Genomic DNA, 57,671 nt, shown 5'->3' with positions numbered 1-57,671 from the left:
TGTTATTTATAGCGTGATGTGCTTATTTATAACGACGAGCAAGCAAAATAAAGCCCATAGCAAACAGTACACAGAATGCCATAGAACTTACCATTGGCCATTCTGATTTAGCTGGTAGCATAGCAATAGCCGTTCCAACTAAAGCCCCCACACCAAAACGCACTGTTCCTGCAAGAGAAGAAACTGTTCCGGCCATATGGGGATAATCATCAAGGATAACGGCCATCGCATTCGATGTGATCATCGCAATCCCTCCCACATACATAGCTACACCCACAACAAGGAAATAGAAATGTAAATTAAGAGCAACCACCAGCAATAAAAAAAGCCCCATACAACATTGAATAGTTAATCCTAGACGTAACATATTCAACGCACCAAATCGACGAACATATCGCCCATTAATGCTTGTCATCAAAATTAAGAAGATGATATTAAAACCAAAATATAATCCAAATTGATCAAATGGAATGCCATGTAATTCGATATAGACAAAAGGACCAGCACTAAGGAATGAAAACATGCCAGCAAAAGAAAAACCTGAAGCCAAAATATAGCAAAGGACACGACGTGTTCTAAACAGACTAATAAATTGGCTAAATGTCACTCTTAAGCTAAAGCGTTGGCGACGCTCTTTGGGTAATGTTTCTGGAATATAAAAAGCAATTAATGCCGATGCAATCACAGCAGCTATCGCGATACTCCAGAAAATAGCATGCCATGAAAACCAATTCATCACCCAAGCGCCTAATAGTGGTGCTAATAATGGCGCGATGGTCATAACAAGCGCAACAAAAGACATACTTCGAGAGAAGTCATCTCTAGAAAACATATCTCTCATCAATGCATTAATCACAACACTTGCCGCAGCAGCAGCAAAACCATGTAAAAAACGCATGCCAATTAGCATATCTATTGATTCAGATAATGCACATGCACTAGAGGCAAAAGCAAAAACAATTACGCCACCCAAAATGACAGGCTTACGCCCCAAACTATCAGCCATAGGACCATAGACTAATTGTCCAATAGCAAAGCCAAAAATATAGATACTTAATGTCATTTGCACTTTGCCACTAGGCACACCAAAATCTTGCGCAATAGTTGGTAAACTTGGCAAATACATATCTATAGCCAATGGCATAAGCATGGAAATAAGTCCCAATATTAAAATGAGACTAAGGTACGACGAACGTTGCTGTTGCACGCAGATAAACTCCCAAAGACGACAGAACAGATAATAATTATTGAGGTAAGTGAATGCTGTTGATCTCTTCTTCTGTTAATGGACGATATTCTCCCTCAGCTAAAGTCTCATCTAATGTGATATCGCCAATACGCTCACGATGTAATGCACTGACATGATTCCCCACTGCTGCAAACATACGTTTCACTTGATGGTATTTGCCTTCACTAATAGTGAGTTTCACTTCTGTTGGTGTAAGAATTTCTAATTTGGCGGGTTTAGTCAGATCTTTTTCACCATTGAGTTGTACACCTTTTTGGAATTGTTCAGCAACACCCTCTCCAATCGGCTCTTCTAATGTAACCAGATAAGTTTTTTCACAATGATGTTTTGGCGCCGTAATACGATGTGACCATTGACCATTATCTGTTAATAAAACAAGCCCTGTTGTATCAATATCTAAACGACCAGCAGCATGTAATTTATGAGCCAACGGTTCATCAATAAAATAGAGAATAGTTGGATTGACAGGATCGTCTGTTGAACATACATAACCAATTGGCTTATTCAACATAAAGTAACGAGGCCCTAAAATTTGAGTTAAAACTTTACCGTCGTAAGCTACTTCTTGCTTTGGTGCAATTTTAGTTGAACCGCTTTTCACCATTTCGCCATCAATTGTTACAAGCCCAGCTCTTAATTCACGAAGGATCAAGCTACGGCTAATACCCAATTGCTGGGATAAAAATTTATCTAATCGCATGAATTTCTCTGAAAAATGGAAGAATACCATCTGATATGAGGCATCTATTAAAAATGAATATTAACAATAAAACAACTAATTAATTTATAAATAAACTATCACGCTCTATACTCCTCCTTATTCGCGCTACCCATAAAAAAATGTTACGCTGACGCTCCGTTTGATTTCTTATGTAGAGTTATGGCTTTTACACTCAGACCTTATCAACTTGATGCTGTTAACGCGACCATCTCTTATTTTCGCCAATACAATACACCTGCGGTAATTGTATTACCTACTGGTGCAGGAAAAAGTTTAGTCATTGCTGAACTTGCTAAAAGAGCGCGCGGACGCGTATTGGTGCTAGCACACGTAAAAGAATTAGTAGAACAGAACCATAGCAAATATGAGGCTTATGGTCTATCTGCGGATATTTTTGCTGCGGGCTTACAACAAAAAGAGAGTAGCGGAAAAGTTGTTTTTGGTAGTGTGCAATCTGTTGCCCGTAATTTATCGCAGTTTAATGATACTTTTTCCCTTCTTATTATTGATGAATGCCATCGCATTAGTTTGTCTGAAGATAGCCAATATCAGCAAGTCATTAAACAATTACAATCCATTAATCCACAATTACGGATCTTAGGATTAACTGCAACACCTTATCGTTTACCTACAGGGTGGATTTATCAATATCATTATCACGGTATGATCAAAGGCAATGAAGACTGCTTTTTCCGTGATTGTATTTATGAATTACCTTTGCGCTATATGATAAGCAATCATTTTCTAGTACCCCCAACTCGATTAGATATGCCTATTTTGCAATATGACTTTAGCCAAGTCCGAACAAGTCAAAATGGAATATTTAATGAAGAAGATCTTAATCGTGAAATAAAAAGACAAAAACGTATTACGCCTCATATTGTTTCACAGATTATTGAATATGCAGAAAGCTGCCGTGGCGTCATGATATTTGCAGCCACCGTTGAACATGCAAAAGAAATTCTTTCTCTTTTGCCTCAAGATGAAGCGGCATTAGTGAGCGCGGATACGCCACCTTATGAACGTGATGATCTTATATCCCGTTTTAAGCAGCAGCAATTACGTTATATGGTCAATGTGGCCGTACTAACAACTGGCTTTGATGCACCTCATGTTGATTTAATCGCTATTTTACGCCCTACTGAGTCTGTAAGTTTATACCAGCAAATTGTAGGGCGAGGATTAAGATTATTTGCAGGAAAAACAGAATGCCTAATTTTAGATTATGCAGGTAATCCTCATGATCTTTATCTACCCGAAGTCGGTACTAAAAAACCCAATCCAAATAGTAAACCTGTACAAGTATTCTGCCCTGTTTGCCAATTTGCTAATACATTTTGGGGAATAGTGGATGCTGATGGCGATATTATTGAACATTATGGTCGACGCTGCCAAGGCTGGGAACTCAATGAACATGGGCAAAAACAGCAGTGTGAATTTCGTTTCCGCTTTAAATTATGCCCCCACTGTAATGAAGAAAATGATATTGCAGCACGTCGTTGTGTACACTGTGATGAAATATTAGTTGATCCTGATGATATGCTTAAAGCCGCATTAAAGCTAAAAGGAGCGCTTGTTTTGCGCTGTGGAGGCATGCAATTTCAATCTGGGAATGATGCTAAAGGAGAATGGTTAGACATCAATTATTACGATGAAGAAGGCACTTCTGTCTCTGAACGTTTTCGACTAACCACTCCAGCACAACGAAAAGTATTCGAATTAAAATTCTTACGTGAACATCAACGCGCACCGGGTGTCCCTTTTGTTTGGCATAATGCCAACGACATTATTAAACAATTTGATTTGTTACGTCACCCCGACTTTATAGTCGCACATAAAGGTAAAAGAGAGCGCTTTTGGAAGATAAGAAATAAGATTTTTGACTATACAGGCCGCTATCGAAAAGCCGATACTTTGTATTAATCTGGATTTATATTTGCTGTTAGTGGACTTTTTCGTTAAAATGCGCCCCGCTTTATCTATTTTTAGATAAACCAAATCTCGAGCTTGTTGCTGGGTCGCCTGTAACAAGTATGTATTTTCTTTCTTTTTCATAAGAGAAAAAAGATGTTAACTATTAATGCAACTGTACGTAAAGAGCAGGGTAAGGGTGCGAGCCGCCGCCTGCGTGTGGCTAACCGTTTTCCTGCTATCGTTTATGGCGGAAATGAAGAGCCAATCGCTATCGATTTAGATCACAACGAAGTAATCAACCAAGAACACAAATCAGAATTCTATTCAGATTTCGTAAACCTGGTTATCGATGGCAAAGAAACTAAAGTTAAAGTTAAAGCAGTGCAACGTCACGAGTATAAGCCAAAAATTACTCATATCGACTTCCTGCGCGCTTAATAAGCCACCCTTCGAGCTTTATTTTTCGGGACGCCGAGCATGTAACGCCACTTGATGTGGCGTTATTTGTTTCTACTGTTTAATTATTTTTCTGATGCTCTACGTTGTAGCTGATCACGTAAATTAGGCGGTGTACCTTTAATTGTGAGCGTATCTGTTGCTGGATCCCAGAATATTCTCTCTCCTAATAATTTCGCATCAAAATTCACTGTTAATCCACCACCACTTCCCGAGTACTTCATCAGCTGACGTAGCGTACTGCGATCTGCTGGGAATGTTTCAGCTAATTCATAGCCTTTCTCTTCAGTAAATTGAGCAAAGTTTTGATCGCCCAAAGAGGGTAATTCTTCAGCAAGCTCTGTTAAGGCAATTTCTTCGCCCGATTGTAATTGCTCATTACAGTAGCTATATACTTGCTCACGACAAGTTTGACGTTCTTGCTTACCCATTTCTGAGGCTTCACAAAAATCGTCAACCGCTTGTAATAAGCCTTTATTTTGAACTTTAGCGTTTAAACCTTCTTGAGCACCTAAAAAGTCCATAAAGAAATCAGAGACTTTACGTCCAACACGACCTTTTAAAAACGTTAAATAACGTAAAGAGTCGGGTGCCGTTTCCCACTCAGTTAAATCGATACGAGCAATAATGTCTGCATGAGGAATATCTAAATAACGTGTTGATGACACATCAAGGCTGTCATTTACCCACATACTGTTACAGCTACTAAGTACAGCAATTAAAAGATAGTCCACCGCTAAATAGCGATAGTGACAAAATAGAACCGTGCCACCTTCAGCAAAAGGGTATTTTGCTAATTCATCTTTTAGTCTCACGGTTGCTGCTCGTGAAAAACCTAAAAAGTTCTCTTCACCTTTACGTTGTAAGCGCAGCGCTTCTGCTAATTCGCTTTCTTCATTAAACAAACCATAAGCTTTACTTTTTGCACTGTATACACGATGTAACTCTTCAATCATCTCTTGAACAACGGGTTCAATTTCTAAGAGTGAATCACGTAGCACAACTTCTAATGTCTGCTCATCTCGCTTGATAAGCTGATGTAAGACTAACTGACTAATATCTAGACTCATGGCCGTCCTCTTCTATTGCGTCTCTTTCTCGTGCGCGTATTCAAACACTCCCTACTTTCAGTATCAAGGGAAAATTAATTAATTTAATAGCGGAAAAAGGCCTAGCAATACGGTAATATATAGCGTTTTATTCATATAGTAGGAATTCAGATTTTATGCCACAAAAATCCCGTTATAGTGATGAACAAGTTGAGCAATTACTTGCAGAACTTGTCAGCGTTCTTGAAAAACATCATACTCCTACAGATCTTTCTTTGATGGTGTTGGGGAACATGGTGACAAACTTAATTAATACAAGTATTGCCCCTGCTCAACGAATGCTGATTGCTGACTCTTTTGTTCACGCATTGCGTGCTTCAATTGATGAAGGCAATATTCACTAATAAACATAGAAAAATTATTTATAGACATGGTAACGAAACCTCAGTCCTATCGTGAAAAAGTTTCCCAAATGATCAGTTGGGGTCACTGGTTTGCGCTATTTAATATTATTCTAAGCTTACTGCTTGGGAGCCGTTACCTGTTTATTTCTGATTGGCCTGCAACTTTTGCTGGTCGTTTTTACGCTATTGTGAGTTGGATGGGACATTTTAGTTTTATTGTCTTTGCTATCTATATACTCATCCTTTTTCCTCTCACCTTTGTCGCGGTCTCCCAACGGCTACTTAGAGTTATTTCCTGTGCTCTTGCCAGTGCAGGTTTAACTATCCTTATTTTTGATATCGCCGTTTACCAGCAATTTCAACTCCATTTGACTCAACTTGTTTGGGATCTTGTGATTAATCCAGATGAAGGTGAAATGGCGCGTGAATGGCAACTTATTTTTATTGGCATTCCCATCATCTTTCTTATTGAAATGCTTTTTGCAACATGGAGTTGGCAAAAATTACGTAGCTTAAATCGCCAACGTTGGGGTAAACCATTAGCTGGTGTCTTTATTACTTGCTTTATATTATCTCACTCAATGTCAATTTGGGCTGATGCTAATTTCTATCGCCCAATCACCATGCAACGTGCCAATTTACCATTATCGTATCCAATGACGGCGCGTAAATTCCTTGAACGTCATGGTTTTATTAATCAATCAGAATATGAGCAACGTGTTATCAGTGAAGGTAATCCAGCAGCGCAAGGTATCACCTATCCTCTTGCTCCATTAATCTATGCCAAGGACACCTATTCTTATAACGTGCTGATAGTTGTCATTGATGGTTTAGGCAACGAAGAAGTGCCCGATTTACCAAGCTTGCAACAATTTTCACAAAATAGTCTTTATTTTTCAAGACATTATTCATCAGGTATTAATAATGACACTGCATTATTTGGCCTATTTTATGGTATTTCACCTTCTTATTTAGACAGTGTATTAAGTAGCAGAAAAAACTCTGCACTTTTCGATGCATTAAGTTATCGAAACTATCAATTAGCAATGTTTTCAACTAATGGTTTCCAAACACCATTGTTTAAACAAGCTGTGCTATCAGATTTCTCTCTCCCAACATCACGCAGTGGTGATAACAGTGCCACCATTGATAGTTGGAATAATTGGTTGATCAAAAACAGCCAAACTAGCCCTTGGTTCTCTTTCTTACAAATTAATGGTCACACCAATAATGCATCTCAACGCGCTACGTTAAATGATCAACTAGAAACAATATTTAAGACATTACAAGAAACCAAAACGCTGGATAATACTGTAGTTGTTGTCACTTCTAGCTATCATCAAGACAACAATAAGGAGCAGGTTAATCAATGGCTGTTAGATAAGACCACTTTTAATTTAAGCCAATCACAAGTGCCATTGATAATACATTGGCCCAATATGACGCCACAAGTTATTGATAGAATGACAAGCCATCAAGATGTTATGACAACCTTGATGCAGCATGTTTTGCATGTCATTAGTCCAGCAGATAACTATTCACAAGGTGAAGATTTATTCGCAAGTACCCGTAATCATCCATGGATTTTTACAGGTGATGACGAGGCATTCGTCGTCTTTTTACAAGATAATACCTTGTTGATAGATAAACATGGTCGGTATGCTTTATTTGATAAATCAGGAAAAGAAATTAGCTCTGCAAAACCTGACTTAAAATTATTACTACAAGTTCTTGCTGAACAAAAACGCTTTATTGAACGCTAGCGCAATTAGTGATGTATAAAATTACGTCACTTAATTAGCAAAGGGTTGCTTTAGCAGTCAAAAGCAGTAATATACAGGGCACAAACGGCATGTAGCGCAGCCTGGTAGCGCACCGTCATGGGGTGTCGGGGGTCGTAGGTTCAAATCCTATCATGCCGACCAACAATATTTAAGAAAACCAACCACTTACGGTTGGTTTTCTTATGTCTAAAATTTGTGCGGGGTAAAATAGGGGTAAAACTGGGGTAAAACGACGACAAATCATCTCTCAAATCCCCCCTTTCTTTAGCTGATAAAATTGCCCTTTTCTCCTTGCTATTCTATTCGTTACCTTATATAAATCACTGTATAAAAACACAGTTAAATAGGTGATGCTATGATTAAACTCGAAATCAATAATGCTGAATATATTGCTAAGTTAGAAGAAGCTCGTTTATCTGCAGACAACCCTTATGGTTACCTGTTTATGGACATTGTCTTTTCTGATCCAAGGTTTGATGAGAATACATTTGAAATGAAGAATATTAAACGGGAACCGATGAGAACCTATATGACGGAGGATGTGGCGAGGGATTTGTTTGAAAAGTTGGAAATGCATTTCAACCATAAAAAACAATAATAATAAATATATAATGCATATGCTATTATAATTACTCTTTATTTATTGATTAATAAAAAATCATTTTTAGGGTTAAATCCACACTATGGATAACTATGGTACATTAGAACACTTAAAACATTGTCTAATTAAAGAAGTTATTGACTCAACGAATAAACCTTTTTCTTGGTTTCGAGTAATTCGCCGAGTCTGGCTATATCCAGAAAGGCGGTTTAATTTTTGGTGGAGATTATCAAATTATTTTTATTATAACAATAAGCATAATTTAGCTAATTTCATACATAGGAAAATTAGATTTAAATATGGGTGTGATATATCACCCTGTGCAAAAATAGAAAAAGGACTAACTATTGGACATTATGTTGGTGTTGTAATTACAGGTAGAGCTATCATTGGTGAAAATTTTAATATCCGCCAAAATACAACAATTGGTATTAAATCAGTAGGTAATGATGGACATATCTATATAGGTAATAATGTAACTGTTGGTGCCAACTCATGTATCATTGGTAATGAGTTACATATTGGTGACAATGTTATGATTGGGGCAATGAGCTTTATTGATAAAGACATACCTCCTGATAGGATCGTATTTACCCCAAAAGAAAAGAACACAATAATAGAGTCTCATATTAAAAACAATTTCATTATATAATACTCGCTCAGATTTGAGCTAATACAGGTATGATACAGAGTCGATTCTAAATTGACAGACTGTTCTGTGCTAGAAGCGGACGTTGGTTATTTAAGAGATTAACAAGAGCATCTGGTTAGGCTTTTTGGCTATTAAATTCAGAGCTAAGCCAGTGGGCAAATGCCATAACCCGTTTTTCGAAGTCTGTTATGCCACTTCGGGGTTTAATGCTAATTTCCAATAGGTAATCCATATCTTCCGCTAGTGCAGGATATCGTGAGTTAAATTTAGCACGATACTCATGTAGAGAGTCAGGCCAGTCATTATCTTGTTCACTACGAAGGATGTTGGTTGCTCTGATAAGTTTTCGCGCAGCCGAGCGCTGAAGCTGTAACTTTTTGTTTTCGTTAGAAGATGTTTTTATTTGAATTACTAGTTTATCCAGAACCTGCATAAAGTCACCATTCACAGCTACTGCAATAGCTTTTGAAGGTTTGAAAGCTTGAAAGTGATGACTCAAATCCTCGCCATAAACGCAGTGACAGTGATGTTTAATCCAGTATCCCCAACTGAGTACATTATTTGGATCGAGAACCTGTCCCAGCAGACCACAATCAAAATCAATTTTACTGATAACGGGATTATTTTTTTCAAGAACAGACTGAACAGTTGCAAATTGTTCTTTAGTAGCCCGATCAAGTTCATGTTTGAAAATGACTGTCATATCCAAATCAGACCTACCTTCCTCTGCTCTGCCTTCAGCTACACTTCCGTATACGTATATACTGTGTATAAGGTCAGGAAAGCAATGAGTTAGATTTGTCACAACGCATTCAATTATACGTGAGAATGCAGGTTGAATTTCCACGTATTTGGGCTGGGATATAAAATCGTTATGATCGGTGGCCATCTATTTTCCTGTTTGCTAATGTTACTTTTCTGGATAATAGGCATTTTGAGCCTGAAATTCTCGCATCCAAACTATTATATCTTAATGTCTGCTTCTCGCTCAAAGCAGGCAATCATATTTAGTTATATTTCTACCTACGAAACCTGTTAGCTCAAACCTGAGCTAACAGGTATAAATATGATAGCTGTCGTATCAATAATGATATTTTATCAAGAAAGTATCCCACTTAATTTTCTTAATAGCTAGAATTTGGTTACTTTATTTATGATTTTATTATTTATGGATAAATACAATTCAATATTTTATTTGCTTGTTATTTTGATGGTATTTACATGTGTAATGCTCATTATCAGCGGAAAATTTTTAAGTCACTCAATAGATAACTATATAATATAAATAAATTTAAGATATGATTATTAAATATATGGCATTAATTACTAATGCAACAAAGGATTATTATGATTAACAAATTAATTTTCGCTATTTCTTTCTTCTCCTTATTCATTCTAAATGGTTGTACCCAAAGAGATCGTGATGCTATTTCAGACTTAACTTATGCTCTTACTGGAGTACCTGGAGCTAAACATAAACAAGCTTTACAAAACCAAGAGCAAGGAGTACCAAGTAAAGCAAGGTTAGAGAGATTAAAGCAGATAGAAGAGTTCAAAGCGCGTAGATCGTATTGGGTTGGCAAATCCGTAGATGATCTTGTTATGTCTTGGGGCAGTCCTAGTAACACACATAAAAGAACAGATGGTGGCACACAATACACATGGAAATGGACACAAAATAATGGATGGGGGCAATCGACAATTTGTACAAATAATTTTGTTGCTAATAAAAAAGGGACTATTACAGATTGGAATTATTCAGGATGCTGGGAACACTTATAATAAATTATACCCAAATAATGTAGCAAACTTAATGTTGTATCTTCATACTGTATGATTTCTTATATTAACAAGTGAGTTTTTACATCAATAACTCACCTGTTATAATAATATCTTTTCACTTTATACTTATATACTTATGCCACACATTATAAATTTTTAGAAACTTATCGTATATTCGATAAATAGAACCAAAGATAAACCATCAATAATATAAAAAATGTTGATGATTACATATTACTGAGCCAGTCATTTAATATGATATTTACTCAAGATCAAATAATATTAGAAAGAATTTCTAACCTTTATGATAAGGTTATTAATCTACTGACATTTGAAATTTAATAATAAATTTAATGTAATATTATTTTAACAAGTTAAAACTCGTTATTACGCAATCATCAACTGATACTTTTGTTAAAGTGACTTTATATTACTGCTTGTTACTTTTATCATTTAAAATTCATTAACTTTTTAAAATAAAATCCTTTTTTAGTTTTTGGGAATTTATTTCCGTTATATATTTTCCGCTCATAATCTCTGCCCGCATAGTGATTATCACCATAAAATTGACCATATAATGCAGTTTTGGGGCATATATCATCAGAAAAAAATCTATGATTATTATCCATTTCAATTTTCCTTATTTAATTTTAATTAATTAGATACCTCTTAAGATAAAATATCTATAAATCGTTATTAATTTATAATATATATAAATTATCCAATACCATACTACTTCTATAAAAATAGATCCAACTTTGCTATTAGTTTTATTTAAATAAAAAATATAAATAGAATATTTCAAATAAAAGCCACATTAGACAAAATAAAAAAAGAAGGTATGATATAAATATCACACACCTTTTTTATCATAATAATTTATTATCTATATCTTTGTTCGCTATCCCAAACGGGATATGTACAGAAGGAAGTTAAGACGAGGATTTTAAATCTAATTTTTGATCATCAAAGAATATATGTGGTTTTAAAATCTTTAACACATTTACTTTATCTACTCCTCCCATAAAAAAGCTTCATTAACAGAAATTACCCATACCCTCATAGTATTAATAACTCGCTTATGAGATGGTTCATTTCGTGCAGTAACAATGGAGATCTTAAGTAATGGAACATAAATAGCTCTGAGGTAAGAAAATCTGCACATAAAGTATGAATATAGCAGTATCACAATATTTCCCAAGAGTTTATTCTCTCCTTTAGCACTAAATGATATTGATTATCATTTGCATTTAAATATTATCACTATTATGCTAGTGGTTATCACAAGTAAGGAGAATACTCATGGTTAAAAAAACAATACATTTACGATCTCGTCATGCAAAGGATTTAATCAATAAAATAAAAAAAATGAAAAGCATTGAGAATGCGATAAATACTAAATCAGAAAAAAGTGATCTCATTGTTATAATTGACAAATTACCAACTTTAGTTTCTATCAACTAAATTATTTTGTTGGTTTTTAATATGAATAAATAGTGACCATAATCTTAGTGGGGTTGACATGGCAAATGATAATGATTATCTTTTATGGCATGAATAGTTGAGTATTTTACTCAGCTTTTCACAACGACATTGCTCACATTGCTTCTAGTATTTATTGATTGACCAATTCTCCTAGCGTTGGTCTCTTTTTTATCTATCATATATTTATTCTCCTTGTACAATAAATAAAGAAAACCATTACCTAAAAATACTATTTTCTTATTAAGCTAAAAATAGCTTATCGTGTAATTTCAGTAAGAAAATCATTTTATATTTGGTTTTCTATCGACTATAACAGATTGTTAAACAAATATTTTAGACTTAAACCATATCATCAATAGGGACTTTACTTTATGGGTTTTATCTCATCTTTCTTTGAAAAAGAACAAATTGACATCGTTGCAACAATGAGAACAAATAAAATAAGAAATATGCAGATAATCCTACTGAACGTATCCGTGAAAAATTAATTTTTGTTGCTATTGTTGGTCACTAACACAAAAAATTTGGATGTAAATTTCCATAGGACTATATCGACTTTGTCACTCGAATTGGTCATGATGGTACAGGCTCTTATTATGCTCTCTATACTTTTGATGACACGATAGATATTTAATTTACCCCCTCCTAGTGCGGGGGTTTTTTATCTTAAAAACTCACTTTAATACTGACACATAAAATCATTATTTCTTTCAAAGTAAACATTCTCTTGTTTTATTTTTCATAGCAAAGACAACATTTGACCTTTTCAAAAAGGTAGAAAAACTACTTAATGACCTTCAAAAGGCCATTATTTTATGGTCTTATTGTCAATATCGTATTTAATTTCTATTTATAAGCTTCAAAAGTAATAATTTCTGTTTCGTTATTTGGTTCGCGTAGATATTGATAATCTCCAGAAATTGTTATTTTGTCAAAGCCAATAGATTCAAGGATCCGTTTAAATTCATACACACCAAACCATTTCAATTTAAACACTTCCCATTCACTTTCAATTATTTTTCCATTTTTCCATTTATCATAACGATGATGAGATACTGTTAATTGATTAATATAATCTATTTCAGCATTTACTATCTGTAAGGTAATTAAATCTCCTTCCGGCGTTTCAAATTGTCGACTAGAACATTGGCCTTTAGTAAAAGTATGCGCCAAACTAATGTCAATTAGCAAACGTCCGCCTAGATTTAATGCGTTATAACACTGTTGAAGTGACTGTAGTGCTTTTATTTCGCTATCTAACAATAAGAAAGTCCCTGTCGGAATAATTATTGCATCAACAAGTGTCTCAACTTGGAATGTCAGCAAATTATCTTTAGTCACTTTATCTTGAGAATATCCATTACTTCTTAGATTTTCCATACAGAAATAAAGCATCTCATCTGAAAGATCAAACCCTTCTATATTAAATCCAGCCTTTAATAAAGGGATTAAAATACGCCCAGTTCCTACTGCGGGTTCTAAGATTTTACCATTAACATCCTTAAGACGTTCTTGATAATATTCTACGTCACCAAAACTACACCCTATAGGTTTATCTATTTGGTAAACTTGGGCTGATAGCGAATGATAACTCTGCATAAATATTCTATTCTCTTTTTTGTTGTAAATAGTGAGCAACACATCATGTATTGATGTATTACTCTTTTTTATGTTAATTATAAAAATTGGCTTCACCTGCAGGTCGAGTTTTGAACCGACGATGAGCCCATAAATATTGTTCTGGAGCTCGCATAATTTCTGTTTCAATCAGCTTATTCATTCTATCTGTATCATTTTGAATATCTTCAGAAGGATAATTAATCAGTTCTTTACCAATGATTAAACTGTATTTTTTGCCTTTCTGATCTTCATTTCTTACCAAAGTAACAGTTAAAGAAGGCGCTCCTGATAATTTTGCTAATATAGCAACACCTTTGGAGGTTGATGTTTTTTCAACAGAGAAGAATGGAGAAAATGTTGTACCTTTTAAACCAAAGTCTTGGTCAGGAGCAAACCAAATCGCTTTTCCTTTTTTTAACTCCATAACCATAAACTTTAAGTTACGTCTATCTATCATACCCTTATCGGAACGGCATCTTGCTTTAGTCTGGATAAACTCCATTGCTTTATTATTATGTGGTCTATACATCGCATTCACAGGGAAACAAAGTCCCATAATGCGTCCTCCCAGCTCTAGTGACATAGAGTGTATACCAATGAGTAAAATTCCCGTTTTTTTATCTTTAGCATCAGTAAAATTGGAGAATCCTTGTACTTCAAAGAGATTTTTTAATCGACGATCACTCCAAAACCACGCCATACCTGTTTCAAATAATGCGATACCTAGGGATGATAAATTATTCATAACAAGCTTGTCGATTTCATTTTTATCTTTGTCAGGGAAACATAGTTCTAAATTTTTCTTTATTATTGAGACTCTTCTTTTGACAAAAAAACGAGATAACAACCCAAGGTGTTTACCTAAAAAAAGTAACCAAGAATAAGGAAGTTGCACTAATAAAAAAAGAATAAAAACACCAAACCAAGTTAAGAAATATTTTGGATGTAATAGATGTAATGAAAAAATATTTTTAGCGTACACAAGTTTGTCCTTTAGGAACTAAAAAGCATTTAAGCCATATTGGATTAGACAGTAATTTTTTAAGATAAGTCATTAAATATTAATTTAAATTTTATCTTAAATTATTTTTTTATGATTTATCTGATATCTTTTTATTCTAATAAAACTTTTTTCTTTCTTTTGATTGAGAAGACAATATCTTAATGCCTTTACTTTGCCATTATAAGAATTTATTTATCCACTAATTTATTTCTTTGTAAAAATCATTAGGCATTAAAGTAAATAACTTTCTAAAAATTTAAATGATTTACATTAAACACTTACATAACTTTAACAATGCTATTTTTTATACGCTTTATTAAATACACGTCAAATTTAAATAATACTAGAAATTAATATAAAAAAACCCCACCGAAGTGAGGTTTTTTAGATCTTACTTGTATCAATATTGCATTAAACAATATATACAGTAATAACGGCTCAATAGATTATAGAGCGATTACGTTCGCTGCTGCTGGACCTTTAGCGCCATTTTCGATAGAAAATGAAACTTCTTGCCCTTCTTTCAGAGATTTGAAGCTATCGCTTTGGATCGCTGAAAAGTGTACGAATACATCTTTGCTACCGTCTTTAGGAGTGATAAAGCCAAAACCTTTATCATCGTTAAACCATTTTACTGTACCTGTCATTGTATTAGACATAAGATTTCCTTTAATTAATTATTTTGCCATAAGGCATTGTTTGCGGTTTGATTTCGGATTTTTACTTATGGTCACTATTTGAAGGAATTCGCAACGAAGAGGTATCAGGGATAACGCTAAACGGTGAACTACTTGAAACTGCACTAACATAAATAGGTCTGTACTTCCAAACCAGTGGCGCTATTAAGTCATATAATTCAGTTTATAGCAAATTATTTTTATCTTTATTTTAAAAAAAACTTTTCTCACGCAAAATTAGAAAATAATTATAAGATGAAAATAATTATCTATTTTACCTATCTCATTATTTTAATTTAAGAACATGAATAAAAAAGTAGATACTGTTATTTTTTAAGATAACCAGTATCTACTCTGTCATTAATGTACTACATCACCTTATTAATTAGCTAGTTCTAATAAAATTTTTTCTGTTTTCGTCCATAGAAGTGAGCTACCTTCTTCTGGCCATAAATGCCGCTCAGCATTAAGAAAACGTTGAAATAATAAATCCCCAAAGTCTGGTGAATGAACTGTACTGGTATCTTTCATTCCATACCATAAGCTGGTTGGCGTCTTTATTTCTTCAGGTGAGAATCCCCAAGGTTGCATAGCAATCAGCAAATCTTGCGTATATCCGTCATTGCCTTGTTTAAAGGCTTCGGCCATACATTCTTGATAAACTGGGAGAAAATCATTTGATTTATAAACAGCCAAATCAACATCGGCACTGTAATTTAGAATAAAATCCATTAACCACTTGGCTGTAATATTTTGCTTAACCCAGCTGGTTAACGAATTGGGTGATCCAACAGCTTGACGTTGCATATTAACAACATCATCTGTTAGCTTATTTTGTGTATCAGGATAATCAAATTGATCTTGTCCTGCGACAATAAATAGTTTATCAACATGACAATAAACACAAAGAGCCATAGCAAAAACAGCCCCTTGTGAAAACCCCATTACATTAATACTTTTAATACGAAGATGGTCTAATAAAAATGAAATATCTTTAGAAAAAGATTTTAACGACTTTTATAACTGATTTATTTTTTTATGATCAACTTATTTGTGTGATAAAAAATGCATTATTACTTTGTCGATAATAATCGTTTTTATTTTCAAATTTTATTATATTTGCTTAATCTTTTTCTTATAACAAAGAAGACAATAAAATTGCCCTCTTTGTTATTTATAACTGGTTTCTACGTTATTTTACTAATTTACAAGTGCGTCCTTTATCTTCAGCAACACGTCCATTAACTGCATCATCTTCTGAAATCGTTGCTAAATTAAATTCACCTTTTCCTTTACCCCAAATTTGGAAATTCTCACCAACATAACGAGCACCACTAGCCGCAATAGCTTCTTTTAAAACTATAATTTCATCACTGTAATACATAACAGCTAGCTGTTCATTAGGAAAAGAAACTCTGATTTTTTGGCCTTCACAGTCATAAGTATCCGTTTTAGCAGCTAAAGCAGGCGCTGTTATTAGTGAAAAAACTAAAGCAATAGTAGAAATAGAAAATAATTTATTCATTTACATCTCCTAAAATAACAAAATAATGTTTTGCTAATAAAATTAGATTAGGATTTATTTTTTAAAGATAAAATAGGATATCTCCGCATTTTATTAAAGCTTAAAATATAAAAATATTTCAAATTAAGATTAAATTTAATAAAAATTACCAATCATTGATGAAAGAGTTAAAATACAATTTTTTAATTAAAGTCAATTTTAATTCAAATAAATTGCAATACATAACTTTACATTATTACCTGCCTATTTTACTTTATTCAATGTAACTATCATTATACGATATGCAATTATCCTAACACCTATAAATTTATTGTAGTTCAATAAATTAAGTCGATTCTGTTGAGAAACATCGATAGAAAAATTAATAGGAATACTCATGCTACAAGAGAATGTTGTTAAAGATATCATTGTTTGGATTGAGCAAAATCTCGATTCACGTTTATCGTTAGATATTGTTGCTGAAAAATCAGGCTATACAAAATGGCATTTTCAGCGTTTATTTAAAGCGTATACAGGAATATCTTTAGGAAAATACATACTCGCTCGTCGTTTATCTTGTGGCGCCTACGCGTTAAGAATAACACGTTGTAGCCTGTTAGATATTTCATTGAAGTATCGTTTTGATTCCCAACAAACATTTTGCAGGGCCTTTAAAAAACAGTTTAATATCACGCCTTCGGAATATAGAAAAAGACCAGGATGGGATATTAGTGAACTGATTTTCCCTGCATTGGAAACCGTTGAACTGAGCGCTAAATATGAGGTAGTTACACTCTCATCTCAAAAATTAGTCGGTATGTCTCATCATTACAATAAGCCTATTTCAACATGGGATTCAGACAAGAAAAAATTCAGAAAAGAATTTTGGCGTAAATTTTTAAAAGATGTGCATACAATACCCACAGAGCTATATGCAATGCATCGAGCATCTGCAAGTACATTAGAAGATACTATGTATATTTATAGCACTGCCGTTGATAAAGAAAAGTTAGCAAAAACATCAAATGCTTCGGCCATGTCACAACTAGAACTACCTGGTGGCAACTATCTAGCCATTACATTTCATATAAATGAAATCTTAGATTCATTAACTGGTTATGATGACATTATTTATACCGTCTATACCAAAGTACTTCCGAAAATGAATTTATTGCGCAGACCCGGCCCAGACATTGAACGATATACATTAAAAGAGTCAGTAAGTTACGATAAATTACTTGGTCAAAGTGATCATTACGTACAAAAGATTAGCTACTATATTCCTGTTCTTTAATGAGTTTTATCTATAAAAAAGATCCCAGTTTAATTGGGATCTTTCTATTAAAATAGATATCTAAAATACTTCTATTCTATTAATCCTTCTTAGACTTATTAGCAAAGAAAATATCATCTTGAATATCTTTTGTTCTTACTGTAAACAATTCGTTCATTAAGTTCTCAGTTAATTTTTCAGCATCTGCCATAACTCGTAGATTAAATTCATTAAGCATTTTATCTGCCCCAGCTTTATCTTTTTTCACCATAGTGAGATATTTAGCTTCCATTTCTTTTTGCTCTAATGCGGTTTTTGCTTCCCACTCTTGATAAGCTTTTTTCACTATTGGTGCGAGTTTTGGATAATCTGTCATCACTAATGTTTGTAACTTACGATATTTCCAGTAAATAGAATCACTATCTGCTTGATTACTTCCTATTCCATAATGTTGCGGATAAGCTTTTAATCCACTGTAATACGGAACAAATGCAGTTAAATCTGCCATACCTAAACCAACATAGGTCACTTCACCAATTTCTTGAGGAAGCTCAGGACGAACTTGCATAACATGCGCTTCATAAGTTCTAAATACACTAATTGGACGCCAAGATTCTTGACCATTTAACCCATTGGTATATGGATCGTGTTTCGTCCCTTCAAAGTGATTACGTAACATCGCTTTAGCTTCTTCCACAGATACTTTTTTTTCTGGCGTTAATAAAGGTGCGAAATTACGACCATCATCCACAGCTTGTTTTAGTGATGGGTTAAATTGTTGCTGGATGACCCATACTCGCGGATCATTATAAGTACGGTCTCGTTCGTCATCTCGTGTATAAGCTTTTGAGAAATTAAATGCCCCCTCTTTTTCAGGATTATAAAGCCCTTTCTCAACAGCAAATTCTACTAGATTTTTAGAGCCTAACACATCATTACTGTTAATATCATAGTGTTGTAATCGACCTTGGTTTCCTGTTGCAAAGTATTTATCTTTAGGTAATTTTTGTGCGATCCAATGATGTCCTGTTCCAGTTTCTAAATACCAAAGTTCATTTTTATCAACAACAGCGACACCAAATCCTTCACCAGCACCTTGTTCTTCAATAATGTTCCCTAATAATTCCACTGCTTCACGAGCTGTTTTTGCTCTTGAAAGTAGGACATCTGGAATATCATCTTCAGTTATCCCTGTCTCTTCAACATAGGGATCAAAAGAGAGTGCTTTAGGTGAAGCAAAAATAGATTCAGTACCACTAACACCCACTCCTAGTTCATTAAATCCTGTTGCACCATGGAGTTGCGTTTTCCAATTCGGCACAGTGGTATAGCGTAATGAATTCTTAGGTAATGGATATGTAAAATTATTAGCACCATTATGTTCTTTGGTACTGTAAATACCCGTTTGATTCGTTTTAGCCGGATGAATAACAAAATGTTGTGCTTTTAATGCATCACTATCTGCGCTACGCGCAATAATCAACGAACCATCATTTGTTGCTTCACTTCCTGCTAACAACGTTGTACAGGCTAAAGCTGAAGACGCTAATGCTATATTAATAGATAAAGCAATAATACCCTTTTTAAATAAAGACATAAAACTCCCCATTTGCTTGTTATTTATAATTTGTAGATCAATTAAGTATCTTTTTAGAATCAAAATAAAAAACCAGATAGATAATTTGATGCGAAATATTAACAATGAAAAAGCGTAGGTTTCCGTGATTTATATCTCAATGATTATTATATTTCGAAATAAAAAGGTTAATTATACGTATCATATTAATATCAGTGAGTTTTATAAAAAACACATTTTAAATATAAATAAATCTAGATAAGATTTGTTATTAACGTTATTGTTATGTAATTAACAACGATGTTATTTATGTAAACAGCTATTGATATTAATGACAATAACAACAGATTAAATCCAATAATGCTTTATGTTAATTTTGTTATGGTAGCCTAAAAAAGTTCCAATTTTATTTTCTAGAATTCTTTCATCAGAAATATTGATTGATTCTTTTTTATATAAATTCAAATAGCTGCTCAAATTCCTCCTTTGATTCAGCAGCTCTTATTAAGACTATTATATAATTATGTCTTTAATAACATTACGTTATAGCCTTTATAATAAAATTTATAAATTACAAATAACATTTATAATCTACGTTTTTACTCTTAGAATATTTCTTATAAAAATCATTCAAATTTTCCTTCATCACTATTATTTAATAATCAACTTATTAACTGTATAATCGAACATAAGATAAACTGACTAAAACAAAAAACACGATGGCAATTAATTTAAAAAGAACTTCTTGGTCAGGAGGATGGGCAACTTTACGTGACCTTGAAATTATACAATCCGTGATCGATCATGGAAGTGTCACTAATGCAGCAAAGCAGCTAGACATTTCACAACCTGCAGTAAGTCAGTCATTAAATCAGATCGAGAAATGTTGTGGTAAAAAGCTATTCACTCGTGAAAATAATAAATTAATACCAAACTCTGATGCCTTATTACTTTATGAAAAAATCGCCAATATCGCTGAATCTTTCAACCGATTGAGCCATTTTCATCATCAAGAAAAAAAGATGAGTCTACGGACTCTAGTTCCACCAACATTAGCCCATGGTTTTATCAATCAGGTTACTACTCAATTTATCAAAAAATATCAGGTTAATGTCCATTTAGAAATATCTAGAAGTGAGCAACTTCTTTCTTTAATAGCAAAAGAACAAGCTGATATTGTTATTACTGATAATATGACCATTAATAAGGAATATAAAAATACAATTTTTTAATAAAATTTCAGGCACAAAAATAGCCACTAAAGCTATTTATTGTTTTAGTGGCTAATTTATTAATCTTTATTCATTTATAAAACGCATTAACTGTTGACGTAATTGCTTATTTTCTTGTTTTAACTGTTCATTTTGATCTAATAAAGTCAGTGCTATGGCTATACCATGCCAATCTAATGCAAGCTCTTTATGAAGTTTTAATGCGCGATGTGTTACCACAACAGCGTTATCATCGAAAAACCACTCTTGAGTTTCAATTTCTAGTGGTTCGATCACCCCAAGAGCGACAAACTCTTTGAGCTCATCATTTGATATTCCCGTATGATGACAAAACTCAGTAACAGTAAATATTGTTAATTGACCCATTATTTATTCTCCCAGTCTTTACGTGGATTATAATCGGTCTGGCTATCTGCAATTTGTTGCCATAATTCGCGCATCTTTTCATCGGGTTTAGGTGGCATCACGATTTTTAGAATTGCATATAAATCACCGCTGACCTTTTTGCTGACTAACCCTTTTCCCTTAATACGTAACTTTTGTCCTGCCTGACTTCCCGCCGGAATAGTTAACAAGATTTTTTCTTTTATTGTAGGTATAGGAATTTTTGCACCTAATGCTGCTTCCCAAGGAGCGACTGGGACAACTATTTCTAAATCATGACCTTTAATATCAAATAGAGGATGAGGCGCAATACGAATTGTTAGCCATAAATCACCATTTTCCCCTCCATTTTCACCTATTGTTCCCTGACCTTTTAAACGAATACGTTGTCCATCAATAACACCAGCTGGAATTTTAACATTTAAAGTTTTAGGGATCTCTTCTTCCAAAATTCCGAAAACATTATAAACAGGTAAGTGATAGCTAATCGTACGCTTATGTTCTTCCTGTGATTCTTCCAGAAAAACAGCTAATTCTATTTCTAAATCATGCCCGCGCTGTTTAGGAGCATGTTGAGCTCGTCTCCCTTCAAATGGGGAATGTTGACCGAAAAATGAAGTGTAAAAATTATCAAAATCTTCTTGGCTAAAGCTTTCTTGATCCTTATTTGAATGTTGTTGTGTAAATTGCCTAAATTTAGGATCGTTACGATGAGCCCAAAGCTCATCATATTCAGCTCTACGTTGTTCATCTCCTAATATTTCCCATGCTTGAGCAATTTCTTTAAAACGCTCTTCTGCATTTGGCTCTTTACTTACATCAGGGTGATATTTTTTCGCTAAACGACGATAAGCCGTTTTAATCGTTTTAGTATCATCAGTGGGTTTGACACCCATTATGGCGTAGTAATCCTTTAATTCCATAGTGACATCTCAATTATGTTAAATAATGAATTAAATATTAATACTCTAGATTTGATTAATTATAGAACAAAGAAATTATGTTGATGAGTAAAACCCTATAATAACAACAATCGAATGCCTAAATTGAATGCAGAATATTGTTTTTCAATCAGTTATCTATCATCTAATATCCCACTTTTCCTAGTGGATTATTTCTGAACCATACTAAAACAATATCTATTTTTTTCGGGAACTGATCGTAATTTAGACTAACTAATAGCTGATGCCCAAATTGTTCGACAATCAAGTGGGTAATATTGCCTATCCCATTTCTTGCTCCGCCATTTCAAGCAATAACAGCGCCACTCAGTGCGTGGATTTTTGATCGCTATTTTTCTTTAGCCAAAGGCCCAAGACCAACAAAAATACGAGTCATGCATATCATTGGTTTTGAATTAAGTTTTGTGAAAATTGGTTTACTTATTATTATAGTTATTAGCCTTATTTTAACTTTATTAAGCCAAATACTTTGATTGGCCGAAATGTAGATGAATATAAAAAGCCCTTAAACTCAAGGGCTATAGTTAACATTTTTATTTATCTGCTTTCGCCGCCCAAAGAAATTTAGCGCTAGGCAATGTTGTATATTTTTCTATTATCTCTTTATAAGTATTCTCTGGTTTTAATTCTGCAAATTGCTCTGGGTAAATGAAGGTTGCTAAATATTCTAAACCAACGATGTTATATGGATGATTATAGAAATTATGATATATACCATATAATTGCCCATTTTCAACCGCAGCGATTTGATTAAATCCAATTCGACTCTTCAATCGTTTGAAACCTTCTTGAGTCTCTTTGCTAGATACTCCATAACCAAATGGTGCAGCAATACTATTTTTATTTATCCAGCGAGATCCCGTTACAATATATACATCAGGTTTAGTACTAATAACTTGCTCTAAAGAAATAACACCTGAAGCTCCTGGTAAGAAATGACTACCAATATTGTCACCCCCAACAGCTTGAATCAAACCACCCCAACCCGCATTATTATGTGTAAAGCAACACCCATCACCATTTGCTCCAGCCTTTGCCTCTACAAATACACGTGGCTTATTTTTAATTTCTTGAGTTTTATTTTTGATACTATCTAGGTGTTGTTGATAAAAATCAGTATATTCTTTAGCTTCACTTTCTTTATTTAAAATGATACCAAGAAGCTCTACACTTTCTTTCGTGTTTTTGACTGGTTCTAAAAAAGTATCAACATAAATAATAGGAATATTGGCTTCTTTTAAAATACTGACAACACCCGATCCTTCTAGTGCAGGTTTTGCTCTGAGTTGAGCAATCACAACATCGGGTTGTTGTGCAATAACTTGCTCCGCATTCACTTCACCTTTGTCATTAAATCCCATATCAGGGATTGAATTTATATTAGATTTCCATTTCTGTTCTAGTAAAGAAACTGTCTGTGGATCCGATTTTTTTAGATTATTATTCCATGCTACAACTCTTTCAAACGGATTATTTCTATCAAGCAAAGCCAACGTTAAAATATCTCTACCATCTTGTAATACAACGCGTTTTGGTTCATGTTTTAACGTTATTTTTTGCCCATCAGTATCCGTAATTGTAACAGGATATGTTGTAGCCAATGCGCTAAAAGGAAGCAATGCAGAAAGAGATATTGCTAATAGGTGATATTTATTTTTCATTGTATACTCTCCATAATAGAGAGTTAATGCTAACAATTATCATTAACATCATCAATAAAAATTATCTTTTTATGACTAAAAATAGATTCGCTTTAATAGTGCGATATCTAGCAATAAAGAAATATTCGAGTCTGATATGTCAGCTTATTTCACTAATGCAGTTAACTATCTAATTAAAAAGCCTTTTATGTCCATTCTAATTACAATACAAAAATAACCCTAACCATAAACTATCATGTGTTCTTGTCACTAGTTTATTTCAAATTACAATAGCAGCGTTAAACAGATAAAGTAACTTCTTTGTTTAACGCTATATTTTGAGGAGGCAACCATTCATTTTTGATAATTTTAATTACTAGAAAAATCACTTATCACTTCATACGTTAATGAATTTTCAGAACTATTTATAACTTTCAATTTAACATTTTCATAGGAGATAATATTACTTTCTTTAAGATTAAATTGAATGTTGTTACCAAACCCTTGATTTTCTATGTTTGAGCCTATTTTTCTATAACTAACATCTACAATTTGATTATTTATTCCATTAAAAATTAAAGCCTGCTCAAATGAATTACCATCGGAATTATTCAACTTAAGATATTCAATCTTAGCCTTATCACTACAAACAGCAACATTTAAGTCAGTTACAATACAAATCTCATCAGCCTTAGCTCCTTTTTTTATTAAAATTGAACTCCATGGCTGGCCAAGAACCTCAACAACTACAGAACCAGAGTCAATAGTTTGAGTTGGCATATAAAAATCGCCTTTGTCGCTTGAACCAACTTTTTTGAATACACCAGGAATAATTTTATAGGCCAGATCTATTTGTATTGGGTTTAGTACCTTAATCGCTCTTAGTTCACTTATATTACCTTCTCTTACTAAACTTTGACCTATGGTCGCACGATTAACACTCCCTACTTTCGGCTCACTTATTTTATACAAGTCTGGAGTGTAATTATATTCAGTCACAGCACACCCAGATAAAGCAAAAGCACAACCAATTGAAACTAATAAATTTTTCATTTTGATAGAAATCTCGTTACAAACATGAATAGGCATTAAAGATTACATTTACATACAGATTCTAGCAAGTAACTATCTACGACTCTGTTAACAAACTACTCATAACAACCTGTGAAATTAATTAGTTTCCTTTCTGACAGATCATTAACTCCAGCGCATTAATATCAATACCATTAGCTTTAATGGGGACTGGCTACGATTACCACTCTCAGCCTAGATACAACCCACTACTATCAAATAGCTTGCAATCTTTCTCTTTAGATTTACTAGGATCAATTGTTTAACGGTTAGCTTCATTTGGGAGGACTCAAATCATAAGGTATAAATGTACCCTATTTGTACCAGCTAAAGTAGATAGCTTTCAATGGACGTTAGTAGACGTTGGAATGATGGGATTTAGTTGGAATGCTTGATTTACTTGGGATAAGGAAATGCTAGGAGATGATGAGATGGCGGAGGAGGAGAGATTCGAACTCTCGGATGGTTTCCCATCGGCGGTTTTCAAGACCGCTGCCTTCAGCCGCTCGGCCACCCCTCCGCAATGGGGAGCAATATAAACACCTAAGCTTATGTTGTAAAGCCCTTATTGTACTGTTTGACGTAAAATTAAACGCATTACAAGTCAATGGCTTAATTTATCAACGATTTATGGGTTCTACTTGGGTATTTCCCTTATTTTTGATAAATTAGCAGTATTATTTTTGATTGGTTGCTACGCACATGTTTGTATTTAACGGAAAAGAAATCGAGACAGATAGTCATGGTTATTTAAAAAATAGCAATGAATGGAATGAAGATATGGTTCCAATATTAGCTGAATTAGAAGAAATTGAGCTAACAGAACAGCACTGGGAAATTATCCGTTTTGTTCGACAGTTTTATTTGGAATTTAATACCTCCCCCGCTATTCGTATGTTAGTAAAAGCGCTTGCACAAAAATATGGCGATGAAAAAGGAAATAGCCGTTATCTTTATCGTTTGTTTCCTAAAGGCCCTGCAAAACAAGCGACAAAACTCGCTGGTTTACCAAAACCCGTTAAATGTATTTAATATTATCTTTAGATAAAAGATAATTAAAAATCATTAAAACAATATTACTCATAATGGTGGATTGAAAAATCTGCCATCTGTTCATATTCACAAGGTGTCGCTGACCAAAATGTAATATTAGCACTTCTTGGTCCACCAGCTTCTAACCAATCTTCAAATTCTTTTAATGCATTCTCTTTCGCGAAAGCCTTTACTCCCACGCTACCGTCATCACGATTCCAAACATACCCTGTTATTGGTTGTTTTTTCATCCATTGATAAGTAAAAAAACGGAATCCAACGCCCTGCACACGCCCTTGAATAATATATTCTCTACCCATTTTCATATGCTCTCCTGATAGTGTTGTTAAAATAAAAATTCTACTCAGGTTATTGTCTTTTCTTTATACAATAGATAATCTGATTTTGTGAGGTTCTTTATTCATAATGAAAGCAAAGGATTATATTTTTTTCAAATCCTTGAAATTTCACTTTGTACCCTCATATATATAACCAATAAGCAAGGCTATATGGAGGTGATACTATGATGACCGCCAGCAAATTTGGGATAGGACAGCAAGTTAGACATAAATTACTCGGCTACTTAGGCGTTGTTGTCGATGTGGATGCTGAATATTCCCTTGATCAGCCTAATGAGGATGATATTGCATCTAATGTGACCTTGCGAGCAGCACCTTGGTACCATGTTGTGATGGAAGATGATGAAGGACAGCCCGTTCATACTTATCTTGCTGAAGCACAGATAACTTATGAAGTTTCAGATGAACACTTAGATAATGACTCATTAGATGAACTATCGCAGTCAATTCGTAGCCAATTACAGGCTCCACGATTACGAAATTAACCGAATAATCTAAATAAGCTGTGAGCTGAATAAATATGATAATCGCCGAATTTGTTTTCGGCGATTTTATTTTAGTTCATTACCAAGGAAGTCCATGTGCTTCAATTTCTTTTTTAGGACAGCGATCCATAACAACTCGTAATCCTGCTTTTTCTGCTAACTCTTTGGCATCTTCATTGATAACACCAATTTGCAACCATAATACTTTGGCATTAATTGCAATTGCTTCTTGCGCGATTTCTAATGCAACGTCAGATTGACGAAAAACATCCACCATATCAACAGCAATAGGAATATCTTTTAATGAGGCATAAACATTCTGCCCTAATAATGTTTGCCCTGACATGCTTGGATTGACAGGAATAACATCATAGCCTTGTTCTAATAGGAATTTCATGACTTTATAGCTTGGGCGATCTTCTTTGCTACTCGCTCCAACAAGTGCAATTGTTTTGACACTTCTTAAAATGTCATAAATGTCTGAGTCCACCATTTATATACTCCGTTCATCATGAAGATTGAAAATATTATGATACATCATAGTATCTTGATCCGTTCATAGCTTGTAAGATAAAAAAAAGGTATTTTGACAGCTGAAACAATAACTATATTTATTTTTAAAGGTATCAAATGGAACAAATTGACCGCACGCTCTTAAAAGAAAAAAATATCGCGCTTGTTGCCCATGATCACTGCAAAAGCTCATTACTTGAATGGGTTCAAAATAATCGTGAACAACTGTCTCTACATAAGTTATTTGCAACAGGAACCACAGGAAATTTAATTAACCAGCACACAGGCCTAAGTGTTACTCAAATGCTAAGTGGCCCAATGGGCGGTGACCAACAAATAGGTGCAATGATCGCTGAAAAAAAAATCGATATTATGATTTTCTTTTGGGATCCATTGAACGCCGTTCCCCACGACCCAGATGTTAAAGCCCTTCTACGCTTAGCAACAGTATGGAATATTCCGGTTGCCACCAATCGTGCAACCGCGAACTTTTTAATTTCATCGCCTCTGTTTTCACAAGAATCAACAATTAAAATTCCTGATTACGAAGGTTATTTAAAAGAAAGACTAAAATAATTTTAAGGTTTTCGCTGTATAGGAACACCTTGAGATTTTAGCTCTAAAACAAAACAAGATGGCTGTTGTTTATTAAATAATAGCCATACTTGTGTTTTTGCTCTTGTTAATGCGACATACATTAAACGTCGTTCTTCCGCATTAGGATAATCTTCAACTTTTGGTAATAACGCTAATTCAATAATTGATTCCCTTGCAGGTGCAGGGAAACCATCTTTACCCTCTTGTAAACCTAAAATAATAACGTAATCAGCTTGTTGCCCCTTCGATGCATGAAAAGTCATAAATTCTAAATTTAATTTAGGCCAACGTGTCTTAGCTTTTTTTAATAATTCTGGTTTTAAATAGTGATAACGAGCGAGTAAAAGAATAGTTTCATTTTCTTCTACATAACCACTCATTTTATTTAGTAAATTTTCAAGTTGATCGTCAGATAACAGTACAACAGACTTTTTATTACCTTTCACTAGACTATTTAATGGTTTAGATAATTGAACTGGATTCTGTTGAATAAACGTATTGGCAACATTTCCTATCGTGTCATTAAAACGATAAGTCGTATCTAATGCGCATTCAGCACCTTCACCAAAAGCGTGATGGAAAGAAGTCGTTAATAATAATTCCGCACCACTAAAACGATAAATGGCTTGCCAATCATCTCCTACTGCAAATAGAGATGTTTGTTTATTTTGCTGTTTTAATGCGGTTAATAATGAAGCTCTTAATGGTGAAATATCTTGGAACTCATCAACAAGAATATGTTTCCATGGGCTAATGAAACGCCCTTTTTCAATAAGGTTAATAGCTTGATGCAATAAGCCTGAAAAATCGATCGCATCTTCTTCTTTTAATGCGGTTTTCCAAGCTTTTAATAATGGCGATAATAATTTTAAATACTTTTTAAAAGATTCGGTATATTCGGGATCCACACTTTCAATCAGAGATTTTTGGCTACCACCTTGCATCCTTAATAGACCAACCCAACGCTCTAATCTTACAGCAACTTGGTTTTCTAATTTTTTATCATGCCAAAACTCACCATCAGGGATATCCCATTCAAACTCTTGAGATAACCACTCTCGCCATCCTTTTGCTTGTGCTTTTTTCTGCTGACACTGAGCTCTCCACTCACCTAATAATAGAGTTCTTCTTTTTTCACTATTTATTTCAAGCTCACTAATTTTGGGTTGCTTTTTTGTCGCTTGTTGAATAATGGATAATGCCAGTGCATGAAACGTTTTTGCCATAATATCGCTATTTAAACGACTAGAAAGCCTTTCATTCATTTCTTGTGCGGCTTTACGCCCAAAAGCAAGTAATAAAATTTGATCAGGTTGTGCCAATTGGCGGCGTAATAGCCACCCCGCTCTGGCAACTAATACCGATGTTTTACCACTTCCTGCACCAGCGAGAACAAGAATATTTTCTTCTCCATTAATTACGGCACGACACTGTGATTCATTTAATGGCGATGATTCAATCGTATTAAAAAATTCCGCATGCTCATTTAATATTTGGGTTACCCAAACAGAATTTTCTTTATTAATAAGTGCTTCACCTTGCTTTAGCCACTCTAAACATTGCTGATAAAGAGTATGACAATTGTCAAATTGAATAAGGCGTTCAAGAGGGAGGGGAATAGCAGAAAAGCTTTCTTTTATAGATTGTTGGATTTCACTAAGTTTAGACTGTTTTATCCATCTATTTGATTGGGTGATTTCATTAATATTATGGAGTTGCTTCTCAAGCACTTGAGCGCTTATTTCGCTCATTTCTTTACTCCAACTTTGCCATGATTGATAAAGATAACGATAAAACTGTTGAGTTTCTTCCCAATCCGTTCCATGTAATCGAACAACTTTATCTTCAGACAATAAAAATTCTAACTCCCCCCACACAATCCCTTTTTTACAGAAAATATTAATCAATTCGTTAAAAGGAATTAAATACTGATGTTTTTCACCACTGACTTCAATGCCTGCATTTAACAATTTGACTCTATTATATGGATGTTGTGCTAAACGTTGTCCCATCGGGGTGGATTTCAGTTCCATACGTAATTCCTGCAATAAATAACAAATAGTCTGTCGTTAAGCTCTTTTTAATCGGTGATAAACCCTATATTCTAAGAGGTAATTATCTTTATCTTGTTTATTTAAGGGCTTTTTGTGTTCACTTTGCTAAATGGCGCCCGCCGATTTATCTATAATAGCCACTTTTTATATTATATTCGCATAATAATCGCGCTTACAGGAACGACTTTGTTTCCTTGGATTTTAGGGCAAGAGCCTAAATATACAATTCCTCTAACTTTAGGCGTGGTTGCGGCTGCATTAACTGACTTAGATGATAGGCTTGTTGGTCGTTTAAAAAACCTAGTTATCACTTTATGCTGCTTTCTTCTTGCTTCAGCATCTATAGGATTACTTTATCCATATCCTATTTTATTCTTTTGTGGTTTAGCTATTTCTACTTGGGGATTTATTTTATTGGGTGCTTTAGGGCAACGGTACGCAACTATTGCTTTTGGTGCTTTATTAATCGCGATTTATACTATGCTCGGTATGCCTATTTTCCCTGAATGGTATGAACAACCCGTTTTATTATTATTAGGTGCTATTTGGTATAACTCTTTAACATTAATTGGTCACTTATTATTCCCAATTCGCCCAGTTCAGGACAATCTAACTCGCTGTTACCAACAACTCGCAACTTACCTCGAAGCTAAAGCGACATTATTTGATCCAGATATCGAAGATGACTATCAACATTCACTTTATAATTTAGCAATGGCAAATAGCCAATTAATTGACACAATGAACCAAACTAAAGTTGCATTATTAAGTCGATTAAAAGGTGATAGAGGCCAACGTAGTAGTCGTTTCACACTTCATTACTATTTCGTTGCTCAAGATATTCATGAGCGAGCAAGTTCGTCACATGCTCAATACCAGCTATTAAGTAATGAATTACGGCATAGCGATGTGTTATTTCGTTTTCAACGTTTACTTTCTATGCAGGCTCGAGCTTGTGAACAAGTTGCACAATCTATTCTTTGGCATAAAAAATATCAGCATAATCCTTCATTAGAACGTGCTATAAATTATCTAGAGAATGCATTAAATCATTTAAAAAATACGACCTCAGAACCACAATTAATAACACCTTTAAATAATTTACTGCAAAACCTTCAAGGCATTGATGCGCTTTTACGAAGTATTAGTACAGAGCAATACCAAATATCCCATGACCAAAAAGAAGAAACACAACTTTCTGATGATGGTTTAACAGGATGGCGCGATATTGCACTAAGAATAAAAGAGCACCTCACCCCCAAATCGGCGCTTTTTAGACATGCAGTTAGGATGTCACTAGTGTTATGTATTGGCTATGCCATTATTCAATTTTTCCAATTGGATAGAGGCTATTGGATATTATTAACCAGCCTCTTTGTTTGCCAACCCAACTATAATGCCACTCGCCGACGTCTTACTTTACGTGTGAGTGGTACTATTATTGGTATTTTAATTGGCTTCCCTATTTTATATTTTGTGCCTTCGATTGAAGGACAACTCGTTTTAATTGTAATAACCGGTACGCTCTTTTTTGCATTTAGAACCATACAATACGCACATGCCACACTATTTATTACTTTATTGGTTTTATTAAGTTTCAATTTGCTTGGTGAAGGTTATGATGTTGCTCTTCCTCGTATTATCGATACCTTAATTGGCTGCGCTATAGCTTGGTTTGCTGTCAGCTTTATTTGGCCTGACTGGAAATTCCGTCAGCTACCAGTTGTCATTCAAAAAACAATGACAAATAACTGTTATTATCTTGATGCCATACTTATTCAGTATTACCAAGGGAAAGATAATAGCTTAAGTTATCGAATTGCTCGTCGAAATGCTCATAGTAGTGATGGTGAATTAGCCTCCCTGATCTCAAATATGTCATCAGAGCCCAAAAGCTATCAAGCATCCCAAGAAGTGGCTTTTCAGTTACTTTGTTTAAATCATACTTTACTCAGTTATATTTCTGCTCTTGGCGTTCATCGTTCAAAAATAGAAGACGAGAATGTGCTCACGTTACTTAATGATACAGTGTGTTATATCGATTCTGCTTTACGTCGCAAAACGCCACCAGTCAAAGAATTTAAGCAATCTCATGTAGAATTAATTGAAAGGATCAATCTATTACCTAATGCCGATAATCCTCGCATTCAATTAGTACTTACTCAAATCCGATTACTATTGGACTTACTGCCACAAATTATTAACTGCATCCAAATTATTGAGCAAAGCGAATCAAAAAACATGCCTCAATCTTAGTCTCTTATTGACGTTATTTTCTCTAATTTCTATAAGTATATTAGAGAAAATAACAGTCATTGCTTTTTATTTTATTGGAAAGATAATTCGTTGTACCAATCTAATAACTCCATTTTAAGTTGACTAGGTAATACAGAACGATGGCATCCAACGATAGCTCCTGCCAATGAAAGTAAAAGTTCACTATTTTTCAAATTGTGGCCATGCATTAATTTTAGATAACACGCTTTAGCACCGATTAAACGCAGTTCTTCAACTTGATTAATACCAATTTGATTCAATCTTTTTTCTAATATCACACCTAGATTAGGTAAGTCTTTTATTCTACAAGGCTTCTTTCGTTGTCCTAAATATTCTTGGATGCTGTAGTGATATGTCATATCAATATATTGATCTAATTTTTGCTGATTATTCCATAGCGAATCCGTTATATGGTAATAACGCAATATGATAGGAATTCCTTTTTTCAAATAGGTATAGGAACTCATTTTCGTTGCCTTAAAGAGAGTTTCTAAAAACCCACTTCCTTTTAAATAAAACTCATTGTTAGATGTGATAGCAAACATAACATCATCAATCATTAAGCTAACACCACCAAATTGAGACTTTGTTGTTAACTCTCCATATTGTGCAATACGCGATAACAAATGAGCCTTCCTTTGCTCAGGTAAAAATAACATTGAAACTCCAAAACAAACTTTAAGATTAAATTTTATCTTTGAATTCAAAAACATGCATAATACATCACAAGAAAGACAATAAAGAAATTCCCTTTTATTGCCAATAGTTAACAACTTAAAAATAGAAATTTACATGAAATTTGAGAGGAACTTTCAAAAAATGAGCTTGATTTAAGCGAAATATAGATATACTGTATATTCATACAGTGCATATGGAACGAGGTAAATATGAAACTCTCAACATCATCTCCGACAAGACAGAACGCCATTCTCCAAGAGATCTCAAATGAGGTATTACCTCTATCTATCCCTTCAACAGTGGCGACTTACGATAGCAATAATAAACAAGGTATGGTGAGTGAACTTCTCTACCAAAATCCGCTCGTCATTAATCACATCCTTTTGCCATTACTGAAACAGTATAGCTATGAATCACGTTGGTTATTGTGGCTAAACCCACAACAAAAGCTAAATCGTACTTGGTTAAAAAATGCCGGATTACCACTTAACAAAATAATTCAATTAAATCATATAAATATGATAACTACAGTTGATTTAATGGAAAAAGCGTTGGCAAGTGGTAATTACAGTGTCGTACTCGGTTGGTTACCAGAAATATCGTCAGAAGAGATGAAACGATTAGAATCTGCTGCAAGTAAAGGAAAAACCCTCGGGTTTATTATGCGACAACAAATTAATACAAATATCCATTTAGAAAATAGCAATACCTCTAAACGACATTTGAATTCAGTAAAAATTCATTCAATTCACTACCATTAGTGAAATTTAAGAGTTTTCCTAATACTCAAAACGACCTTGTATCATTTAAGATAAGTCAAATGTAATTATAATCTAAATCATATAGTTACAATAAATTTAACAAAAATACAGAATCTTTCTCATTGTGAGATAAAGCAGATCTTTTTAAAATTTTAAGTCGAATTTTAAAGGATTACTTGTAACTTTTTAAGTTCATTGTAGACTTTATGTCGTTAAGGTTATGCTTTAAATCCCATTTTTTGGGATCATCATTTGATGAAAGTATTGGATTCCTAACAATAATTTAACCAAGGGCAAATAATAAGGCTTAAAGCCAAATGCCTAACTTGGATGATAACGAGGCGTAAAATGAAAAAGACAGCTATCGCATTAGCAGTGGCAGTGGCAGCTTTCGCAACTGCAGCGCAAGCAGCTCCAAAAGACAATACCTGGTATACTGGTGGTAAATTAGGTTGGTCTCAATACCAAGGTACTAGCAACCAATGGGGTGATGTATCTATCGGTAACGGTAATACTCATAAAGACCAATTAGGTGCTGGTGCATTTGCTGGTTATCAATACAACCAATACTTAGGTTTTGAGCTGGGTTATGACTGGTTAGGTCGTATGACTTACAAAGGTTCATACAACAACGGTGCTTTCAAAGCTCAAGGTATCCAGTTAACTACTAAATTAAGCTATCCAGTAATGGAAGACCTAGACGTTTATACTCGTTTAGGTGGTATGGTATGGCGTGCAGATTCTTCTGCAACCGTTAATGCAACTTCAGCAGCTCCAACTCAAAGACGTTTTTCTGAAAATGACACTGGCGTTTCTCCAGTATTCGCATTAGGTACTGAATACGCGATCACTCCAAACATCGCTACCCGTGTTGAATATCAGTGGATCAACAACATCGGTGATAAAGGTACTCTGAATGCACGTCCAGACAACGGCATGCTGAGTGTTGGTGTTGCTTACCGTTTCAACCAAGAAACTCCAGCACCAGTTGTAGCTCCAGCACCAGTTGTAGCTCCAGCTCCAGTTGTTGAGAACAAAACCTTTACTCTGCGTTCAGACGTTCTGTTCAACTTCAACAAATCTACTCTGAAAGCTGAAGGTCAAGAAGCTCTGAATGGTCTGTACAATGAACTGGCTAACATCGACCCAACTCAAGGTCGTGTAGTAGTTATCGGTTACACTGACCGTATCGGTTCACAAAACTACAACCTGCCTCTGTCAGAAAAACGTGCTCAATCTGTAGTTGATTACCTGGTATCTAAAGGTATCCCTGCAAACAGCATCTCTGCAGAAGGTCGTGGTAAAGAAAATCCAGTTACTGGCAACACATGTGACAACGTTAAAGCTCGTTCAGCTCTGATCGATTGCTTAGCGCCAGACCGTCGTGTTGAAATTGAAATCCAAGGTACAACTGAAGTTGTTGTTCAACCTGGTCAATAATTCAGATAGTAGAATAATCTACTATTGATGAATTCAAAACCCTGCCACTGGCAGGGTTTTTCTTTTATGGTGATAAAATTAGGTAAAAATATAAAGGTAAGAACATTTTCGAAAAGCTAATAACAATAAACTGCCGAAACCAGTAAAGTAAGCCAAAATTGATGTAACTTATTTTTCTTTATCACGTACTAATAACTCAATAAGCTCATCTTTTAAATTATGCACTTTTAATGCATATTGCTCTTTTCTCTCAGCATCTTCAATTAATTGCACTATTGTTTCTGATAATGTTATTCCTCTTCGTTGTGACAATGCAGATAAGCGTTGCCAAACTTTAAACGTTAAATCGATTGATTTTTTGCGCGTGTGTTGATGCTCAGCATTAAAATAACGTTTTCTACGAGCTCGAATAGTTTGCTTCATCCGATTAGATAAGTCAGGATTCATATGCAAATCTATCCACTCTAAAACTTTTAATGGTTGCGATTCAAGAAGCAACAATTGCTCGACAACTTCATCCGCAGCACTTTTTTCTATATAACGGGTAATTAATTCACCTTCACGGTGTTTTTTTACTAGATAGGCCCATTTCCAACCACATTCTAGGTTCTCTAATTGTTGATATTTCATATAGCCCCCGTGACAGCGTAACTATATAGTAGCATATCAACAATTTTACAAAAATACTTCCACTGAACCGAAATTTTTTGCCTATTTTATAGGCAAAGTTATTTTAGATAATCTTTCTTATCAATTAATAACAGGTCTTGATAAGGGATAGTTTTCTGAGCACGTTATGATAGAATCGAGCGTCGCTATCATAAAACCGTAATGACCAATTTTATAAACTCGTCATTATAAGGCCGTAGCGATACATATTCCCTGCCTATGCAGTTGATGACAGTTAAAGAACCGTCTTATTGCAGGATAGATATCAAATTATACGATATCTAATTATCTCTTTTCACTAATCAATAATAAAAACGGTAACCTTGAAAAACAACGAATTAGAATGGCAGGCGTTACGTCCTGATTACGCCTCCTACCAAACTTTCTTTCAGACAGCATCTCAATTACCTGCATCTCTACTTCGTGAGGTTCAACCTCGCCTGTATGAAAGCTTGCAATGGTTAAACAATGCGGATTCAGGGCAGTTTATGCTGTTAAAAGCGGATGATTCAACTGCTTACTTTGATATGCTGACAGACACATTAACGCAATCAGGGATCAAAACTGATCCTGTTGTTGGCAGTTATCAAGCAGAAACTAATAAAATCTATTGGCAAGAAAATGTACAAGGTGCATTTTCATCATCAGAATCTATTACTTGTTGCCAATGGATCGAGCCAGAACAACTTTTTGGTTCATTCTATTGCCACAAAGATGAAGTCACCCTCAGCCCCGGCTTATTGCATAAAATAAATGGTGGCATCTTAGTCCTCTCTATAAAATCTTTACTTGCACAACCACTCATGTGGTTCCGCCTTAAAAAAATGGTTGAAGAACAGCGTCTTGAATGGCTTGTCTGGAATGACAACCAATCCCTGCCTTTACCTATTGAGAGTATGCCACTCAATCTTCGTGTTATTTTAGTAGGTGATAGACTTAGTCTTGAAGAGCTTGAATTTATGGAGCCGGAACTAAGCAGCACTGCTTTATATGGTGAATATGAATACGACATGTATTTAGATAACGAAACCACGCTTTCTCAATGGTGTGGTTTTGTAAACTCATTGTGCCAAAAATATCGCCTCCCTTCTTTATCTGCGGATGCTTGGGAAGTCTTATTAACACAAGCAGCAAGACAACATGAAGATCAGCTAATTCTAAGCCTAGATTTAGAATGGATCTTACGCCAGCTTCGTTATGCAATACGTTTTAATCATGATGCTTCTCTAAATGCTGATGCATTGAAAAAAGCAGAAGAAAATCGCCTATGGCGACACAGTTATTTGTTAGAACGTAGTCGTGATGAGATTTTACAAGACCAAGTTATGATACAAACAGAAGGTGAAGCTATTGGCCAAATCAATGGACTTTCTGTCTTAGATTACCCTGGATACCCTGATTTAATCGGAGAACCGACTCGCATCACCTGCGTTGCACATATAGGTGATGGTGAGTTTACGGATGTTGAGCGAAAAGCTGAGCTTGGCGGAAATATTCATGCAAAAGGCATGATGATTATGCAAGCTTACTTAAACTCAGAACTACGTTTAGACCAACCACAGCCATTTAGCACTTCGATTGTTTTTGAACAATCATATGGAGAGGTTGATGGTGATAGCGCCTCTTTGGCTGAATTATGTGCTTTTATTAGTACTCTGGCACAACAACCCATAGATCAGCAAATTGCTGTTACAGGTGCTGTTGATCAATTTGGTCAAGTCCAACCGATTGGTGGCGTAAACCAAAAAATCGAAGGCTTCTTTGATATCTGCCAACAAAGAGGGTTAACCGGTGCACAAGGTGTAATTATTCCTCTCGCCAATATTCGCCATCTTGTACTCAACGAAAATGTGCAACAAGCGGTAAAAGAAGAAAAATTTCATATTTGGCCTGTCACTCATGTAGCAGAAGCAATAACGTTACTGACTCGTCAGCCATATTATGAAGAGCAATGTGAACCAGAACAATCAGACTCACACTTGTTAGCTGTTATTCATGATCGTATAACACTTGCAAATAATCAAGATAGACCTAAATTACCTTGGTTCTTACGTCTATTCAGATAATTCTGTTTCAAGTGATCGGAGTTGTTCAGCGTACAAGTGTAAGCTATTCTGTTCTCTTACACTTGATAAAGGCTATATAGACAATGGTTGATAAACGCGAATCTTATTCTAAAGAAGACCTCATTGCTTCCGGCCGTGGTGAATTGTTTGGCCAAGATGGCCCACCACTGCCATCTGGTAATATGCTAATGATGGATCGCATCATTAAAATGACGGAAGATGGCGGCTCCCATAATAAAGGCTTTATCGAAGCAGAATTCGATATCAAGCCAGATTTATGGTTCTTTGATTGTCACTTCGTCAATGATCCTGTTATGCCAGGTTGCTTAGGCCTAGATGCCATGTGGCAACTTGTCGGCTTCTATCTTGGCTGGCTTGGTGGCGAAGGCAAAGGCCGTGCGCTTGGTGTTGGTGAAGTAAAATTCACTGGACAAATATTACCAACAGCAAAAAAAGTTACCTATAAAATTGATTTCAAACGTGTTATCAATCGTAAACTGATTATGGGTATTGCCGATGGTGAAGTGTATGTTGATGGTAAGCTGATTTATGAAGCAAAAGACTTAAAAGTTGGCTTATTTAAAGATACAACTGCATTCTAAGATAGATAACCATCCAAATCTATTATAAAAATAATGACAATATAACGTAAAAAGGCTTACAAAAATGTAAGCCTTTTTTATATCCAAATTAATTGTTTGTTAGTTATATGCAAATTGTCCTATGTTCAATATGTACATAAGAATATATATAAATAACCCTCGTTTTGATTGTCGGCAAAATCTTAGTGATAATATTTAGCACAGCTAAAAATAAGCTATTATCTATTTCACTACGACGGGTTATTTATTTTACCAGACTTGGGCGATCTTCCATGGCCTGTCGCCAACCTCCAAGCCAATGTGAACGCGCATCAATGGCGAAATAAGGGCAAAGTTCTTTTGAACGACCTTGCATACCAGCTTGATAACCTTTCGATAATGCTCTTGCTAAACGATCTCGTTTCTGTCTTTTCATATCTAGACAACCCTCACGTTCTAAGTTTAAGCGGAAAGATAATGATTGTTTTTCAACAACCACTATAATTTGATACGCTTTATTGAGCATTTAAGCAAGTAAAGAAGTTAATACAAATGTCATATTTGTGATGTTGAGCTAACCATAAACTTAATAACTAACGTTATTATTTATTTTATTTGATGTTTTGTTAGGTGAAATATCAGTTATTTTATAAACCAAACAGAAATAAAACTTAATTCATTGATATTTAATAAATATATATAACTAAAAATAACTTTGCTTATTTTAATCTTATGCAACCAATAAATTAAATAAGATAAATTGATGTTTACGTTTAAACTTATGTCAATATAAGACTTGGTTTATAAGTATTAATTTTTGCTCTGTTGCTATTTTTTTCGTAGAAAATTCTTTTTAATTACCTTGTTTTATTAAGGAATTAGCTCTCATTGAAAGCAAAATAAGCTATTAATACCTCTTACATACTTCTATTAATTCAAACTCTTCAAATACCAACTCCATATCTTCTGAAAAAAAACCTTCTCGATTAAAGAACGCTTTATGTCCTTCTTGCCAATATGCCAAGCTTAAATCCCCTTCACCTTCTCTCTTAGCTAGCTCTTCTGTAACTTCATTAAATCGTATTAACTGCAAACAACGTGTACGAATAACACAAACAGGCTCATTTTGGCTATTTAAAATAATACTAAAACCGCCAATAACAGGAATAGCACTGTCACTAAAAAAACCACTTAATGAACTACATGTTGCCGTTTTTTTTCCTTCTACCACCAGTATAGCAAGTTCATCTGCCAACTCTGGGTTATCACCAAATGACCAACTGATTGCAGTGGGATATTTCTTTTTCAGAGTTTCTAACATATCGTTTCCTTTGTTATTTTTAAATAAACAAAACCCAATATCCTGCTTAAATACAATTTAAGTGAATATTGGGTGTGAAAAAATGTAGTACTAATTCGTTAATATTGAGCTTGAATTGCTTTCGCTATATCAGAAATAACTTGCTCCCATCCCTGCCCTAATGTACGCACTAAAGCAGGGTAACCATCTTCAGTTTGTGGTAGAACTAAAGAGAATGGCTGATTAATCACTTTATTATTTTCAGTATAAATCCAATCCCCTGAAATAATTACCTGTCCATCATAACGACCTTGAAAATAATTAACTGTGACCGTTAATTTCGCTAAGTTATCTTCAACAGGTTGATTTGCAACAACAGTACCTGGCAATGCTTTAGTTAAACCTGAAATAAGGTTCTGCTGTAATTGCTGATCAAGTGGATTAATCCATAGATGCTGATTTGCCACGGTATAGTTAATATCCGTCGTTTGATAAACAATACCTGCATTTACTAACATACTAGACAAACGGATCGGCTGAACCCAGATTTGAGGCTTTTTCGCTGACTGTGTTGTCGTGACTTGTGCTGATACCCCTGTTTGGTAAATATCAGGCAACTGATAATAGGTTTTCTCAGGTTGGCTTGAACATGCCGTTAGCATCAAAACAAATATCCCAATGATGTATCTCATTATTTTTCAGCCCTCTTTGGTTCTGGATCTTTACCTTCCTTCGCCTCAAAAATTAATGCATTACTTTTATTGTTCAATGTTTTCAATAAAGGCTGCATCTCTCTTAGCACTTGATCAAGCTGTTGCATATTATCAATCATTTTTCCATACGCAGGAGAGCCCGGTTGGAAGCCTTGCATACTACGATTGATCTCTTTCAATGATTGCTGAATATCGCTAGGAAGATTTCTAAATTCATCACTGCCAATCATCGCATTCAATGACTTCAGTGTTTCTTTCGCTTCACTGACCGCTTTTTGGCTTTCAGATAATGTTGCAGTCATTTCTTTAAGCATTGGCTCAACAGGAAGGTTGTTGATCTTATCCAGTGATGTCATCACTTTTTGCTGAATTTGCGCTAAACCTGAGCTAACTGTTGGAATTTGTTGGATACCAGCAACTTCTTGAGGCCCTTTCCATTTAGCTTCATCAGGGTAGAAATCAAGATCAATATAAAGTGCCCCAGTTAAAAGGTTACCTGATTTCAATGATGCTCTTAATCCATTATTAGAAGCAAAAGTAATTTCTTTAACGAAGTCGAAACTCTCACCGACATCATTAGCAAAACGTTCTGGTTCAACATGAATAAGAACAGGAATACGAAAATCTTTATCCAATGATTGTTGCATACCTTTAGTGTAATAAGGCACTTGTACAACCGTTCCCATGCGAATTCCGCGGAATTCCACAGGGGCACCTGCTTGCAATCCTCTTACAGAATCAGAGAAGAACATAATGTAGCTACGATAGTCGGTATATAACGAGTTTTGAATACTCTTTTCATTATCGTAGAGCTTGAATTCTGTTTTAGGTTCAATAGGATCACCTGGAATCCATCCCGCAGGAACATCAAAACTAACTCCACCACTAAAGAGTGTAGAAAGTGATGCCATTTCAACACGCACACCCGATGAAGACATATCAAAAGCGATACCTGAATCTTTCCAGAATCGAACATTTGATGTCACCATTTTGTCATAAGGCGCTTTGATAAAGAGTTGGTAATGCATGTCTCGGCTCTCAATGTTGAATTCGCTGGTTTCAACAGAGCCGACTTGGTAACCTCTAAATAAAACAGGATCACCCGCATTTAATTGGCCTGCCCCTTCACTTACTAAATTGATACGAATACCTTTTGCATCTGGTGAAGCTAACGGTGGCGAGTCGAGAAGATTAAACTCATTTTCTTCTTTACCTTTTAATCCCGGTTGCAGTTCTATATAAGCCCCAGAAAGCAAGGTGCCTAGCCCCGTTACCCCCTCTTTACCGACTTGAGGTCTTACAACCCAAAATGCAGTATCTGCGCGTAACAACTCTTTCATTTCTTTATCAAGGCGAGCCGTAATAATAACGCGACTAAAATTACTATCGAGTGAGACACTTTCAACTAAACCGATATCCACACTGCGACTTTTAATTTTGGTTTTACCCGCTTCAATGCCATCTGCATTATAGGTAATTAATGTAACTTCTGGGCCCTGATGGCTGAAATGATAATAAAGTATCCACGCACCAATCAGTAAGGTGACAAGTGGTATGATCCAAACCGGAGACCAGCTTTTTAGTTTGTTAATTTTTGCTTCAGTTAAAGCAGTTTCATTCTTTTCAGTCACCCTTAGGCTCCTTAATCGTGGGTTTATCATCATCGGTTGTACACTTATCCCACGTCAACCGAGGATCAAACATCATTGCAGAGAACATAGTTAATACTACAACCAATGCAAATAGCACCACACCAAAATCAGGATAGATGCTCATCAGACGTCCCATTCTGACTAATGAAGCTAAAACAGCAATTACGAAGACGTCAATCATCGACCAACGCCCTACATATTCAACAACTTCGTAGAGAAAATGCATTCTAGCAGGATCTCTTTTTCCATTAGATTTATGTGCATCCCAACACAACCAAGCAATTGCTACCATTTTTAAACTTGGTACCATAATACTGGCAATAAATATCACCATCGCAACAGGATAGGAGCCATCTTCCCAAAGCAAGATTACCCCAGCCATAATTGTGGAATAAATATCATTACCTAATGATTCAGTCACCATGATTGGTAATAAATTAGCGGGGATATAAAGAATAAGTGACGTAATCAACAAAGAAACCGTCCATTGTAAACTTTTAGGTCTCCTTGCATGTCCTTTCACTTCACAACGACTACATTCGTATTGATCTACGGGTAAGATTGCCGTACATGAGCGACATAATCTAACCCCTTGTTTTAATCCCGATTGACCTGATTCAATATCAGGGTAATTTGGGCGGGGTTCTAATTTTTCCCATAAAGTGTGTCTATCAAGGCACTGGAATGCTCGAATTTGAAATAAGCAATAAAGCACATAAGGAAGGAAACTAAGCCCTAGACCAATATCACCATACGCCATTAATTTTACGAAACTGACTAAAATTCCCGCCAGAAAAATTTCTGCCATACACCACGATTTTAATTGGAATAAAATACGTGATAGCCAAATTTGTAGCTTTCTGGGCAATTGAATTGGCGTACAAAGCAGTAAAATTGCCACCATACAAAAAGCTGGCACAATTTGGACAAACAGTAAGAAAAATGCGCCTAATTCGACGTAATTTTCACTAAACATAACCGTTGGAATTTGCATCAATGTGATGTTGTTGGTGATACCAGCCACTTCCATACTCACGAAAGTGAACTGACTTGCCATTAGCAACATAAATAATGCGCTGATTGCTAGAGCAACAGGTTGATAAAAAGGCTGACGCCAACGTGCAATTAATACAGTATGACAACGAGGGCATGTTGCTTTTGTTCCTTGTACTAATTGAGGAACACTGACCACCAGATCGCACTGAGGACATAATATTTGCTCATGTTTATGTTCATGACGATGTTGTTGACCTGAGCACACAGCGACACCTCTTATTTAGAATAATCAATAAAAGAATATTTAATCCAGAAAGTAAAACGGGGCGCGATGCCCCGTTTTCGGTTGGCTATTCGCCATTTTGCATCAATTCTAGCTCTTGCCATCGGTCAAAAGCAGTTTCAAGCTCTTGTTCTTTATCTGCAAGTGCTTTTAAGACTTTTTCTGTCTCTTCATGAGGACGAGCAAAGAAATCCGCCCCACTCACTTCTTCTTGTAATGCACTTAATTGCGTTTCTAAACTTTCTAATTTAGCAGGTAGTTGCTCAAGCTCTCGCGCCAAATGATAACTTAACTTGTTAGTACGCGCGTTCTTTTTAGAGCTATCTTTCACTTTTGCTTCTTTTTCGGCTTTTTCTGGTACGTTGCGTGATTTTCTTGTTTCACTCTTTAATGAAACCGACTGTGCTCGTTGTTGCTGAGCATCGTAATATCCTCCAACGTAGCTGTTAATGACACCATCACCTTCAAAAATCCAACACTCAGTAACACTATTATCAACAAACTCACGGTCATGACTAACCAGTAAAACGGTGCCTTGGTAAGCATCAACCAATTCTTCTAATAACTCCAATGTTTCAACATCGAGGTCATTGGTTGGTTCATCAAGAATAAGCAAGTTACTTGGTTTTAAAAATAAGCGTGCCAGTAGTAGACGGTTTCTCTCCCCTCCTGAGAGGGCACGAACAGGCGTCATCGCACGTTTAGGAGGAAATAAAAAGTCTTGCAAATAACCAAGTACATGGCGAGGACGACCATTTACCATTACCTCTTGCTTACCTTCAGCAAGGTTATCCATTACTGTTTTATCAGGATCAAGTGTTGCACGGTGCTGATCAAAGTAAGCGACTTCAAGTTTAGTACCACAGTGCACTCGGCCACTGTCAGCTTTTAAATCACCTAACATCAGTTTTAATAATGTCGTTTTACCGCAACCATTTGGCCCCACCAGCGCAATTTTATCGCCACGTTGTACTTTGGCAGAAAAGTCACGAACTAACTTACGGGTTCCAATGCTATAATTAACATCTTCTAACTCGAATACGATTTTACCAGAACGAGTTGCTTCTTCGACTTGCATACGTGCACTGCCTAACACTTCACGGCGTTCACTACGTTCAACACGCAATGCTTTTAGAGCACGTACACGACCTTCGTTACGAGTACGTCGTGCTTTAATACCTTGGCGTATCCACGCTTCTTCTTGCGCTAATTTGCGATCAAACTCTGCATTTTGTTGCTCTTCAACGCGTAATGCTTCTTCTTTGCTTTCAAGATACTTATCGTAATTTCCCGGCCATGAAGAAAGTTTGCCTCGATCAAGATCGATAATACGCGTTGCCATATTTCGAATAAATGAACGGTCATGGGAAATAAACACGATACTTCCTTGGAAATCTTTTAAGAATTTCTCAAGCCAAAGGATCGTTTCAATATCAAGGTGGTTTGTTGGTTCATCTAAAAACAGCACTCTTGGTGCGCTAACTAATGCACGCCCTAATGCTGCTTTTCTTAACCAACCACCCGATAAAGAAGAAAGCTCAGCTTCACCATCTAAACCGAGTTTTTCTAACACTTCTGCAATTCGGCTATCAAGTAACCACAAGTTACGGCTATCGAGTACTTCTTGCAGCTCTGCCATTTTATTGAGATTTTTATCAGAAGGATCTGTCTCAATCAATTTAGAAATATGATGATAATCCGTTAGATATTTAGCATCTTCTTCAACACCTTCAGCAACAAAATCAAAGATAGTACCTTCAATATCTCTTGGCGGATCTTGCTGTAAGCGAGCAGTCACGAGATCTTGTTCATAAACAACTTGACCATCATCTAAAGGTTGCTCTTTAGATAACACTCTTAATAGCGTTGATTTTCCTGCACCATTGCGCCCAACTAAACAAACACGTTCATTTTCTTCAATAAATAAATCGGTGCTATCTAATAGAGGAGCATCACTGAAAGATAAATAAGCCCCAGTCAAACTAATTAACGGCATTGTAAATTATTCCTCACCAGCATGAGTTAACAGCCAGCAGTTGTGGATTTGGCGGTTACGCGCAAAGTCTTGTGATAATGTTTTCTGTGTTATCTCTTTTGCACGCAAGCCAATTTTTGCTAACTCTTCATGTTCCATTTTGAATCCACGTTTATTATTTGAGAACATAATTGTTCCACCTTTTCTCAACAAACGTTTTAGATGTTTCATTAGTTCAATGTGATCACGCTGTACATCAAAGGTATTTTCCATACGCTTTGAGTTAGAAAACGTAGGTGGATCGATAAAAATCACATCAAATTGTTCATTGCTTTGCATTAACCATTGTAAACAATCAGCCTGCATTAAACGATGTTGTCTACCTGATAGGCCATTCGCTTGGAAGTTTTTCTCAGCCCATTCAAGGTAGGTACGTGACATATCAACTGTTGTTGTGCTTTTTGCACCACCAATTCCTGCATGAACAGAAGCCGTACCCGTATAAGCAAAAAGATTTAAGAAATCTTTTCCTTTGCTCATTTCACCCAACATTTTTCGTGCAATACGGTGATCTAAGAACAATCCTGTATCGAGATAATCCGTAAGATTTACCCAGAATTTTGCACCAAACTCGTCAACTAAGAAAAAATCACCTTTTTCGGCCATTTTTTCATACTGTTGTTTACCTTTTTGGCGTTGGCGAGTTTTTAAAATCAGTTGATCAGAACGTAATGCCAATACTTCCATTGTTGCGCTAATTACATCGAATAAACGCTGACGGGCTTTGTGTTCATTAACAGTTTTAGGTGGCGCATACTCTTGAATAACCACTTTATCGCCATAACGGTCTACAGCAACATTATATTCAGGTAAATCAGCATCGTATAAGCGATAACATTCAATTTGCTGTTGTTTTGCCCATTTCGCGAGTTTTTTCTCATTTTTACGCAAACGGTTTGCAAAATCTTCTGCAAGCCCAGTGTTAATCGTTGATGGTGTATCAGAAAGTAAATAGTTTTTCTGTACACAATCAAGAGGACCATTTTTTGCTTTGAACTCACGCTCAGCACGTAATTGAATACAACTCAACAATTCAGGTGATGCACTAAATAGTGACAATCTCCAACCTGGGAAATGTGCTTTTATCGCTCTTCCTAATTGGCTATGTAATGCAATTAATGCTGGCTCACTTTCTAAACGCTCACCATAAGGTGGGTTACTGATAATTGTCCCTTTTATTTCTGTTGAGACTGGGTTTGTCAGTTTAGCTGCATCACCATGAGCAAACGTGATCAGTTCAGCAACATCTGCTCTACGGGCATTAGCTCTTGCCATATCCAACACACGTTTATCAACATCAAAACCATAGAAACGCGCAGTGGTATTCTTTTTACCTTCACGGAAACGGGCGAAAGCTTCATGAGTCACTTCTTTCCATAACGCTTCATCATGGCCTAACCAATGACGAAATCCCCAATGCACGCGATTTAATGCTGGAGCACAGTCTGTTGCCATCATGGCTGCTTCAATTAATAATGTACCCGAGCCACACATTGGATCGATTAATGGTGTGTCAAGTTTCCAGCCTGAACGCATAATGATCGCAGCAGCTAAATTTTCTTTTAAAGGCGCTTGACCCGTTAAGTCACGGTAGCCGCGTTGATGTAAACCATCACCACTTAAATCTAAAGATAGAGAGGCTTTTTCTTTATGAAGATGGATAGTTAAGCGGATATCAGGAGATTGTTTAGCGACATCTGGACGTTGTCCTATTTTACGTTGAAATGAGTCAACAATGGCATCTTTTGCTTTTAATGCACCATATTGGCTATTACGAATAATGTCATTCGTGCCGTTAAAATGGATAGCAAAGGTCTGATCAACAGTAAAAATCTCACTCCAATCAATTGCCTGCACGCCAAGATATAAGTCTAGATCACTGTAAACATTGAATTCATTTAACGGCAACATAATACGTGACGCTAAACGACTCCAAAGTAAAGACTGATACATGGTTTTATCATCAGCACGAAAATAAACACCGCCTTGAGTTATCTGGCAAGCCTGAGCACCAAGGTGTTCAAGTTCAGATTTTAATAGTTCTTCCAGACCTCGGCCTGTGCTGGCAAACAGAGAGCGCATAATATTGTTACCACCTAAAATAAAATTGTTGGGCATTATAGCTAATTGTATTACGTTGTCATAAAGTTACTGGCTATAAAAAATAATAATGTCTTTTTGGGAGCACCGATGATCAACGTTTCACGCCTTTATATACACCCAGTTAAATCGATGAAGGGAATTCGACTTTCTCATGCATTTGCTCGTGAGAGCGGATTCACGTTTGATCGTGATTTTATGATAACGACCCCTGAAGGGACTTTTATCACGGCACGAAAATTTCCCGTTTTGCTGTGTTTTATTCCCACGGTCATGGCAAATGGAATTTATATTCAAGCGCCTGATGGTGAAGGTATTGCTATCACTTATCAAGATTTTGAGACCACATTGCAACCGACAGAAGTTTGGGGCAACCATTTTACCGCGTATGTCGCACCAGATGAAATAAATCAGTGGTTCAGTCGTTATTTAAAAATGGATGTACAACTTCGTTGGACTGGCGAAAAATCGACACGTCGAGTGAAAAAAAACCCAGAAACCGCTGTTTCTTTCGCTGATGGTTACCCTTACTTATTAATTAATGAAGCCTCATTTCAATACTTACAACAACGTTGCCCCGCTTCAATTAATATTGAGCAGTTTCGAGGTAATATCCTCATAACAGGTGCAAAGCCTTTTGAAGAAGATACTTGGCAGACTATTCGTGTTGGCTCTGTTGTGATGGATCTGATGAAACCTTGTAGCCGTTGCATCATGACCACAATTAGTATTGATAAAGGCGTTAAACATCCTAACACAGAACCACTTGCAACACTGCAAACATTCCGTAGCGATGAAACAGGTGATGTCGACTTTGGTCAAAATATCATCATTCGCCAAACAGGCATTATTCGTGTGGGAGATACTGTTGAGGTATTAGCTTATAAAAAAGCAAAACAGTATCTTGTAACGACTCCTGTTGAAACACAATCAACACCTATTGTTGAAAACACACAAGAACAGACTGTCAGTATTGAATTTAACGGTGAGGTTTTCGAAGGTAATAACCAAGAAGTTCTGTTAGAACAGCTTGAAAATAATGGTTATACCATTCCTTATAGTTGCCGAGCAGGTCTTTGTGGCTCTTGTGTTATCCAATTAGATGAAGGGGATGTTAATGCATTAAAAGCCGGAGCAATTAAACGCTCAGGTAAAATTTTAGCTTGTAGCTGTGTGCCTAACGGTAATGTGAAACTTTCACTTAATAAAAAATAACACTTATCTTTATCACAAATTAAAAGAAGGTAATTTGCCCTTATCTTCTTTTTTATTTTAAATAAGACGGTTTATTTAATAAGAATTATCTTATTAGGAATTCAATGATAAATTATCAATAAGCTCATTTTATTTTTAGAAAAAGATTACAGAAAGAGAGTGATGAAGATTTGATTTGCAGGAGTATTGTTTAGGGGATATTTGTTTTTAGGATATTAAAAATAATGAGTGACGATAAAAAGAGTAAATCCTTTTAACTCTTTTTTTTAAATAACTTTCTCGTACAAAAATGATCCTGACTCTGGCTTTTTATGGTAATTGCTTAACCTATCATTCATAATTTTTATTGGGTCACAAAAATTAAGTGTTCTATCAAATAATGTTAACTGAGGTTGAGCTAATAAACATAAACAAGCTTGAGCCCCCACTTCAGTCACTAAAAAAAGAGCGGTTTCGTCTTCTTCTCTTAATGAAACTTCCACCACTTGAGACAAATAAGGGTTGATTTGATTATTGTTAACTTCAAAATACCAACTCTTAGGCATCAATGGTTTTAAAAAGCGATGGGCTATTAATGCATTTAACGCTAATTCAGCTCTTGACTCTGATGGCATATCAATTTGTCGAATTTGCTCATCGTATCCATAATAAAGAGCTGCATCATCGACGGTAAAAGATGCTGATTGTCGAGCACTTTCACTCAACATTTTGCTTGGAAAGCGAGAACGAAAAACCATACCATTTGCTAAATCAAGCATTAATTTTTGTTGCTCAACATCAAAATACCAACGCCAGCGATCATCGGGTTTTATTATCACTAATTAATCCCCCTTCGATTCATTTCCTGTTTTATTCTCTGATAAACAATCAAAATTAAATGACATAAATAAAATATTTAATATCACCTAACAAAAACAGGATTCATTTTACTATTAATTAAGCACAATCAGTGCAATTTAATAAAAAATAACCAACTAGGGGCAATATAAACGAGTTAGGGACAGAAGAAAAGCCCCTAACTCATTATTAAATGTATTTAGATATGATTAATTATAGATTTGATAAGTGCAGGACCTTGATAAATGAATCCTGAATAGATTTGAATAAGAGAAGCACCTGCATCCATTTTTTCTCTGGCTGCTGTTAATGAATCAATTCCACCAACACCAATAATAGGTAATGCACCTTTTAATTCTTCATTTAATTGGCGAATTATTTGTGTACTTTTTGATTGTACTGGGCGACCACTTAATCCCCCAGCTTCATTACAGTGATCTAATCCACTGACTAATGATTTATCTAATGTGGTATTTGTCGCAATAACACCATCAATATGATGACGAACTAAGCTATCTGCAACTTGAATTAATTCTTCATGCGTTAAATCAGGTGCAATTTTAACAGCAACAGGAACATATTTTTGATATTTACCCTGTAACTCTAATTGTTTATTTTTAATTGCAGATAATAAATCGTCTAATGCTTCACCATATTGCAGTGTACGCAAACCTGGGGTATTTGGTGATGAGATATTGATTGCGATATAACCCGCATAAGCATAGACTTTTTCCATGCAAATCAAATAATCATCTTTACCTTGCTCTACTGGGGTATCTTTATTTTTACCGATATTAATACCCAATACGCCACCATAACGAGATTGCTTTACATTTTCAATTAAGTTATCAACGCCAAGGTTATTAAATCCCATTCGATTAATTAAACCTTCGGCTTCCACTAAGCGGAATAAACGAGGTTTATCATTTCCCACTTGGGGACGTGGTGTCACTGTACCAACTTCAATAAAACCAAATCCCATCGCACCCAATGCATCTATACAATCACCGTTTTTATCAAGACCGGCAGCAAGACCAAGTGGATTTTTAAACGAGAGCCCCATACAAGAAACGGGTTTAGAAGGAAGTGACTGCTGAATAAGAAATTGAAATGGGGAATGAGATAAACGTTTTAACTGGCGGAAGGTAAAATCATGGGCACGTTCAGGATCTAGCCGAAACAATGCCTTCCTTACTAAGGAATAATACATACGATCTCCATTGAGAATATCGGGTATTAGGAATGATATGTCTACGACAATTTAAGCGTCGTGCATCATATAGATAAAAGCACGAAAAGTAAACGTTTCAATTTCATAATTCATCATAAAAAATCCCCAGACTATGCTGGGGATCTAGTTATCTTGCTAATTTCATATTATTTACTCACTCATAAAGTGATATGAAACGTAATATTAATCAGCTAATGCTTTAGTGATTTTCTCATAGAGATCACCTGATAAATTCTCAAGCTCTTTCAGTTTTAATAACTCTACACGCATTTTTTCTTGGCGTGTTGCATCATAACGTTTTAAACGAATAAACGGTTCAATAAGGCGTGAAGCAACTTGTGGATTACGGCTATTTAAATCAGTCAGAATTTCTGTCAATAACAGGTAACCAGAACCATCTTCAGCATGGAAAGCCACTGGATTATTATTCACAAATGCACCGATTAATGCACGAGTACGGTTAGGGTTTGCTAGTGTAAATGAGCGATGAGATAACAAACTACGAACTTTTTGTAACACATCTTTTGCTGGGCTCATGGCTTGTAAACTAAACCATTTGTCCATCACTAAACCATCTTGATGCCATTTATCATCGAACTCTTGTAATAATGTATCTTTACAAGGCAACTGCGCCATTACAGCAGCATTAAGTGCAGCAAGCGCGTCGGTCATGTTATCACTATTGTGATATTGCATATCAACAAGCTGATTACCCGTTTGCTCATTTTCAACCGCTAAATAAGCTAAACAAACATTTCGTAAATCGCGCTTTGCAATATCATCATGATTAACACGATAAGCACCGATATGCATTGAATGATAAACAGCAGAGAATTCATCTGCCATTTCAGTTGCTAAGGTTTTACGAATAAAACCAAGTGCTTTATGGATGGCAACAGGATCGATAATACTAAATAATTCACCCGCTTCGACATCTGTTGGTAACGTCAGAATAAGGGCAGCTAGTGCTGGATCGATATCTTTATCAAGTAATACTGCGCGGAAAGCATCAACGACCATTTCAGGCAGAATACATGTTTCACTCTTTTGAACTCGAGCAACATTTTCTTTTATATAGCGACCTAATAATGCTTGAGCTGCATCCCAACGTGAAAATGCATTACGAGCATATTTCATTAAGAATGAGAGTTGCTCATCCGTAAATGGGTAGTCAAGTTTTACAGGCGCAGAGAACTCTCGTAATAAAGATGGGATTGGCTGTTCTGGAACGTCATCAAATACAAATTGTTGTTCTTCACGAACGACATTCAATACATTAGAAATCGCCTGACCTTGTGAACGCAAAGGGATCACATTGCCTTTATGATCATACAATTCAATATCTAATGGAATATGTAGCGCTTGTTTTTCAGCTTGATCAGCTGTTGGTGGTGTCATTTGACTAACAGTTAAAGTGTATTGCTTTTTATTCACATCATAACTATCACGAACGGTCAGTTGTGGTGTACCTGATTGGCTATACCAACGACGGAATAAAGTGAGATCAACATTAGAAGCATCTTCCATCGCTTGAATAAAATCGTCACAGGTTGCAGCACTACCATCGTGACGATGAATATACATTTGAATGCCAGCTTGAAATTGCTCTTCACCTAACAAGGTGTGGATCATCCGGATCACTTCTGAACCTTTTTCATATACTGTTAAAGTATAGAAGTTGTTCATTTCGATCACACTATCAGGACGAATTGGATGTGCCATTGGGCTTGCATCTTCTGCAAACTGAGCGGTACGCATCACGCGTACATTATTGATACGGTTAACAGAGCGAGAGCCTAGGTCAGAGCTAAATTCTTGATCACGGAAAACGGTTAAACCTTCTTTTAAACTTAACTGGAACCAATCACGACAAGTAATGCGGTTACCTGTCCAGTTATGGAAATATTCATGACCAATAACTGACTCAATGCCTAAGTAATCTTTGTCAGTCGCCGTTTCACTTTTCGCTAGAACATATTTGGAGTTAAAAACATTCAGCCCTTTATTCTCCATTGCTCCCATATTAAAGAAATCAACAGCAACTATCATATAGATATCGAGATCGTATTCTAAATTAAAGCGAGATTGATCCCATGCCATCGCATTTTTCAATGATGTCATTGCCCAATCTGCACGATCTAAATTACCTTTATCAACAAAAAGCTCTAAAGCAACTTCACGACCGCTTTTGGTGATAAAAGTATCTCGTAATACATCAAAATCCCCCGCTACTAGCGCAAATAAATAGCTTGGTTTTGGATGTGGATCTTCCCATGTTACCCAATGACGACCATCATCCAGTTCACCTTGAGCAATACGGTTACCATTAGACAATAAATAAGGATATTGTTTTTTGTCTGCAGTGATTGTAGTGGTGTAACGAGCTAACACATCAGGTCTATCTAAATAATAAGTAATATGACGGAAGCCTTCAGCTTCACATTGTGTACACAATGCATCGCCAGAAACATACAACCCTTCTAATGCGGTGTTAGCCGATGGATTAATATTGTTAACAATTTTTAATGTAAATTGTGCTGGTAGTTGTTCAATGATGAGTTTGCCGTTTTCTTCTTTATAGTGTGTCCAAGCAACATCATTTACTGCAATTGATTTTAATGTTAATTCTTCACCATCTAACACTAATGCTGTTGCATCTGAGTTTAGACGTTTACATTGGCTTATCGCTGTAATCTGGGTATTTTCTTTATCTAAGATAAAATCAAGATGTAAATCGGTGATTGTGTAGTCAGGGGCACGATAATCTTTGCGAAATTTCGCGATTCTTTGTTGTGTCATAGAAAAAACCTTTTAGTTAACACGACTATTTAACGGTTATATTACCAAAGCTTACTCGTCAAAAATCTGTTTAGCCAGTCGAATATTCAATTGAAAACATTAAAAGTCAACAGAATGTTAATTATTTATTAATACATGTAATCAATTTATTTGGTAAATGATGCTAATATACTCCCAAATTATGTTTAACGTGGTAAACTCATCTAAGTTTTACAGCTTGTTTTTATGTCGCAGAGAAATATTGTTGAATAGTGACGCTTTGTCATCATATTCGGGTATACTCTCCAACCTTAACGATTTAGCTGACATAAAAACGCTCCGTGAGGATGCTTGACGCGCTATGATTTTAGACGCTACACCGATTATTACATCACTGTTGGATACCGATGCATACAAGCTCCACATGCAACAAGCGGTTTACCATCATTATAGTGATATTCCTGTCGTTGCTGAGTTCCGTTGTCGGAGTGATGAACGTCTAGGTGAATATGCAACAACCTTACGCCATCAAGTTAACATGATGGCAGACTTGTCATTGACGAATGAAGAATTTGACTATCTTCAGGGTCTCCCTTTTTTCAAAAATGACTATCTGCAATGGTTTAAGCATTTCCGCTTTAAGCCAGAACAAGTTCAGATTTCAACCACACCTGACAACCAACTTACCATAAAAATCACAGGCCCTTGGCGTGAAGTTATTTTATGGGAAGTCCCTTTGTTGGCTTTAGTGAGTGAAATTGTACATCGAGCTCGCTCTCCACAAATCACGCCTAATGATGCGGTTAATCAACTACGTAAATTAATTGATATCTTCTACCGTGATGCGGCTGAGCAACAGATTGACTTAGCTGATTTTAAACTGATGGATTTTGGTACTCGTCGCCGTTTTTCTTATGATGTGCAGTGCGCCATTGTGGGTGAGCTGAAAAATCATTTCCCTTATCTTATTGGTACAAGTAACTATCATTTAGCAGAACGTATGCAATTAGCCCCTGTGGGTACACAAGCTCATGAGTGGTTTCAGGCGCATCAGCAGATTAGCCCAGAGCTGGCCAATAGTCAGCGTGCAGCTTTACAATCTTGGTTAGATGAATACCCCGACCAATTAGGTATTGCATTAACAGACTGTATTACGATGGATGCTTTTTTGCGCGATTTTGATAAGGCCTTTGCAGAGAGTTATCAAGGTTTACGTCACGATTCTGGTGATCCTATTGAATGGGGTGAAAAAGCGATTGCGCATTATGAGAAACTGGGCATCGACCCAATGAGTAAAGTATTAGTCTTTTCTGATAGCCTCGATTTTCAAAAGGCATTAGTACTTTATAAACATTTCCATAAACGCATTCGTTTAATCTTTGGTATTGGTACTCGGCTAACTTGTAACATTCCTGAAATAACGCCTCTTAATATTGTGATTAAGCTGGTGGAGTGTAATGGTAAGCCTGTGGCTAAATTATCAGATAGTCCAGGCAAAACGATTTGCGAAGACGATGATTTTGTTGACAAGCTACGCAAAGCCTTTGATGTTCCACTTGTCAAACAAGCCTGTTAATTAGCTAAAAATCTTCATTAATAAAAGAAAGGGTAATAATTGCCCTTTCTTTTGCCATAACCCCTGTTTTTATCAATATTTCACCTGTTTTTATCAATTTATTTTATACAAAAGCTTTTTTCTTCTTTATTGACTCTTTAAACTAAAATTTCCTACTTGTTTCCTGCGCTATTGCAAGTAACATAGAAAAACTGTCCGACAGGGGCAGAATGAATTAACCAAACAATTATTTTAATTAAATGAAGAGAGATTTATTTATGATCGTTGCGCCTGTAGTCGACGTACTGCAAGGCCGTATCGCGGTTGGCGAAGACGTCACCGTTCGCGGTTGGGTACGTACAAGAAGAGATTCAAAAGCTGGTATCTCATTTCTTACCGTCTATGACGGTTCCTGCTTTAATCCAGTACAGGCCATCATTAATAATAATTTACCGAATTATCAAGATGAAGTGCTGCACTTAACCACAGGCTGTTCTGTGGAAGTCACCGGTAAAATTGTTGAATCTCCGGGCCAGGGACAGAACTTTGAAATTCATGCCACTCAGGTTGTTGTGGTAGGAATGGTCGATGATCCGGAAACTTATCCGATGGCCGCCAAACGTCATAGTATTGAGTACCTGCGTGAAGTTGCTCACCTTCGTCCTCGTACTAACTTAATTGGTGCAGTTGCTCGTGTTCGTCACACATTAGCACAAGCACTACATCGTTTCTTCGATGAACAAGGCTTCTTCTGGGTTTCTACGCCACTAATTACCGCGGCTGATACAGAAGGTGCTGGCGAGATGTTCCGTGTCTCTACACTTGATATGAACAATCTGCCTCGTACAGATAAAGGCGACGTTGATTTCAGTGAAGACTTTTTTGGTCGTGAAGCGTTTTTAACCGTATCAGGTCAATTAAATGGTGAGACTTACGCCTCTGCATTAAGCAAAGTGTATACTTTCGGCCCAACATTCCGTGCTGAAAACTCAAATACCAGTCGTCACCTTGCTGAATTTTGGATGGTTGAGCCTGAAGTGGCATTTGCTGATCTTAACGATATCGCAGCACTTGCTGAAAAAATGCTGAAATACACCTTTGCAGCCGTATTAGCAGAGCGTAAAGATGATATGGAATTCTTTGCACAACGTGTCGATAAAGACGCAATCACACGCTTAGAAAACTTTATCACCTCTGACTTTGCTCAAATTGATTATACCGATGCAGTTACTGTGCTTGAAAACTGTGGTGAGAAATTTGAAAACCCAGTTTATTGGGGTGTTGACCTCTCTTCTGAGCATGAGCGTTATCTCGCAGAGAAACACTTTAAAGCACCTGTTGTAGTGAAAAACTACCCGAAAGATATCAAAGCATTCTATATGCGTATGAATGAAGACGGTAAAACAGTTGCCGCAATGGATGTATTAGCACCAGGTATTGGTGAAATCATCGGTGGTTCTCAGCGTGAAGAGCGTTTAGATATGTTTGATAAACGTTTAGATGAAATGGGAATGAGCAAAGAAGACTACTGGTGGTATCGCGACCTGCGTCGCTATGGCACCGTACCTCATTCAGGTTTCGGTTTAGGCTTTGAACGTTTAGTTGCTTATGTGACCGGTGTCGCAAACGTTCGTGAAGTTATTCCGTTCCCACGTACACCAAGAAATGCAGATTTTTAATTTAGTGATTAATTAGTATTCAACTAAGAATTTGCACTGCTGTTTTATTGTACTCGTTTTACTTAAGTGAAGAAGCCAACCACAAGGTTGGCTTTTTTTATGCATGGCTGTTATTTGATTAAAAAGTTCCCCCAAATACATACTTTGAAATACATAGTTACAATTTGTTACACTTTTTTCGTTTTTGTAGCAAATTGGGGGTAGATAAAATTTTTTACCAATGGAACACTGTCACCCGACACAGACGACACTTAACTCTCATAAATAGTTCCATAAAAATTAAGAAACTATTTCTGGCAGTGGCAAAGGTGTCTGAATAACACCAATGAGGGTAATAATAATGATGAAGCGCAATCTTCTTGCAGTGGTAATCCCAGCTTTAATGTTTGCTGGTGCAGCAAACGCAGCTGAAATGTACAACAAAGACGGCAACAAAGTAGACATCTACGGTAAAGTTGACGTTCGTCATTACTTCGCAGATGCTGATACTAAAGGTGATCACGAAAGCGGTGATGCTTCTCGTGCTCGTATCGGTTTCAAAGGCGAAACTCAAATCAATAAAGATTTAGTTGGTTTTGGTCGTTTTGAATACGAAGTTAAAACTAATACTACTGAAGGCGAAAACAAAGCTAAAACTCGTTTCGCTTACGCTGGTTTTAAATTCGCTGACTACGGTTCACTAGACTACGGTCGTAACTACGGTGTAATTTACGACACCAACGCATGGACAGACGTTCTGCCTTTAT

53 protein-coding genes and 2 tRNA genes (1 of these 55 cut by a window edge) are annotated in these 57,671 nt (G+C 35.7%); 24 read left to right on the top strand and 31 right to left on the bottom strand.

From position 1 onward, the window contains the following. Positions 1–22 precede the first annotated feature (22 nt). On the bottom strand, positions 23–1,207 hold the full coding sequence (locus tag DK861_RS17220) for a Bcr/CflA family multidrug efflux MFS transporter (RefSeq protein WP_109400870.1): 1,185 nt from the start codon (positions 1,205–1,207) through the stop codon (positions 23–25). Positions 1,208–1,244: 37 nt separating this feature from the next. After that, positions 1,245–1,949, bottom strand: a complete 705-nt coding sequence (gene rsuA / locus DK861_RS17215) for a 16S rRNA pseudouridine(516) synthase RsuA (protein WP_109400869.1) — start codon at positions 1,947–1,949, stop codon at positions 1,245–1,247. A gap of 180 nt (positions 1,950–2,129) precedes the next feature. On the opposite strand from rsuA, the gene DK861_RS17210 reads away from it, so the two are divergent. Both DK861_RS17210 and rplY read left to right on the top strand, forming a co-directional pair. Beyond that, on the top strand, positions 2,130–3,893 hold the full coding sequence (locus DK861_RS17210; RefSeq protein WP_072062748.1) for a DEAD/DEAH box helicase: 1,764 nt from the start codon (positions 2,130–2,132) through the stop codon (positions 3,891–3,893). 144 nt (positions 3,894–4,037) lie between these two features. Then, entirely contained in the window at positions 4,038–4,322 is a 285-nt protein-coding gene (gene rplY, locus DK861_RS17205; protein WP_006537318.1) for a 50S ribosomal protein L25, read from the top strand. Positions 4,323–4,405: 83 nt separating this feature from the next. On the opposite strand, the gene yejK is transcribed toward rplY, so the two are convergent. After that, positions 4,406–5,410, bottom strand: a complete 1,005-nt coding sequence (yejK, locus tag DK861_RS17200) for a nucleoid-associated protein YejK (RefSeq protein WP_109400868.1) — start codon at positions 5,408–5,410, stop codon at positions 4,406–4,408. Positions 5,411–5,565: 155 nt separating this feature from the next. Here yejK and DK861_RS17195 point away from each other — a divergent pair, with 155 nt between their 5' ends. The 5 genes from DK861_RS17195 (at position 5,566) to DK861_RS17175 (ending at position 8,830) form a co-directional block, all read left to right on the top strand. Further along, positions 5,566–5,793 carry a YejL family protein gene (locus DK861_RS17195; RefSeq protein WP_004247042.1) on the top strand — a complete coding sequence of 76 codons (228 nt, stop codon included), beginning with the start codon at positions 5,566–5,568 and terminating at the stop codon, positions 5,791–5,793. 26 nt (positions 5,794–5,819) lie between these two features. Beyond that, positions 5,820–7,556, top strand: coding sequence for an LPS biosynthesis-modulating metalloenzyme YejM (yejM, locus tag DK861_RS17190; RefSeq protein ID WP_109400867.1), 1,737 nt, complete (start codon positions 5,820–5,822; stop codon positions 7,554–7,556). Between the two features lie 85 nt (positions 7,557–7,641). Next, positions 7,642–7,718, top strand: a tRNA-Pro gene (locus tag DK861_RS17185). 214 nt (positions 7,719–7,932) lie between these two features. After that, entirely contained in the window at positions 7,933–8,175 is a 243-nt protein-coding gene (locus DK861_RS17180; protein WP_109400866.1) for a hypothetical protein, read from the top strand. 85 nt (positions 8,176–8,260) lie between these two features. Continuing rightward, a complete protein-coding gene (locus DK861_RS17175; protein ID WP_109400865.1) occupies positions 8,261–8,830 on the top strand; it encodes a serine acetyltransferase in 570 nt (189 codons plus the stop codon). A 115-nt stretch (positions 8,831–8,945) separates the two neighbouring features. Here the strand turns inward: DK861_RS17175 and DK861_RS17170 are convergent, their stop codons facing one another. Then, on the bottom strand, positions 8,946–9,719 hold the full coding sequence (locus DK861_RS17170; RefSeq protein WP_006537325.1) for a nucleotidyltransferase domain-containing protein: 774 nt from the start codon (positions 9,717–9,719) through the stop codon (positions 8,946–8,948). A 458-nt stretch (positions 9,720–10,177) separates the two neighbouring features. Here DK861_RS17170 and DK861_RS17165 point away from each other — a divergent pair, with 458 nt between their 5' ends. After that, positions 10,178–10,612, top strand: a complete 435-nt coding sequence (locus tag DK861_RS17165) for a hypothetical protein (RefSeq protein ID WP_109400864.1) — start codon at positions 10,178–10,180, stop codon at positions 10,610–10,612. Between the two features lie 449 nt (positions 10,613–11,061). Here DK861_RS17165 and DK861_RS17160 read toward each other — a convergent pair whose 3' ends face one another. Continuing rightward, the gene (locus DK861_RS17160; protein WP_109400863.1) at positions 11,062–11,241 is read right to left on the bottom strand and encodes a hypothetical protein; all 180 of its coding nucleotides are present in this window, start codon (positions 11,239–11,241) and stop codon (positions 11,062–11,064) included. Positions 11,242–11,914: 673 nt separating this feature from the next. On the opposite strand from DK861_RS17160, the gene DK861_RS18340 reads away from it, so the two are divergent. Continuing rightward, positions 11,915–12,076, top strand: a complete 162-nt coding sequence (locus tag DK861_RS18340) for a hypothetical protein (RefSeq protein ID WP_204101282.1) — start codon at positions 11,915–11,917, stop codon at positions 12,074–12,076. 867 nt (positions 12,077–12,943) lie between these two features. Here the strand turns inward: DK861_RS18340 and DK861_RS17150 are convergent. The 5 genes from DK861_RS17150 to DK861_RS17130 form a co-directional block, all read right to left on the bottom strand. Beyond that, entirely contained in the window at positions 12,944–13,696 is a 753-nt protein-coding gene (locus DK861_RS17150) for a class I SAM-dependent methyltransferase (RefSeq protein ID WP_109400862.1), read from the bottom strand. A gap of 73 nt (positions 13,697–13,769) precedes the next feature. Then, positions 13,770–14,699, bottom strand: coding sequence for an LpxL/LpxP family Kdo(2)-lipid IV(A) lauroyl/palmitoleoyl acyltransferase (lpxL, locus tag DK861_RS17145; protein ID WP_109400861.1), 930 nt, complete (start codon positions 14,697–14,699; stop codon positions 13,770–13,772). A gap of 467 nt (positions 14,700–15,166) precedes the next feature. Next, a complete protein-coding gene (locus DK861_RS17140) occupies positions 15,167–15,379 on the bottom strand; it encodes a cold-shock protein (protein WP_006537332.1) in 213 nt (70 codons plus the stop codon). A 399-nt stretch (positions 15,380–15,778) separates the two neighbouring features. Then, positions 15,779–16,342, bottom strand: coding sequence for a hypothetical protein (locus DK861_RS17135; RefSeq protein ID WP_109400860.1), 564 nt, complete (start codon positions 16,340–16,342; stop codon positions 15,779–15,781). A 247-nt stretch (positions 16,343–16,589) separates the two neighbouring features. Next, positions 16,590–16,922 carry an MliC family protein gene (locus DK861_RS17130; protein ID WP_006537335.1) on the bottom strand — a complete coding sequence of 111 codons (333 nt, stop codon included), beginning with the start codon at positions 16,920–16,922 and terminating at the stop codon, positions 16,590–16,592. A gap of 376 nt (positions 16,923–17,298) precedes the next feature. Here DK861_RS17130 and DK861_RS17125 point away from each other — a divergent pair, with 376 nt between their 5' ends. Continuing rightward, positions 17,299–18,195, top strand: a complete 897-nt coding sequence (locus tag DK861_RS17125; protein WP_109400859.1) for an AraC family transcriptional regulator — start codon at positions 17,299–17,301, stop codon at positions 18,193–18,195. 79 nt (positions 18,196–18,274) lie between these two features. Here DK861_RS17125 and DK861_RS17120 read toward each other — a convergent pair whose 3' ends face one another. Continuing rightward, positions 18,275–19,771: a C69 family dipeptidase gene (locus tag DK861_RS17120; RefSeq protein ID WP_109400858.1), complete on the bottom strand. Its 1,497-nt coding sequence runs from the start codon at positions 19,769–19,771 to the stop codon at positions 18,275–18,277. Between the two features lie 698 nt (positions 19,772–20,469). Between DK861_RS17120 and DK861_RS17115 the strand changes: the two genes are divergently transcribed. Continuing rightward, positions 20,470–20,982, top strand: coding sequence for a LysR family transcriptional regulator (locus DK861_RS17115; RefSeq protein ID WP_109400857.1), 513 nt, complete (start codon positions 20,470–20,472; stop codon positions 20,980–20,982). A gap of 66 nt (positions 20,983–21,048) precedes the next feature. Here DK861_RS17115 and cbpM read toward each other — a convergent pair whose 3' ends face one another. Together cbpM and cbpA are read right to left on the bottom strand one after the other, a co-directional pair. After that, positions 21,049–21,348 (bottom strand): chaperone modulator CbpM, encoded by a 300-nt coding sequence (gene cbpM, locus DK861_RS17110; RefSeq protein ID WP_006537342.1) that lies wholly within the window; start codon positions 21,346–21,348, stop codon positions 21,049–21,051. Next, positions 21,348–22,289: a curved DNA-binding protein gene (gene cbpA / locus DK861_RS17105; RefSeq protein WP_072062764.1), complete on the bottom strand. Its 942-nt coding sequence runs from the start codon at positions 22,287–22,289 to the stop codon at positions 21,348–21,350. The genes cbpM and cbpA overlap by 1 nt, the downstream gene beginning before the upstream one ends. Before the next feature lie 296 nt (positions 22,290–22,585). Here cbpA and DK861_RS18245 point away from each other — a divergent pair, with 296 nt between their 5' ends. Continuing rightward, a complete protein-coding gene (locus DK861_RS18245) occupies positions 22,586–22,801 on the top strand; it encodes a hypothetical protein (protein ID WP_162556793.1) in 216 nt (71 codons plus the stop codon). A gap of 60 nt (positions 22,802–22,861) precedes the next feature. On the opposite strand, the gene DK861_RS17095 is transcribed toward DK861_RS18245, so the two are convergent. From DK861_RS17095 to DK861_RS17085, 3 genes are all read right to left on the bottom strand, one after another. Beyond that, entirely contained in the window at positions 22,862–23,989 is a 1,128-nt protein-coding gene (locus DK861_RS17095) for an ABC transporter substrate-binding protein (protein WP_072062766.1), read from the bottom strand. A 348-nt stretch (positions 23,990–24,337) separates the two neighbouring features. Next, the gene (locus tag DK861_RS17090) at positions 24,338–25,021 is read right to left on the bottom strand and encodes a hypothetical protein (RefSeq protein ID WP_204101281.1); all 684 of its coding nucleotides are present in this window, start codon (positions 25,019–25,021) and stop codon (positions 24,338–24,340) included. 450 nt (positions 25,022–25,471) lie between these two features. Next, positions 25,472–25,559 (bottom strand) — tRNA-Ser (locus DK861_RS17085). 182 nt (positions 25,560–25,741) lie between these two features. Here DK861_RS17085 and tusE point away from each other — a divergent pair. Continuing rightward, the gene (gene tusE / locus DK861_RS17080) at positions 25,742–26,071 is read left to right on the top strand and encodes a sulfurtransferase TusE (RefSeq protein WP_006537349.1); all 330 of its coding nucleotides are present in this window, start codon (positions 25,742–25,744) and stop codon (positions 26,069–26,071) included. A 44-nt stretch (positions 26,072–26,115) separates the two neighbouring features. On the opposite strand, the gene DK861_RS17075 is transcribed toward tusE, so the two are convergent. Next, positions 26,116–26,397: an acylphosphatase gene (locus DK861_RS17075; protein ID WP_006537350.1), complete on the bottom strand. Its 282-nt coding sequence runs from the start codon at positions 26,395–26,397 to the stop codon at positions 26,116–26,118. A 197-nt stretch (positions 26,398–26,594) separates the two neighbouring features. On the opposite strand from DK861_RS17075, the gene hspQ reads away from it, so the two are divergent. Continuing rightward, positions 26,595–26,915: a heat shock protein HspQ gene (hspQ, locus tag DK861_RS17070; RefSeq protein ID WP_006537351.1), complete on the top strand. Its 321-nt coding sequence runs from the start codon at positions 26,595–26,597 to the stop codon at positions 26,913–26,915. Positions 26,916–26,994: 79 nt separating this feature from the next. On the opposite strand, the gene DK861_RS17065 is transcribed toward hspQ, so the two are convergent. Next, positions 26,995–27,408 (bottom strand): CoA-binding protein, encoded by a 414-nt coding sequence (locus DK861_RS17065; RefSeq protein ID WP_109400855.1) that lies wholly within the window; start codon positions 27,406–27,408, stop codon positions 26,995–26,997. Between the two features lie 137 nt (positions 27,409–27,545). Here DK861_RS17065 and DK861_RS17060 point away from each other — a divergent pair, with 137 nt between their 5' ends. After that, positions 27,546–28,004 carry a methylglyoxal synthase gene (locus DK861_RS17060; protein WP_072062770.1) on the top strand — a complete coding sequence of 153 codons (459 nt, stop codon included), beginning with the start codon at positions 27,546–27,548 and terminating at the stop codon, positions 28,002–28,004. Positions 28,005–28,006: 2 nt separating this feature from the next. On the opposite strand, the gene helD is transcribed toward DK861_RS17060, so the two are convergent. Further along, a complete protein-coding gene (helD, locus tag DK861_RS17055; RefSeq protein WP_109400854.1) occupies positions 28,007–30,058 on the bottom strand; it encodes a DNA helicase IV in 2,052 nt (683 codons plus the stop codon). Positions 30,059–30,172: 114 nt separating this feature from the next. Between helD and yccS the strand changes: the two genes are divergently transcribed. Next, positions 30,173–32,335, top strand: coding sequence for a YccS family putative transporter (gene yccS / locus DK861_RS17050; protein WP_109400853.1), 2,163 nt, complete (start codon positions 30,173–30,175; stop codon positions 32,333–32,335). A gap of 71 nt (positions 32,336–32,406) precedes the next feature. Here yccS and DK861_RS17045 read toward each other — a convergent pair whose 3' ends face one another. Beyond that, entirely contained in the window at positions 32,407–33,015 is a 609-nt protein-coding gene (locus DK861_RS17045) for a TfoX/Sxy family DNA transformation protein (RefSeq protein WP_072062773.1), read from the bottom strand. Between the two features lie 228 nt (positions 33,016–33,243). Between DK861_RS17045 and sulA the strand changes: the two genes are divergently transcribed. Together sulA and ompA are read left to right on the top strand one after the other, a co-directional pair. Next, positions 33,244–33,795: an SOS-induced cell division inhibitor SulA gene (gene sulA, locus DK861_RS17040; protein WP_006537362.1), complete on the top strand. Its 552-nt coding sequence runs from the start codon at positions 33,244–33,246 to the stop codon at positions 33,793–33,795. Between the two features lie 348 nt (positions 33,796–34,143). Next, positions 34,144–35,235, top strand: coding sequence for a porin OmpA (gene ompA, locus DK861_RS17035; RefSeq protein ID WP_109400852.1), 1,092 nt, complete (start codon positions 34,144–34,146; stop codon positions 35,233–35,235). A gap of 168 nt (positions 35,236–35,403) precedes the next feature. On the opposite strand, the gene matP is transcribed toward ompA, so the two are convergent. After that, positions 35,404–35,865, bottom strand: coding sequence for a macrodomain Ter protein MatP (gene matP / locus DK861_RS17030; protein WP_006537365.1), 462 nt, complete (start codon positions 35,863–35,865; stop codon positions 35,404–35,406). Between the two features lie 362 nt (positions 35,866–36,227). On the opposite strand from matP, the gene DK861_RS17025 reads away from it, so the two are divergent. Further along, positions 36,228–37,970: a Lon protease family protein gene (locus tag DK861_RS17025; RefSeq protein ID WP_109400851.1), complete on the top strand. Its 1,743-nt coding sequence runs from the start codon at positions 36,228–36,230 to the stop codon at positions 37,968–37,970. Positions 37,971–38,053: 83 nt separating this feature from the next. Next, the gene (gene fabA, locus DK861_RS17020) at positions 38,054–38,572 is read left to right on the top strand and encodes a bifunctional 3-hydroxydecanoyl-ACP dehydratase/trans-2-decenoyl-ACP isomerase (RefSeq protein ID WP_006537368.1); all 519 of its coding nucleotides are present in this window, start codon (positions 38,054–38,056) and stop codon (positions 38,570–38,572) included. Positions 38,573–38,816: 244 nt separating this feature from the next. On the opposite strand, the gene rmf is transcribed toward fabA, so the two are convergent. From rmf to rlmKL, 7 genes are all read right to left on the bottom strand, one after another. Continuing rightward, positions 38,817–38,987 carry a ribosome modulation factor gene (gene rmf / locus DK861_RS17015; RefSeq protein WP_023581348.1) on the bottom strand — a complete coding sequence of 57 codons (171 nt, stop codon included), beginning with the start codon at positions 38,985–38,987 and terminating at the stop codon, positions 38,817–38,819. Positions 38,988–39,458: 471 nt separating this feature from the next. Continuing rightward, on the bottom strand, positions 39,459–39,872 hold the full coding sequence (locus DK861_RS17010) for an ASCH domain-containing protein (RefSeq protein ID WP_109400850.1): 414 nt from the start codon (positions 39,870–39,872) through the stop codon (positions 39,459–39,461). Positions 39,873–39,970: 98 nt separating this feature from the next. Next, positions 39,971–40,543, bottom strand: coding sequence for a membrane integrity-associated transporter subunit PqiC (pqiC, locus tag DK861_RS17005; protein WP_006537371.1), 573 nt, complete (start codon positions 40,541–40,543; stop codon positions 39,971–39,973). Next, positions 40,543–42,195 (bottom strand): intermembrane transport protein PqiB, encoded by a 1,653-nt coding sequence (gene pqiB, locus DK861_RS17000; RefSeq protein WP_109400849.1) that lies wholly within the window; start codon positions 42,193–42,195, stop codon positions 40,543–40,545. The genes pqiC and pqiB overlap by 1 nt, the downstream gene beginning before the upstream one ends. After that, positions 42,188–43,477: a membrane integrity-associated transporter subunit PqiA gene (gene pqiA / locus DK861_RS16995; RefSeq protein ID WP_072062779.1), complete on the bottom strand. Its 1,290-nt coding sequence runs from the start codon at positions 43,475–43,477 to the stop codon at positions 42,188–42,190. Before pqiA ends, pqiB begins: the two co-directional genes overlap by 8 nt. An 85-nt stretch (positions 43,478–43,562) precedes the next feature. Beyond that, on the bottom strand, positions 43,563–45,491 hold the full coding sequence (locus DK861_RS16990; RefSeq protein ID WP_109400848.1) for an ABC transporter ATP-binding protein: 1,929 nt from the start codon (positions 45,489–45,491) through the stop codon (positions 43,563–43,565). Positions 45,492–45,497: 6 nt separating this feature from the next. Continuing rightward, the gene (rlmKL, locus tag DK861_RS16985; RefSeq protein ID WP_109400847.1) at positions 45,498–47,612 is read right to left on the bottom strand and encodes a bifunctional 23S rRNA (guanine(2069)-N(7))-methyltransferase RlmK/23S rRNA (guanine(2445)-N(2))-methyltransferase RlmL; all 2,115 of its coding nucleotides are present in this window, start codon (positions 47,610–47,612) and stop codon (positions 45,498–45,500) included. Between the two features lie 108 nt (positions 47,613–47,720). Between rlmKL and DK861_RS16980 the strand changes: the two genes are divergently transcribed. Beyond that, positions 47,721–48,845, top strand: a complete 1,125-nt coding sequence (locus DK861_RS16980; RefSeq protein WP_109400846.1) for a YcbX family protein — start codon at positions 47,721–47,723, stop codon at positions 48,843–48,845. Between the two features lie 266 nt (positions 48,846–49,111). Here the strand turns inward: DK861_RS16980 and DK861_RS16975 are convergent, their stop codons facing one another. From DK861_RS16975 to pepN, 3 genes are all read right to left on the bottom strand, one after another. Further along, complete coding sequence (locus DK861_RS16975) at positions 49,112–49,663, bottom strand: cell division protein ZapC (protein WP_006537379.1); 552 nt, start codon at positions 49,661–49,663, stop codon at positions 49,112–49,114. Positions 49,664–49,881: 218 nt separating this feature from the next. Continuing rightward, on the bottom strand, positions 49,882–50,892 hold the full coding sequence (pyrD, locus tag DK861_RS16970) for a quinone-dependent dihydroorotate dehydrogenase (RefSeq protein ID WP_109400845.1): 1,011 nt from the start codon (positions 50,890–50,892) through the stop codon (positions 49,882–49,884). A 204-nt stretch (positions 50,893–51,096) separates the two neighbouring features. Then, positions 51,097–53,712, bottom strand: coding sequence for an aminopeptidase N (gene pepN / locus DK861_RS16965; RefSeq protein ID WP_109400844.1), 2,616 nt, complete (start codon positions 53,710–53,712; stop codon positions 51,097–51,099). Positions 53,713–54,052: 340 nt separating this feature from the next. On the opposite strand from pepN, the gene pncB reads away from it, so the two are divergent. From pncB to DK861_RS16950, 3 genes are all read left to right on the top strand, one after another. Further along, complete coding sequence (gene pncB, locus DK861_RS16960; protein ID WP_109400843.1) at positions 54,053–55,267, top strand: nicotinate phosphoribosyltransferase; 1,215 nt, start codon at positions 54,053–54,055, stop codon at positions 55,265–55,267. Positions 55,268–55,524: 257 nt separating this feature from the next. Next, positions 55,525–56,925 (top strand): asparagine--tRNA ligase, encoded by a 1,401-nt coding sequence (gene asnS / locus DK861_RS16955; RefSeq protein ID WP_006537389.1) that lies wholly within the window; start codon positions 55,525–55,527, stop codon positions 56,923–56,925. A gap of 340 nt (positions 56,926–57,265) precedes the next feature. Further along, a protein-coding gene (locus DK861_RS16950; RefSeq protein ID WP_109400842.1) for a porin crosses the window boundary here: on the top strand, positions 57,266–57,671 show its beginning. 710 nt of this gene lie beyond the right edge of the window; the window shows 406 of its 1,116 coding nt (coding positions 1–406); it begins with the start codon at positions 57,266–57,268; its stop codon lies beyond the right edge, outside the window.

It is taken from the genome of Proteus sp. TJ1640 (genome assembly GCF_003144445.1).
Classification (GTDB): domain Bacteria; phylum Pseudomonadota; class Gammaproteobacteria; order Enterobacterales; family Enterobacteriaceae; genus Proteus; species Proteus penneri.
This window is presented reverse-complemented; position numbering and strand designations above follow the sequence as displayed.

Excerpts from the sequence above, each read along its gene's own strand:
- rsuA (WP_109400869.1), bottom strand. The coding sequence starts at position 1,949 with ATGCGATTAGATAAATTTTTATCCCAGCAATTGGGTATTAGCCGTAGC.
- DK861_RS17210 (WP_072062748.1), top strand. The coding sequence starts at position 2,130 with ATGGCTTTTACACTCAGACCTTATCAACTTGATGCTGTTAACGCGACC.
- rplY (WP_006537318.1), top strand. The coding sequence starts at position 4,038 with ATGTTAACTATTAATGCAACTGTACGTAAAGAGCAGGGTAAGGGTGCG.
- yejK (WP_109400868.1), bottom strand. The coding sequence starts at position 5,410 with ATGAGTCTAGATATTAGTCAGTTAGTCTTACATCAGCTTATCAAGCGA.
- DK861_RS17195 (WP_004247042.1), top strand. The coding sequence starts at position 5,566 with ATGCCACAAAAATCCCGTTATAGTGATGAACAAGTTGAGCAATTACTT.
- yejM (WP_109400867.1), top strand. The coding sequence starts at position 5,820 with ATGGTAACGAAACCTCAGTCCTATCGTGAAAAAGTTTCCCAAATGATC.
- DK861_RS17180 (WP_109400866.1), top strand. The coding sequence starts at position 7,933 with ATGATTAAACTCGAAATCAATAATGCTGAATATATTGCTAAGTTAGAA.
- DK861_RS17175 (WP_109400865.1), top strand. The coding sequence starts at position 8,261 with ATGGATAACTATGGTACATTAGAACACTTAAAACATTGTCTAATTAAA.
- DK861_RS17170 (WP_006537325.1), bottom strand. The coding sequence starts at position 9,719 with ATGGCCACCGATCATAACGATTTTATATCCCAGCCCAAATACGTGGAA.
- DK861_RS17165 (WP_109400864.1), top strand. The coding sequence starts at position 10,178 with ATGATTAACAAATTAATTTTCGCTATTTCTTTCTTCTCCTTATTCATT.
- DK861_RS17160 (WP_109400863.1), bottom strand. The coding sequence starts at position 11,241 with ATGGATAATAATCATAGATTTTTTTCTGATGATATATGCCCCAAAACT.
- DK861_RS18340 (WP_204101282.1), top strand. The coding sequence starts at position 11,915 with ATGGTTAAAAAAACAATACATTTACGATCTCGTCATGCAAAGGATTTA.
- DK861_RS17150 (WP_109400862.1), bottom strand. The coding sequence starts at position 13,696 with ATGCAGAGTTATCATTCGCTATCAGCCCAAGTTTACCAAATAGATAAA.
- DK861_RS17140 (WP_006537332.1), bottom strand. The coding sequence starts at position 15,379 with ATGTCTAATACAATGACAGGTACAGTAAAATGGTTTAACGATGATAAA.
- DK861_RS17135 (WP_109400860.1), bottom strand. The coding sequence starts at position 16,342 with ATGGGGTTTTCACAAGGGGCTGTTTTTGCTATGGCTCTTTGTGTTTAT.
- DK861_RS17130 (WP_006537335.1), bottom strand. The coding sequence starts at position 16,922 with ATGAATAAATTATTTTCTATTTCTACTATTGCTTTAGTTTTTTCACTA.
- DK861_RS17125 (WP_109400859.1), top strand. The coding sequence starts at position 17,299 with ATGCTACAAGAGAATGTTGTTAAAGATATCATTGTTTGGATTGAGCAA.
- DK861_RS17120 (WP_109400858.1), bottom strand. The coding sequence starts at position 19,771 with ATGTCTTTATTTAAAAAGGGTATTATTGCTTTATCTATTAATATAGCA.
- DK861_RS17115 (WP_109400857.1), top strand. The coding sequence starts at position 20,470 with ATGGCAATTAATTTAAAAAGAACTTCTTGGTCAGGAGGATGGGCAACT.
- cbpM (WP_006537342.1), bottom strand. The coding sequence starts at position 21,348 with ATGGGTCAATTAACAATATTTACTGTTACTGAGTTTTGTCATCATACG.
- cbpA (WP_072062764.1), bottom strand. The coding sequence starts at position 22,289 with ATGGAATTAAAGGATTACTACGCCATAATGGGTGTCAAACCCACTGAT.
- DK861_RS17095 (WP_072062766.1), bottom strand. The coding sequence starts at position 23,989 with ATGAAAAATAAATATCACCTATTAGCAATATCTCTTTCTGCATTGCTT.
- DK861_RS17090 (WP_204101281.1), bottom strand. The coding sequence starts at position 25,021 with ATGAAAAATTTATTAGTTTCAATTGGTTGTGCTTTTGCTTTATCTGGG.
- tusE (WP_006537349.1), top strand. The coding sequence starts at position 25,742 with ATGTTTGTATTTAACGGAAAAGAAATCGAGACAGATAGTCATGGTTAT.
- DK861_RS17075 (WP_006537350.1), bottom strand. The coding sequence starts at position 26,397 with ATGAAAATGGGTAGAGAATATATTATTCAAGGGCGTGTGCAGGGCGTT.
- hspQ (WP_006537351.1), top strand. The coding sequence starts at position 26,595 with ATGATGACCGCCAGCAAATTTGGGATAGGACAGCAAGTTAGACATAAA.
- DK861_RS17065 (WP_109400855.1), bottom strand. The coding sequence starts at position 27,408 with ATGGTGGACTCAGACATTTATGACATTTTAAGAAGTGTCAAAACAATT.
- DK861_RS17060 (WP_072062770.1), top strand. The coding sequence starts at position 27,546 with ATGGAACAAATTGACCGCACGCTCTTAAAAGAAAAAAATATCGCGCTT.
- helD (WP_109400854.1), bottom strand. The coding sequence starts at position 30,058 with ATGGAACTGAAATCCACCCCGATGGGACAACGTTTAGCACAACATCCA.
- DK861_RS17045 (WP_072062773.1), bottom strand. The coding sequence starts at position 33,015 with ATGTTATTTTTACCTGAGCAAAGGAAGGCTCATTTGTTATCGCGTATT.
- sulA (WP_006537362.1), top strand. The coding sequence starts at position 33,244 with ATGAAACTCTCAACATCATCTCCGACAAGACAGAACGCCATTCTCCAA.
- ompA (WP_109400852.1), top strand. The coding sequence starts at position 34,144 with ATGAAAAAGACAGCTATCGCATTAGCAGTGGCAGTGGCAGCTTTCGCA.
- matP (WP_006537365.1), bottom strand. The coding sequence starts at position 35,865 with ATGAAATATCAACAATTAGAGAACCTAGAATGTGGTTGGAAATGGGCC.
- fabA (WP_006537368.1), top strand. The coding sequence starts at position 38,054 with ATGGTTGATAAACGCGAATCTTATTCTAAAGAAGACCTCATTGCTTCC.
- rmf (WP_023581348.1), bottom strand. The coding sequence starts at position 38,987 with ATGAAAAGACAGAAACGAGATCGTTTAGCAAGAGCATTATCGAAAGGT.
- DK861_RS17010 (WP_109400850.1), bottom strand. The coding sequence starts at position 39,872 with ATGTTAGAAACTCTGAAAAAGAAATATCCCACTGCAATCAGTTGGTCA.
- pqiC (WP_006537371.1), bottom strand. The coding sequence starts at position 40,543 with ATGAGATACATCATTGGGATATTTGTTTTGATGCTAACGGCATGTTCA.
- DK861_RS16990 (WP_109400848.1), bottom strand. The coding sequence starts at position 45,491 with ATGCCGTTAATTAGTTTGACTGGGGCTTATTTATCTTTCAGTGATGCT.
- rlmKL (WP_109400847.1), bottom strand. The coding sequence starts at position 47,612 with ATGCGCTCTCTGTTTGCCAGCACAGGCCGAGGTCTGGAAGAACTATTA.
- DK861_RS16980 (WP_109400846.1), top strand. The coding sequence starts at position 47,721 with ATGATCAACGTTTCACGCCTTTATATACACCCAGTTAAATCGATGAAG.
- pyrD (WP_109400845.1), bottom strand. The coding sequence starts at position 50,892 with ATGTATTATTCCTTAGTAAGGAAGGCATTGTTTCGGCTAGATCCTGAA.
- pepN (WP_109400844.1), bottom strand. The coding sequence starts at position 53,712 with ATGACACAACAAAGAATCGCGAAATTTCGCAAAGATTATCGTGCCCCT.
- pncB (WP_109400843.1), top strand. The coding sequence starts at position 54,053 with ATGATTTTAGACGCTACACCGATTATTACATCACTGTTGGATACCGAT.
- asnS (WP_006537389.1), top strand. The coding sequence starts at position 55,525 with ATGATCGTTGCGCCTGTAGTCGACGTACTGCAAGGCCGTATCGCGGTT.